Source organism: Hydrogenophaga sp. (genome assembly GCF_030158645.1).
Lineage (GTDB): Bacteria > Pseudomonadota > Gammaproteobacteria > Burkholderiales > Burkholderiaceae_C > Hydrogenophaga.
Genome location: NZ_JAOASO010000144.1, coordinates 56854 through 112064, shown reverse-complemented (window position 1 = coordinate 112064; position 55211 = coordinate 56854). Strand labels below are relative to the sequence as shown.

Annotated in this window: 51 protein-coding genes (1 of these 51 running past the window's edge); 35 read left to right on the top strand and 16 right to left on the bottom strand. The window is 66.1% G+C overall.

The window, feature by feature from the left end; all coding sequences use genetic code 11:
- Positions 1-280: 3-methyl-2-oxobutanoate hydroxymethyltransferase (locus tag Q1W68_RS15585; protein ID WP_300717062.1), on the bottom strand; the 280-nt coding region annotated here is incomplete at its 3' end.
- Between the two features lie 72 nt (positions 281-352).
- Between Q1W68_RS15585 and nadC the strand changes: the two genes are divergently transcribed.
- Positions 353-1216 carry a carboxylating nicotinate-nucleotide diphosphorylase gene (gene nadC, locus Q1W68_RS15580; protein ID WP_300717061.1) on the top strand — a complete coding sequence of 288 codons (864 nt, stop codon included), beginning with the start codon at positions 353-355 and terminating at the stop codon, positions 1214-1216.
- Between the two features lie 20 nt (positions 1217-1236).
- Complete coding sequence (gene nadA, locus Q1W68_RS15575; RefSeq protein ID WP_300717060.1) at positions 1237-2343, top strand: quinolinate synthase NadA; 1107 nt, start codon at positions 1237-1239, stop codon at positions 2341-2343.
- A 131-nt stretch (positions 2344-2474) separates the two neighbouring features.
- Here the strand turns inward: nadA and nadB are convergent, their stop codons facing one another.
- The 4 genes from nadB to Q1W68_RS15555 form a co-directional block, all read right to left on the bottom strand.
- Positions 2475-4082 (bottom strand): L-aspartate oxidase, encoded by a 1608-nt coding sequence (nadB, locus tag Q1W68_RS15570; protein ID WP_300717059.1) that lies wholly within the window; start codon positions 4080-4082, stop codon positions 2475-2477.
- A 12-nt stretch (positions 4083-4094) separates the two neighbouring features.
- Complete coding sequence (locus Q1W68_RS15565) at positions 4095-4946, bottom strand: ScpA family protein (RefSeq protein ID WP_300717058.1); 852 nt, start codon at positions 4944-4946, stop codon at positions 4095-4097.
- Between the two features lie 25 nt (positions 4947-4971).
- Positions 4972-5184: a DUF3460 family protein gene (locus tag Q1W68_RS15560; RefSeq protein ID WP_300653811.1), complete on the bottom strand. Its 213-nt coding sequence runs from the start codon at positions 5182-5184 to the stop codon at positions 4972-4974.
- A 71-nt stretch (positions 5185-5255) separates the two neighbouring features.
- A complete protein-coding gene (locus Q1W68_RS15555) occupies positions 5256-6899 on the bottom strand; it encodes a SulP family inorganic anion transporter (RefSeq protein WP_300660407.1) in 1644 nt (547 codons plus the stop codon).
- A 100-nt stretch (positions 6900-6999) separates the two neighbouring features.
- Between Q1W68_RS15555 and bamE the strand changes: the two genes are divergently transcribed.
- Positions 7000-7518 (top strand): outer membrane protein assembly factor BamE, encoded by a 519-nt coding sequence (gene bamE / locus Q1W68_RS15550; protein ID WP_300653816.1) that lies wholly within the window; start codon positions 7000-7002, stop codon positions 7516-7518.
- Here bamE and metG read toward each other — a convergent pair whose 3' ends face one another.
- The gene (metG, locus tag Q1W68_RS15545; protein WP_300717057.1) at positions 7519-9573 is read right to left on the bottom strand and encodes a methionine--tRNA ligase; all 2055 of its coding nucleotides are present in this window, start codon (positions 9571-9573) and stop codon (positions 7519-7521) included.
- A gap of 157 nt (positions 9574-9730) precedes the next feature.
- Between metG and apbC the strand changes: the two genes are divergently transcribed.
- Positions 9731-10822 (top strand): iron-sulfur cluster carrier protein ApbC, encoded by a 1092-nt coding sequence (apbC, locus tag Q1W68_RS15540; RefSeq protein ID WP_300653777.1) that lies wholly within the window; start codon positions 9731-9733, stop codon positions 10820-10822.
- 172 nt (positions 10823-10994) lie between these two features.
- Positions 10995-11819, top strand: coding sequence for a GNAT family N-acetyltransferase (locus tag Q1W68_RS15535; protein ID WP_300653774.1), 825 nt, complete (start codon positions 10995-10997; stop codon positions 11817-11819).
- A gap of 15 nt (positions 11820-11834) precedes the next feature.
- Here the strand turns inward: Q1W68_RS15535 and Q1W68_RS15530 are convergent, their stop codons facing one another.
- Together Q1W68_RS15530 and Q1W68_RS15525 are read right to left on the bottom strand one after the other, a co-directional pair.
- Entirely contained in the window at positions 11835-13400 is a 1566-nt protein-coding gene (locus Q1W68_RS15530; protein WP_300660401.1) for a benzoate-CoA ligase family protein, read from the bottom strand.
- Between the two features lie 28 nt (positions 13401-13428).
- On the bottom strand, positions 13429-15003 hold the full coding sequence (locus tag Q1W68_RS15525) for a 3,4-dehydroadipyl-CoA semialdehyde dehydrogenase (protein WP_300717056.1): 1575 nt from the start codon (positions 15001-15003) through the stop codon (positions 13429-13431).
- Between the two features lie 201 nt (positions 15004-15204).
- Between Q1W68_RS15525 and Q1W68_RS15520 the strand changes: the two genes are divergently transcribed.
- The 8 genes from Q1W68_RS15520 to Q1W68_RS15485 all read left to right on the top strand — a co-directional run bounded on the left by Q1W68_RS15520 (position 15205) and on the right by Q1W68_RS15485 (position 25075).
- Entirely contained in the window at positions 15205-16134 is a 930-nt protein-coding gene (locus Q1W68_RS15520) for a helix-turn-helix transcriptional regulator (RefSeq protein ID WP_300717063.1), read from the top strand.
- Positions 16135-16252: 118 nt separating this feature from the next.
- Positions 16253-17959, top strand: coding sequence for a 2,3-epoxybenzoyl-CoA dihydrolase (gene boxC / locus Q1W68_RS15515; RefSeq protein ID WP_300717055.1), 1707 nt, complete (start codon positions 16253-16255; stop codon positions 17957-17959).
- Positions 17960-18064: 105 nt separating this feature from the next.
- Positions 18065-19492, top strand: coding sequence for a benzoyl-CoA 2,3-epoxidase subunit BoxB (boxB, locus tag Q1W68_RS15510; protein ID WP_300717054.1), 1428 nt, complete (start codon positions 18065-18067; stop codon positions 19490-19492).
- 135 nt (positions 19493-19627) lie between these two features.
- A complete protein-coding gene (gene boxA, locus Q1W68_RS15505) occupies positions 19628-21004 on the top strand; it encodes a benzoyl-CoA 2,3-epoxidase subunit BoxA (protein ID WP_300650559.1) in 1377 nt (458 codons plus the stop codon).
- A gap of 116 nt (positions 21005-21120) precedes the next feature.
- On the top strand, positions 21121-21762 hold the full coding sequence (locus tag Q1W68_RS15500; protein ID WP_300650562.1) for a DUF3305 domain-containing protein: 642 nt from the start codon (positions 21121-21123) through the stop codon (positions 21760-21762).
- Positions 21763-21764: 2 nt separating this feature from the next.
- Entirely contained in the window at positions 21765-22418 is a 654-nt protein-coding gene (locus Q1W68_RS15495; protein ID WP_300650565.1) for a DUF3306 domain-containing protein, read from the top strand.
- Complete coding sequence (locus Q1W68_RS15490) at positions 22345-24444, top strand: 4Fe-4S binding protein (RefSeq protein ID WP_300717053.1); 2100 nt, start codon at positions 22345-22347, stop codon at positions 24442-24444. The genes Q1W68_RS15495 and Q1W68_RS15490 overlap by 74 nt, the downstream gene beginning before the upstream one ends.
- A gap of 13 nt (positions 24445-24457) precedes the next feature.
- Complete coding sequence (locus Q1W68_RS15485) at positions 24458-25075, top strand: molecular chaperone TorD family protein (protein ID WP_300649876.1); 618 nt, start codon at positions 24458-24460, stop codon at positions 25073-25075.
- Positions 25076-25093: 18 nt separating this feature from the next.
- Here the strand turns inward: Q1W68_RS15485 and Q1W68_RS15480 are convergent, their stop codons facing one another.
- Both Q1W68_RS15480 and Q1W68_RS15475 read right to left on the bottom strand, forming a co-directional pair.
- A complete protein-coding gene (locus Q1W68_RS15480) occupies positions 25094-27214 on the bottom strand; it encodes a cache domain-containing protein (protein ID WP_366146715.1) in 2121 nt (706 codons plus the stop codon).
- Positions 27211-28590: a sigma-54 dependent transcriptional regulator gene (locus Q1W68_RS15475; protein ID WP_300717051.1), complete on the bottom strand. Its 1380-nt coding sequence runs from the start codon at positions 28588-28590 to the stop codon at positions 27211-27213. Before Q1W68_RS15475 ends, Q1W68_RS15480 begins: the two co-directional genes overlap by 4 nt.
- A 480-nt stretch (positions 28591-29070) precedes the next feature.
- On the opposite strand from Q1W68_RS15475, the gene Q1W68_RS15470 reads away from it, so the two are divergent.
- The 10 genes from Q1W68_RS15470 (at position 29071) to Q1W68_RS15425 (ending at position 39699) form a co-directional block, all read left to right on the top strand.
- Positions 29071-29301: a formate dehydrogenase gene (locus Q1W68_RS15470; protein ID WP_300658197.1), complete on the top strand. Its 231-nt coding sequence runs from the start codon at positions 29071-29073 to the stop codon at positions 29299-29301.
- Between the two features lie 110 nt (positions 29302-29411).
- Positions 29412-32381 carry a formate dehydrogenase subunit alpha gene (locus Q1W68_RS15465; protein WP_300717050.1) on the top strand — a complete coding sequence of 990 codons (2970 nt, stop codon included), beginning with the start codon at positions 29412-29414 and terminating at the stop codon, positions 32379-32381.
- Positions 32382-32411: 30 nt separating this feature from the next.
- Positions 32412-33014 (top strand): formate dehydrogenase FDH3 subunit beta, encoded by a 603-nt coding sequence (fdh3B, locus tag Q1W68_RS15460; protein ID WP_056272861.1) that lies wholly within the window; start codon positions 32412-32414, stop codon positions 33012-33014.
- The gene (locus Q1W68_RS15455; protein WP_300717049.1) at positions 33011-33256 is read left to right on the top strand and encodes a hypothetical protein; all 246 of its coding nucleotides are present in this window, start codon (positions 33011-33013) and stop codon (positions 33254-33256) included. Before fdh3B ends, Q1W68_RS15455 begins: the two co-directional genes overlap by 4 nt.
- A 13-nt stretch (positions 33257-33269) precedes the next feature.
- A complete protein-coding gene (locus Q1W68_RS15450; protein ID WP_300655084.1) occupies positions 33270-34490 on the top strand; it encodes a formate dehydrogenase subunit gamma in 1221 nt (406 codons plus the stop codon).
- A 34-nt stretch (positions 34491-34524) separates the two neighbouring features.
- Positions 34525-34917 carry a hypothetical protein gene (locus Q1W68_RS15445; protein ID WP_300655081.1) on the top strand — a complete coding sequence of 131 codons (393 nt, stop codon included), beginning with the start codon at positions 34525-34527 and terminating at the stop codon, positions 34915-34917.
- A 108-nt stretch (positions 34918-35025) separates the two neighbouring features.
- Positions 35026-35886 (top strand): formate dehydrogenase accessory sulfurtransferase FdhD, encoded by an 861-nt coding sequence (gene fdhD, locus Q1W68_RS15440; protein ID WP_300655078.1) that lies wholly within the window; start codon positions 35026-35028, stop codon positions 35884-35886.
- Between the two features lie 72 nt (positions 35887-35958).
- Positions 35959-36591, top strand: coding sequence for a uracil phosphoribosyltransferase (upp, locus tag Q1W68_RS15435; protein WP_300717048.1), 633 nt, complete (start codon positions 35959-35961; stop codon positions 36589-36591).
- Positions 36592-36736: 145 nt separating this feature from the next.
- Positions 36737-39292 (top strand): FtsX-like permease family protein, encoded by a 2556-nt coding sequence (locus tag Q1W68_RS15430; protein ID WP_300655076.1) that lies wholly within the window; start codon positions 36737-36739, stop codon positions 39290-39292.
- A complete protein-coding gene (locus Q1W68_RS15425) occupies positions 39289-39699 on the top strand; it encodes a group II truncated hemoglobin (protein WP_300655073.1) in 411 nt (136 codons plus the stop codon). Before Q1W68_RS15430 ends, Q1W68_RS15425 begins: the two co-directional genes overlap by 4 nt.
- Before the next feature lie 48 nt (positions 39700-39747).
- Here the strand turns inward: Q1W68_RS15425 and Q1W68_RS15420 are convergent, their stop codons facing one another.
- From Q1W68_RS15420 to radC, 3 genes are all read right to left on the bottom strand, one after another.
- Complete coding sequence (locus Q1W68_RS15420; RefSeq protein ID WP_300655070.1) at positions 39748-40146, bottom strand: hypothetical protein; 399 nt, start codon at positions 40144-40146, stop codon at positions 39748-39750.
- Between the two features lie 84 nt (positions 40147-40230).
- Positions 40231-40866 (bottom strand): Smr/MutS family protein, encoded by a 636-nt coding sequence (locus Q1W68_RS15415; protein ID WP_300655067.1) that lies wholly within the window; start codon positions 40864-40866, stop codon positions 40231-40233.
- Positions 40867-40927: 61 nt separating this feature from the next.
- Positions 40928-41620, bottom strand: coding sequence for a DNA repair protein RadC (radC, locus tag Q1W68_RS15410; RefSeq protein ID WP_300655064.1), 693 nt, complete (start codon positions 41618-41620; stop codon positions 40928-40930).
- A gap of 96 nt (positions 41621-41716) precedes the next feature.
- Here radC and Q1W68_RS15405 point away from each other — a divergent pair, with 96 nt between their 5' ends.
- The 3 genes from Q1W68_RS15405 to serS are packed head-to-tail and all read left to right on the top strand — an operon-like array spanning position 41717 to position 44510.
- Positions 41717-42181 carry an FKBP-type peptidyl-prolyl cis-trans isomerase gene (locus tag Q1W68_RS15405; RefSeq protein ID WP_300717047.1) on the top strand — a complete coding sequence of 155 codons (465 nt, stop codon included), beginning with the start codon at positions 41717-41719 and terminating at the stop codon, positions 42179-42181.
- Complete coding sequence (gene ispH / locus Q1W68_RS15400; protein WP_300717046.1) at positions 42181-43152, top strand: 4-hydroxy-3-methylbut-2-enyl diphosphate reductase; 972 nt, start codon at positions 42181-42183, stop codon at positions 43150-43152. Before Q1W68_RS15405 ends, ispH begins: the two co-directional genes overlap by 1 nt.
- 38 nt (positions 43153-43190) lie before the next feature.
- Positions 43191-44510 (top strand): serine--tRNA ligase, encoded by a 1320-nt coding sequence (gene serS / locus Q1W68_RS15395; protein ID WP_300717045.1) that lies wholly within the window; start codon positions 43191-43193, stop codon positions 44508-44510.
- Positions 44511-44588: 78 nt separating this feature from the next.
- On the opposite strand, the gene Q1W68_RS15390 is transcribed toward serS, so the two are convergent.
- Both Q1W68_RS15390 and Q1W68_RS15385 read right to left on the bottom strand, forming a co-directional pair.
- Positions 44589-45968 carry a trypsin-like peptidase domain-containing protein gene (locus Q1W68_RS15390; RefSeq protein WP_300655053.1) on the bottom strand — a complete coding sequence of 460 codons (1380 nt, stop codon included), beginning with the start codon at positions 45966-45968 and terminating at the stop codon, positions 44589-44591.
- Between the two features lie 33 nt (positions 45969-46001).
- Positions 46002-46388 carry a host attachment protein gene (locus Q1W68_RS15385; protein ID WP_300655051.1) on the bottom strand — a complete coding sequence of 129 codons (387 nt, stop codon included), beginning with the start codon at positions 46386-46388 and terminating at the stop codon, positions 46002-46004.
- Positions 46389-46604: 216 nt separating this feature from the next.
- Here Q1W68_RS15385 and Q1W68_RS15380 point away from each other — a divergent pair, with 216 nt between their 5' ends.
- Together Q1W68_RS15380 and Q1W68_RS15375 are read left to right on the top strand one after the other, a co-directional pair.
- Positions 46605-47069, top strand: a complete 465-nt coding sequence (locus tag Q1W68_RS15380; protein ID WP_300655048.1) for a glycine zipper 2TM domain-containing protein — start codon at positions 46605-46607, stop codon at positions 47067-47069.
- 186 nt (positions 47070-47255) lie between these two features.
- Entirely contained in the window at positions 47256-47780 is a 525-nt protein-coding gene (locus tag Q1W68_RS15375) for a flavodoxin (RefSeq protein ID WP_300655045.1), read from the top strand.
- A gap of 64 nt (positions 47781-47844) precedes the next feature.
- Here Q1W68_RS15375 and Q1W68_RS15370 read toward each other — a convergent pair whose 3' ends face one another.
- Positions 47845-48132 (bottom strand): hypothetical protein, encoded by a 288-nt coding sequence (locus tag Q1W68_RS15370; protein WP_300655042.1) that lies wholly within the window; start codon positions 48130-48132, stop codon positions 47845-47847.
- Between the two features lie 386 nt (positions 48133-48518).
- On the opposite strand from Q1W68_RS15370, the gene Q1W68_RS15365 reads away from it, so the two are divergent.
- The 7 genes from Q1W68_RS15365 to Q1W68_RS15335 form a co-directional block, all read left to right on the top strand.
- Positions 48519-49823 (top strand): ABC transporter substrate-binding protein, encoded by a 1305-nt coding sequence (locus Q1W68_RS15365; RefSeq protein WP_300655040.1) that lies wholly within the window; start codon positions 48519-48521, stop codon positions 49821-49823.
- Positions 49824-49970: 147 nt separating this feature from the next.
- Positions 49971-50864 carry a branched-chain amino acid ABC transporter permease gene (locus tag Q1W68_RS15360; protein WP_300655038.1) on the top strand — a complete coding sequence of 298 codons (894 nt, stop codon included), beginning with the start codon at positions 49971-49973 and terminating at the stop codon, positions 50862-50864.
- Positions 50865-50875: 11 nt separating this feature from the next.
- Complete coding sequence (locus tag Q1W68_RS15355; RefSeq protein WP_300717044.1) at positions 50876-51835, top strand: branched-chain amino acid ABC transporter permease; 960 nt, start codon at positions 50876-50878, stop codon at positions 51833-51835.
- Entirely contained in the window at positions 51832-52602 is a 771-nt protein-coding gene (locus Q1W68_RS15350; protein WP_300655034.1) for an ABC transporter ATP-binding protein, read from the top strand. Before Q1W68_RS15355 ends, Q1W68_RS15350 begins: the two co-directional genes overlap by 4 nt.
- A 1-nt stretch (position 52603) precedes the next feature.
- Positions 52604-53263, top strand: a complete 660-nt coding sequence (locus tag Q1W68_RS15345; protein WP_300655033.1) for an ATP-binding cassette domain-containing protein — start codon at positions 52604-52606, stop codon at positions 53261-53263.
- Complete coding sequence (locus Q1W68_RS15340; protein WP_300655031.1) at positions 53260-54987, top strand: class I adenylate-forming enzyme family protein; 1728 nt, start codon at positions 53260-53262, stop codon at positions 54985-54987. The genes Q1W68_RS15345 and Q1W68_RS15340 overlap by 4 nt, the downstream gene beginning before the upstream one ends.
- 88 nt (positions 54988-55075) lie before the next feature.
- Positions 55076-55211 carry the start of a hypothetical protein gene (locus tag Q1W68_RS15335; RefSeq protein ID WP_300655030.1) on the top strand. The gene runs 521 nt beyond the window's last position, so the window shows 136 of its 657 coding nt (coding positions 1-136); the start codon lies at positions 55076-55078; the stop codon falls past the right edge of the window.

Genomic DNA, 55211 nt, shown 5'->3' with positions numbered 1-55211 from the left:
CGTGGTAGGCCATGGTCTCCAGCGTCACGCCGGCGGTGCTGGCCAGGCCCTGGCAGACCATGCCCAGCGAGTCGCCCACCAGGATGCACTCGACGCCGGCGGCGTCGGCCACGGCAGCGAAGGTGGCGTCGTAGGCGGTGAGCATGGTGATCTTCTCGCCGCGTTCGCGCATTTCAGCCAGGCGCGGCAGGCTCACCGGCTTGCGCTGGGGCAGGGGTGAAGCCGTGGGCAGCGTGCCGTAAGGGGTGGCCATGGGCGCAGAGGGGGTGGGGGTGCTCATTCGTGGGTCCCGCGTGTTTCAGGGGTGGGTGAGAATGCGGGACTATAGACCATCCCGGTATGCTTGCGGCCCATGAAACACCTCTCCGATTTCACCCTGGATGACCTGCGCGAACTGGCCTTGCACGACGTGTCGCGGGCCCTTGCGGAAGACGTGGGCGCTGGCGACCTGACGGCTGCGCTCGTCGACCCCGCGCGACCGGCACGGGCACGCATTCTGGCCCGCGAGGCAGCGGTGATCTGCGGCACGCCGTGGGTTGAGGCGGCGGTGCTCGCCACCGATCCGCAGGCCCGACTGACCTGGCATGTGAGCGAGGGCCAGCGCTGTGCGGCCGACCAAACCGTGCTCACCATCGAAGGCCGTGCACAGCCGCTGCTCACCGCAGAGCGCACCGCGCTCAACTTCCTGCAGTTGCTGTCTGCCGTGGCCACCAAGACCGCGGTGTTCGTGGACGCGGTGGCCGGCACGCGCGCGCAGATCGTGGACACGCGCAAGACCTTGCCGGGGCTGCGGCTGGCGCAAAAGTACGCGGTGAAGACCGGCGGCGGCGTGAACCACCGCATCGGTCTGTACGACGCGGTGCTCATCAAGGAGAACCACATCGCTGCGGCGGGGGGCGTCGCACAGGTGTTGCAGCGCGTGCGCGAGACGGCGCCTCAGGCGCGGTTTGTCGAGATCGAGGTGGAAACCCTGGCCCAGCTCGACGAGGCGCTGGCCTGTGGCGCCACCATGGTCTTGCTGGACAACATGGACATCCCCACCTTGCAGGAAGCGGTGAAGCGCAACGCGGGCCGTGCGGTGCTGGAGATCTCGGGGGGTGTGAACCTGCAGACCGTGCGAGCGCTGGCCGAGACCGGCGTGGACCGCATCTCCATCGGAGCCCTCACCAAAGACGTGAAGGCGATCGACTTTTCCATGCGATTCGAGGCGCTCTGAAGCCTCCCGAAAGACCCACCATGAACACCGAAGCCAACGTCATCGATGTCGAATACGAGCAACCCGCCTGCCCGACGCAGCACGCCTGGGCGCGAGTGCCGGTGGAGCCTGGGCCGAAACAACGCGCGGAGTTGAAGGACAAGATCCGCCGCCTGCTCAAAGAGCGCAACGCGGTGATGGTCTCGCACTACTACGTGCACCCGGATCTGCAGGACCTCGCCATCGAAACCGGCGGCATCGTGAGCGACTCGCTGGAGATGGCGCGCTTCGGCCGCGACCACGCGGCGCAGACCCTCATCGTCTCGGGCGTGCGCTTCATGGGTGAGACGGCCAAGATCCTGAGCCCCGAAAAGACCGTGCTCATGCCCGACCTCGATGCGAACTGCTCGCTCGACCTGGGTTGTCCCATCGACGAGTTCAGCGCCTTCTGCGACGCGCACCCGGACCGCACGGTGGTGGTCTACGCCAACACCAGCGCGGCGGTGAAGGCGCGTTCGGACTGGCTGGTCACGTCCAGCTGCGCGCTCGACATCGTGAGCGCCCTGAAGGAAAAGGGCCACAAGATTTTGTGGGCGCCCGACAAGCACCTGGGCGGCTACATCCAGCGCGAGACCGGTGCCGACATGGTGATGTGGGGCGGCGCCTGCATCGTGCACGACGAGTTCAAGGCCTTCGAGCTGCAGGCGCTGAAAAAAGAGCATCCCCAAGCCAAGGTGCTGGTGCACCCGGAAAGCCCGGCCGACGTGATCGCGCTGGCCGACGCCGTGGGTTCCACCTCGGCCATCCTGCGCGCGGCGCGCGAGATGGACGCGCCCGAGTTCATCGTGGCCACCGACAACGGCATGATGCACATGCTGCGCCAGCAGAACCCGGGCAAGGTGTTCATCGAAGCGCCCACCGCCGGCAACAGCGCCACCTGCAAGAGCTGCGCGCACTGCCCGTGGATGGCAATGAACGGGCTGGCTGGTGTGGCCCAGGTTCTGGAAAAAGGACTCAATGAAATCCACGTCGACCCGGCATTGATTCCCCGGGCGCGCTTGCCCATCGACCGCATGCTGGCGTTCACCGGCGCGCAGCGCAGCGGTCAGAACCCCGGCGCGCTGGTGCCCAATATCGGCGCGGCTTGATGATTCCGCTCGGGCTGAGATCACATCCCGTTCGGGCTGAGCTCGTATTCCGTTCGGGCTGAGCTTGTCGAAGGCCCGGCCCAAATGCTGGTGAGCCCTTCGACAAGCTCAGGGCGAACGGGGTGGTTGGTTCAGCGCGCTGGAGGCACGAGAATGGTTGGCTTGGCCACCGGCAGCATGTCCGGGTAATCGCGGCTGAAGTGCAGGCCGCGGCTTTCGCGCCGCAGCATGGCCGACATCACGATCAGGTCGGCCACCTGCACCAGGTTGCGCAGTTCCAGCAGGTCGCGCGTGACGTGGAACTGCGAATAGAACTCCTGGATCTCGCCCTGCAGCAGCGAGATGCGGTGCGCTGCACGCTCCAGGCGTTTGTTGGTGCGCACGATGCCCACGTAGTCCCACATGAAGCGGCGCAGTTCATCCCAGTTGTGCGAGATCACCACCTGCTCGTCGGCGTCGGTCACGCGGCTGTCGTCCCACAGCGGCATGGCGGGCGTGTCGACCACGGGCACCGAGCGGATCGCATTCACCGCGCCTTGCGCGAACACCATGCACTCCACCAGCGAGTTGCTGGCCAGCCGGTTGGCGCCATGCAGACCGGTGCAGGTCGTCTCACCCACCGCATAGAGGCCGGCGATGTCGGTGCGGCCGCCCAGGTCGGTCACCAGGCCGCCGCAGGTGTAGTGCGCTGCCGGCACCACGGGAATCGGCTCTTTCGTGATGTCGATGCCCAGTTCGGCGCAGCGCGCCAGGATGTTCGGAAAGTGCTCTTGCAGAAATTCGGGGGGTTGGTGCGAGATGTCGAGGTACACGCAGTCCAGGCCGTGCTTCTTCATTTCGAAGTCGATCGCGCGCGCCACCACGTCGCGCGGCGCCAGTTCGGCGCGCGGGTCGTGGTCGGGCATGAAGCGGTGGCTGCCCAAGTGCGGCGGAAGTTTGAGCAGACCGCCTTCGCCGCGCACGGCCTCGGTGATCAGGAAGCTCTTGGCGTGCGGGTGGTAGAGGCAGGTCGGGTGGAACTGGATGAATTCCATGTTGCCCACCTGGCAACCGGCGCGCCAGCCCGCGGCGATGCCGTCGCCGGTGGCGGTGTCGGGGTTGGTGGTGTAGAGGTAGACCTTGCCCGCGCCGCCCGTGGCCAGCACGGTGTGGGCGGCGCTGAAGGTCACGACCTCGTCGCGCACGGTATCCAGCACGTAAGCGCCGAAGCAGCGCTCGGCCACCTGGCGGGCCGGGTCGTGGCTCGGCAGTTTGCGGTCGGTGATCAGGTCGACCAGCATGTGGTGCTCGAAGACCTGGATGGCGGGCGTGTTGCGCACGCGCTCGATCAGCGTGGCCTGCACCGCCGCGCCGGTGGCGTCGGCGGCGTGCACGATGCGCCGGTGGCTGTGGCCGCCTTCTCGCGTGAGGTGCAGTTCGCCGTGCTCCAGCGAGAAGGGCACACCCAGCTCCTGCAGCCAGGCGATGGCCGCTGGCGCGTTCTCCACCGTGAACTGCGTGGCCTCCAGGTCGCACAGGCCAGCGCCGGCCACCAGGGTGTCGTCCACGTGCGAGGCCAGGCTGTCGCCCTCGGCCAGCACCGCTGCAATGCCGCCTTGCGCCCAGTTGCTGGAGCCGTCGAGCAGGGCTCGCTTGGTGATCACCGCCACACGGTGCGTGGTGGACAGGTGCAGCGCAGCGGTCAGCCCGGCCAGGCCGCTGCCGATGATGAGGACGTCGAAGCGGTGAAGGTCGGTCATGTGTGGAAAAAACTAGCTTGGCGTGTAGGCCAGGCGAACATAAATAGGGGCAAAAGCTTCGGCCTGGGTCAGTTCGATGAGCGTCTCTTTGGCCAGCTCCAGCATGGCGATGAAGGTGACCACCAGCACGGGCGAGCCTTTTTCGGGATCGAAGAGTTCACCGAATTCGACAAACTTGCGACCCTGCAGGCGGCGCAGCACGATGCTCATGTGTTCGCGCACCGAGAGCTCTTCGCGGCTGATCTTGTGATGTTGCACGAGTCTGGCGCGCTTGAGGATGTCGCGCCACGCGCTCTGCAGGTCGATGGCACTCACGTCGGGAAAGCGCGGCGCCAGCGCCTGCTCCACGTACACCTGGGCGCGCAGGAAATCGCGGCCGTACTGCGGCGCTTCGGTCAGGCGCTGGGCGGCGAGTTTCATCTGCTCGTATTCGAGCAGGCGGCGCACCAGCTCGGCGCGCGGGTCTTCGGCTTCTTCGCCCTCGGCCGTCTTCTTGGGCGGCAGCAACATGCGCGACTTGATCTCGATCAGCATGGCCGCCATCAGCAGGTACTCGGCCGCCAGCTCCAGGTTGCTGTTGCGGATCTCGTCGACGTACGTGAGGTACTGGCGGGTCACCGCCGCCATCGGTATGTCGAGGATGTTGAAGTTCTGCTTGCGGATCAAATACAGCAGCAGGTCCAGCGGGCCTTCAAAGGCTTCCAGAAAGATCTGCAGCGCGTCCGGCGGGATGTACAGGTCCCTCGGCATGGCGAACAGGGGTTCGCCGTACAAGCGCGCCAGCGCCACGTGGTCCACCACGGTGGGCAGCACCGCGTCGAGGCCCTGGGGTGCCTCGTCGAGTGTGTGGACCTCGTTGCCCATGTCGCTGTCGGTGATCGCCGCCGGATCAGCGGTGGTCCGAACCGGTCTGGTACACGTAGGACTGCTGGGGCACCCGGGCGGTTTCGGCTTCCGCCTGGAAATTGCGGTCGATGGCCTTGTCCCACAGGAGCGAGCGGCCCTGGCGCTGCGACTGCTCCAGGCCCGGCTTGTCGGCCTTGAGCTGCTCGATGAACAGCGTGGCGTCGGACTTGTAGTCGGGGCGGCGGAAGAAGGACATGGTGTTCGGAGCCTGGTGCGGAGGAAAGGAGCGAGTTTACCGGTCGGTGCCCGGGCCCGGGTGACCCGGGGTCACTCGCAGGTGTTCAGGCGTGCTGCGAAGCCGGAGCGTTCAATCAGCGAACGCGGCTGCGGGTGCAACCCCACCATGCCCAGATGCCCGCCGCGCTTGTGCACCGCCTTGTGCAGCTGCTCCAGCGCATCGAGCCCGGTGGTGTCCAGCGAAATCATCTGGCTGGCGTCCAGCATCACGTTGAGCGGCGCGGAGGAGCGCTCCACTTCGGCCACGATGGGGTCGATCTTGGCCACGGCGCCGAAGAACAGCGAGCCGTACAGCTTGTAGGTCGTTTGGTGCTCGGTGCGGGCCACCGACTCGGCGCGGAAGATCTCGCTCTGGCGGCGCACGAACAGCACCACCGCAAGCACCAGGCCGAGCTCGACCGCCACCGTGAGGTCAAACACGATGGTGACGAAGAAGGTGGACAGCATCATCAACCGGTAGTGGTTGCTGAAGTGTTTGAGTCGCGCGAATTCGCGCCATTCGCCCATGTTCCAGGCCACGAACAGCAGCACGCCGGCCAGCACCGACAAGGGGATGTGGTACGCCAGCGGGGCGGCGAGCAAGACCACGGCGGCCAGCGTGAGGGCGTGCACCATGCCCGCCACCGGCGAGGCCGCGCCCGAGCGGATGTTGGTCACCGTGCGCGCGATGGTGCCGGTGGCCGGCATGCCGCCGAAGAAAGGCACGACCGCGTTGGCGATGCCCTGCGCCATGAGCTCCTGGTTGGGGTCGTGTTTGGGCGCGTCGCCCAGCTGGTCGGCCACGCGTGCGCACAGCAGCGATTCGATGGCGCCCAGCAGCGCGATGGTGAGCGTGGGTGTGACCAGCAGGCGCACGGTTTCCCACGAAAAATCGGGCAGCTCGAACACCGGCAGGCCCTGCGGAATGCCGCCAAAGCGGGTGCCCACGGTTTCCACCGGCAGGCTGAGTGCCCAGGCCAGGAGCGAGAGCGTCACGAGTGCGATCACCGGACCGGGAATGCGCGACGTGGCCTTGAGCGCGCTCACCGTTTCGATCGCTTCAAGCTGGCGGCGAAACTGCGAATCCACCGCCCACAGGCGCGGCCACACCACCAGGCCGAGCACACACAGGCCGCCGAGTCCAAGCGCGAACGGGTTGAGGCTGTGGAGGTGGCTGGTGATGGCGCCGATCTGGCCGAAGAAGCTCGCCGGCATCTTGTCGATGTCCAGACCCAGCAGGTCGCGCACCTGCGAGAGCGCGATCAGCACCGCAATGCCGTTGGTGAACCCGATCACCACCGTGACCGGCACGTAGCGCACGAGGGTGCCGAGGCGAAACAATCCCAGCAGGAACAGCAGCACGCCCGCGCTGGCGGTGGAGATCAGCAGGTTGGCCACGCCGTAGCGTTCGACGATGCCGTAGACGATGACGATGAAGGCACCCGCCGGGCCGCCAATCTGCATCGAGGTGCCGCCCAGGGCCGAAATCAGGAAGCCCGCGATGATGGCCGTCCACAGACCCGCTTCAGGCTGCAGGCCGCTGGCAATTGCAAAGGCCATGGCCAGTGGCAGCGCCACGATGCCCACCGTGGCGCCAGCGCCCACATCGCGCACCAGTTTTTCCCGGTTGTAGCCCCGGATGTCCTGCAGCAACCGTGGACGGAACGGTGCGAGGGGTGGCAATCCTTGAAACATGGGACATGTTACCTTTGGCAACGGTTCGCGAAGCTGACAGCCAGGACCTCCAGCAGGGGGGGCTTACACTGGATTTTTCACCCTGAAGAAGGTGGTCCGCATGCGTGGTTTGAATGGTGTCATTCGCCGAGGATTCTGGGTTGCCCTGCTCGCTGTGGCGTCGCTGCTGGTGGCGTGTGATGCCAAGAACATCAGCGAGCTCGAAGAGGGTGTGTCCACCGAAGCCGACGTGCGCGAACGCTTCGGCGCACCCGAGGCGGTGTGGGACGGCGAAGACGGCGCTCAGATCTACGAATACAACCGGCAGCCCGAGGGCCATGTGAACTACATGATCACCATCGGCGCAGACGGGCGCATGTCGGCGCTGCGCCAGGTGCTCACCGAACGCAACTTCGCACGGGTGTTGCCCGGCATGCCCATGGAAGAAGTTCGCCGCATGCTCGGCAAGCCGATGAAGATCACCACCTACGATCTCAAGCGCGAGACACACTACGACTGGCGCTACATGGAGGGCAGCAACCGGATCGACTCCCGGGTGTTCACCGCGGTGTTCGATCCGGATCTGCGCGTCGTCAGAACGATGTCGGTGTCCGATCCGGAGCTTGAGCGGAATCGATGACTACCTGACGCGCATGCCGGGTTGGGCGCCTGGCCAGGGGTTCAGGATGTGGATGCCCGGCTCGGCCGTTTCGTCCGCATGGCTGGCGGCCAGCACCATGCCTTCGCTGACGCCGAACTTCATCTTGCGCGGTGCCAGGTTGGCCACCATCACGGTGAGCTTGCCCACCAGGTCTTCGGGTGCGTAGGCGCTGGCGATGCCGCTGAACACATTGCGCGTCTTGCCCTCGCCCACATCCAGCGTGAGGCGCAGCAGCTTGGTCGAGCCTTCCACCGCTTCGCAGTTGACGATCTGCGCGATGCGCAGGTCGATCTTGCTGAAATCGTCGATGCCGATGGTGTCGGCAATCGGTTCGCCGCCGGGCACCGTGGCCGGCACGGCCGGTGCTGGTGGTGGCTCGAACAGGGCTTCCAGTTGCTTCACATCCACCCGCTGCATGAGGTGCTGGTAGGCGTTGATGGTGTGACCAGCGCCGAGCAGCGTTGAAGCGTCGCTGAACTGCAGGGGCTGGACCTGCAGGAAGGCCTCCACCTGCACGGCCAGCGCAGGCAGCACGGGCTTGAGGTAGAGCGTGAGCAGGCGGAAGGCTTCGATGCAGGCGGTGCACACGTCGTGCAGGCGGCCGTCCATGCCTTCCTGTTTGGCCAGCTCCCAGGGTTTGTTCTGGTCCACGTAAGCGTTCACCCGGTCGGCCAGCAGCATCACCTCGCGCAGCGCCTTGCCGTACTCGCGCTCGGCGAAGAGTGCGGCGATGGTGGGCGCGGCGGTCTGCAGGTGGTCGATCAGGTTGTCGCCATCGGCCGAGACTTCGCCGAGCTGGCCCTCGAAGCGCTTGGCGATGAAGCCGGCCGCGCGCGAGGCGATGTTGATGTACTTGCCGATCAGGTCGCTGTTGACGCGCGCCAGGAAGTCGTCGGCGTTGAAATCCACGTCCTCGTTGCGGCTGCTCAGTTTGGCGGCCAGGTAGTAGCGCAGCCATTCCGGGTTCATGCCCAGGCCCAGGTATTTCAGCGGGTCCAGGCCGGTGCCGCGGCTCTTGCTCATCTTCTCGCCGTTGTTGATGGTGAGGAAGCCGTGCACGAACACCGCGTTGGGCACCTTGCGGCCGCTGAAGTGCAGCATGGCGGGCCAGAACAGCGTGTGGAAGGTGATGATGTCCTTGCCGATGAAGTGAAACTGCTCGGTGGTGGGGTCGGCCATGAAGGCGTCGAAATCCAGGCCCTTCTGGCCGAACCAGTTCTTCAGCGACGCCAGGTAGCCCACGGGCGCGTCCAGCCACACATAGAAGTATTTGCCCGGTGCATCGGGGATCTCGATGCCGAAATAGGGCGCGTCGCGGCTGATGTCCCAGTCGCCCATCTTGGGCTTGCCGTCTTCACCCGGCTCGATCCACTCGCTGATCTTGTTGAGCACCTCGGGCTGCACCGCGCCGCTTTGGGTCCACTGGTCCAGAAAGGCCAGGCAGCGCGGGTCGGAGAGCTTGAAGAAGAAGTGCTCCGACTGTTTGAGCACCGGCTTGGCGCCCGAGAGTGCTGAGTACGGGTTGATCAGATCGGTGGGGCTGTAGACCTTGCTGCAGACCTCGCAGTTGTCGCCGTATTGGTCTTTCGCGTGGCAGTTCGGGCACTCGCCCTTGATGAAGCGGTCGGGCAGGAACATGTTCTTCTCGGGGTCGAAGAACTGTTCGATGGTGCGGGTCTCGATCAGGCCGTTGGCCTTGAGGTCGCGGTAGATCTGCTGCGCGAGTTCGTGGTTTTCGGGCGCGTCGGTGCTGTGCCAGTTGTCAAAGGCGATGTGAAAGCCGTCGAGGTAGGGCTTGCGACCCGCGGCGATGTCGGCCACGAACTGCTGCGGCGTCTTGCCGGCCTTGTCGGCCGCGATCATGATCGGCGCGCCGTGCGCGTCGTCGGCGCAGACAAAGTGGACCTCGTGGCCCTGCATGCGCTGGAACCGCACCCAGATGTCGGCCTGGATGTATTCCATGATGTGGCCGATGTGGAAATGCCCGTTGGCGTAGGGCAGGGCGGTGGTGACGAACAGGCGTCGCTGGCTCATGGGATGGGCTTTCTGCTGGGGAACCCGTGATTTTAGGCCGCGGGCGTGACGGATGTCCTCATGGCGATTGTGTGAATGACCCCGGTCAGGGTGGGGCGTTAGACTTCAGCCCGATTGCGAAACCCGATACCCCCACCCCCTCTGGAGCCAGTTCCCCATGTCCGTTGATTCCCAGGCGCTGCTGACCGCGCTGCAAGCCGTCATCGATCCGAACACCGGACGCGACTTCGTCACCAGCAAGGCGCTGAAGAACCTGCAAACCACCGACGGCGATGTGTCGTTCGACGTCGAGCTGGGTTATCCGGCCAAGAGCCAGATGCCGGCGTTTCGCAAGGCCTTGATCACCGCCGCCAAATCGGTGGCGGGCGTGGACAACGTGTCGGTCAACATGACCATGAAGATCACGGCGCACGCGGTGCAGCGTGGCGTGCAGGTCATGCCGAACGTGAAGAACATCATTGCCGTGGCCTCGGGCAAGGGTGGCGTGGGCAAGAGCACCACGGCGGTCAACCTGGCGCTGGCACTCTCCGCCGAAGGTGCGAAAGTCGGCATCCTGGACGCCGACATCTACGGCCCCAGCCAGCCCATGATGATGGGCGTCGAGGGTCGCCCCGAGAGCGCGGACGGCCAGACCATGGAGCCGCTGGAAAACTACGGCGTGCAGGTGATCTCGATCGGCTTTCTGATCGACCGCGACGAAGCCATGATCTGGCGCGGCCCGATGGCCACGCAGGCGCTGGAGCAGCTGCTGCGCCAGACCAACTGGAAAGACCTCGACTATCTGATCGTCGACATGCCCCCGGGCACCGGCGACATCCAGCTCACCCTGAGCCAGCGCGTGCCGCTCACCGGCGCGGTGATCGTGACCACGCCGCAGGACATCGCCCTGCTGGACGCGCGCAAGGGCATCAAGATGTTCGAGAAGGTGGGCGTGCCCATCCTGGGCATCGTGGAAAACATGGCGGTGCACGTGTGCGAGAAGTGCGGCCACACCGAGCACATCTTCGGCGTGGACGGCGGCAAGAACATGGCCGCCGAGTACGGCATGGACTACCTGGGCGCGCTGCCCCTGAACATGAGCATCCGCGTGCAGGCCGACAGCGGCATGCCCAGCGTGGTGGCCGATCCGGACGGCGAGATCGCTGCACTGTACAAATCGGTGGCGCGCCAGCTGGCGATCAAGATCGCGGCCAAGGCCAAAGACTTCTCCAGCAAGTTTCCCAGCATCAAGATCTCCAAGGAAACCTGAAGCGGCACCCGGTCCGCTTCACCCCGAAAGCCGGCTTCGCGCCGGCTTTTTTGTGTCCGTGTTTTCGTCGAACTACTACCGATGCGGTATGGCGCAGCCGTTCGGTTTGGGATGTGATGCCGCATACCCCCTGGAGCTTATGTTGCCCTACGCGTCCTACCAGATTCGTTGCATGACCCGTGACCACCTGTCCACCGCCATGCGCTGGGCTGCGCGCGAGGGCTGGAACCCCGGTTTGCACGACCTCGATCCCCTTTACAACGTCGATCCGCAGGGCTTTTTCATGGGCTGGCTCGGCGAGGGGCCGGTGGCGTCGATTTCGTGCGTTCGCCAAGGAGGCAACCACGCTTTCCTCGGTCTGTACATCGTCGATCCCTTGCTCCGTGGACACGGTCTGGGCAAGGCGATCTGGAGCGCTTCGCTCGAGCATGTCAAAGGCTGCGTCGTGGGCCTGGACGGTGTGGTCGCACAGCAGGACAACTACCGCAGATCCGGCTTCGAGCTGGCCTGGCACAACATGCGCTTCAAGGGCTGGGGGCGCGAGGCGCAAGGGGCTCCCCAGGGGCGCGTGGTTCCGCTGTCGGCCCTGCCTCTGGAGGCCCTGGTCGCTTACGACAAGGCGTTCCATCCGGCGCCGCGCCCCGCCTTTCTCCGGGCCTGGATCCACCTGCCGCAGAGCCATGCGCTGGGATGGTGGGAAGGCGGAGAGTTGCGGGGCTACGGGGTGCTGCGGGCATGCCGGGAGGGCCACAAACTCGCGCCGCTGTGTGCCGACACACCGGCCGTTGCCCATTCCTTGTTCGAGGCCCTGTGTTCGAGGGTGCCGGTGACCGAGCCCGTTTTCATGGATGTGCCCGATGGCAATGCGGTGGCCGTCGATCTGGCGCTGCATCAGGGCATGGAGGCGACGTTTCCCACAGCGCGCATGTACCGTGGCCCGGCGCCGCAGCTGGCGATCTCCCGCCTGTACGGGCTGACCACCCTGGAAGTGGGTTGACGCCGCCGACGGGCCTCAGCCTTGGGGCGTCTCGCGTTCGCGCAGCCGGAAGCGCTGGATCTTGCCGGTGGCCGTCTTGGGCAGTTCGGGCAGGAATTCGATGAAGCGCGGGTATTTGTAGGGCGCGAGCTTTTCTTTCACGAAGGCCTGCAATTCGGCCTCGGTGGCTTGCGCGCCGTTTTTGAGCACCACGAAGGCCTTGGTCTTGGTCAGGCCGTCGGCATCCAGCTTGCCGATCACCGCGGCTTCCAGCACCGCCGGGTGTTGCACCAGTGTGGCTTCCACCTCGAAAGGGCTCACGTAGATGCCGCTGACTTTCAACATGTCGTCGTTGCGCCCGGCGTAGGTGCAGTAGCCGTCCAGATCGCGGGTGTACTTGTCGCCGGCCTTGGTCCAGCCGCCCTGGAAGGTGTCGCGCGTCTTGGCGCGGTTGTTCCAGTACATCAGCGCAGCGCTCGGCCCCTTGATGAAAAGGTCGCCGATCTCGCCGTCGGGCACAGGCTGGCCGTCTTCGCCGCGCAGCTCGATCTCGTAGCCCGGTACCGGTTTGCCGGTGGTGCCGTAGCGCACATCGCCCGGGCGGTTGGAGAGGAACACGTGCAGCATCTCGGTGGAGCCGATGCCGTCGATGATTTCCACGCCGAAGTGGTTCGTCCAGCGCTGACCGATGTCTTGCGGCAGCGCTTCACCGGCGGAGGAGCACAGGCGCAGCGCCACCTCGCTTTTCTTCGGCAGGTCGGGGTTGGCGAGCATGCCGCCGTATCCCGTGGGGGCACCGTAGAACACGGTGGGTTTTTGTTTGGTGAATCGCTTGAAACAGGCCTGCGGCGTGGGCCGCTCGGCCATCAGCACGACGCTCGCGCCCACGCTGAGCGGGAAGGTCAGCGCGTTGCCCAGGCCGTAGGCAAAGAACAACTTGGCGGCGGAGAACACGACGTCGCTCTCGCGCAGGCCGAGCACGCCCTTGCCGTACAGCTCGGCGGTCCAGTACAGGTTGGCCTGGGTGTGCACCGTGCCCTTGGGCGCACCGGTGGAGCCGCTGGAAAAGAGCCAGAAGGCGGGCTCGTCGCCATGGGTGTCGGCCGCCTGCGCGGGCTGGCTGGCGGCCACGAGCGCGCTGAAGTTGTGTGCGCCCGCAGGCAGCGGGTCGGTGGTGCGCGAGACGATCAGGTGCTGCACTTCCGTGGTCTGCGAAGCCAGCGCGGTCTGCAGCGTGGGCAGCAAGGCGGCAGACACGATGACCGCCTGCGCTCGGCTGTTGCCTAGCATGTAGGCGTAGTCTTGTGCGGTCAGCAGGGTGTTCACCGCCACCGGCACCACGCCCGCGTGCAGCGCGCCGAGAAAGGCCACCACCCAGTCGCTGCAGTCGTGCATGAGCAGCAGCACGCGCTCCTCGCGCCGCAGGCCCAGCGCCGCGAGTGCTCCGGCAAAGCGCTGCACCTGGTCGGCGAGCTGGCCATAGCTGAGCTGGCCCTGGTCGTCGATCAGGGCGGTCTTGCTGGCGCGGGTGGTGTTGAGCGCGAGCAGATGGCGCGCGAAGTTGAAGCGCTCGGGCGGTGGTGCGACGTGGGGCGTGGTCATGGGTTTGTCTCCTCTGCGGGAATGGGCATCAGACTTTGAACGGTACGGCAGAGGCGGCCAGCGCGTCCAGCGCGGCGCTGCTGGCTTGCACCGCGCTGCGGCGGTGGTAGAAGCCCAGCGCGCGCAAGCCGCCGAGTTCCTCGCCGCCGCCAGCGCGGCCCGGACCGCCGTGCAGCGACATCGGCATCACATTGCCGTGGCCGCTGTGGCTGGTCGCCACGTCGGGCGAGATGGCGTGCACACGGCCGTGGGCCGAGCCGAGTTCGAGCGCGGCGGCGGCGATGAAGGCCGGGTCGGTGCTGTAGACCGAGCAGACCAGCGAGCCTTCGCCACGGCGGATCAGCTCGTAGGCCTGTTCCAGACTGTCGTAGGCCATGAGCGTGGCCACCGGGCCAAACACCTCCAGCTCGTGCAGCACCTTCGCCTTGGCGGGTTCGCGCGAGCCCAGCAGCACCGGCGACACGCAGGCAGAGGACGCGTCGGCATCCACCAAGGCAGCGCTGCCGCCGTCGAACAGCACCTCGGCCTCGGTTCGCAGCTTGGCAATGCCTTCGATCACGCTGGCTTTCTGTTCCTGGCTCACCAGCGCGCCCATGCGCACGGCCTCGTTGCGCGGATTGCCGACGGTGGTTTTGGCGAGCTTGGCGCCAATCGCCTGGGCCACGGCATCAAAGAGCGCGCGTGGCACGAACACGCGGCGAATGGCTGTGCATTTCTGGCCGCTCTTGACCGTCACTTCGCGAACGACCTCGCTCACCAAGAGGCCGAAGGATTCGCTGTCGGTTGTGGCGGTCGGGTCGAGCAGGGCGCTGTTGAGGCTGTCCGCTTCAATGTTGCAACGCACCGACCGCTCGGCCACGGCGGGGTGGCTGCGGATGATGCGCGCCGTCTCGGCCGAGCCGGTGAACGACACCACGTCGAACGGCTGCAACTGATCCATCAACCCGGCGGATGAGCCGCAGACCACCGACAGGGCGCCCGGCGGCAGGATGCCCGCGTCGATCACGTCCTTGACCATGCGCTGGGTGAGCCAGGCGGTGGCGGTGGCGGGCTTCACGATCACCGGCACGCCCGAGAGCAGGGCGGGCGCGGCCTTTTCCCACAGGCCCCAGCTCGGGAAGTTGAAGGCGTTGATGAACAGCGCCACACCGCGCGTGGGGCTCAGGATGTGCTGGGTCTGGAACACCGGGTCCTTGCCCATGCGGATGCGCTCGCCATCCAGCAACGCGTGTGCAGGGCCCAGGGCCTCGCCCTGCTTGGCGTAGTAGCCCAGCGTGAAGATGCCGCCGTCGATGTCGACCGCCGAGTCCTTGGTGGTGGTGCCGCAGTTGGCGGTGGCGATCTCGTCGTAGGCGTCGCGGTTGGCTTGCAGCACTTTGACGATGGCGCCCAGGCAGGCAGCGCGTTCGCCATAGCTCAGGGCGCGCAAGGCAGCACCGCCCTGCTCGCGGGCGAAATCGAAGCCGGCGGCCAGATCGAGGCCGGCGCTGCTCACGCGCACAAGTTCGGTGCCGAGCACCGGGTCGAACAACGGTGTGCCCGCGCCGGTGCCGGTCACCCATTGGCCGCCGAGGTGGTTGGGGAGCAGGGGAGAAGTGGTCATGGTGGGTGAATTGGGATGGGCGAACCGCCGAGGCTGTTCGCGGATGGAGAATGGCGCTATAAATGCACTATCTTGCGTGCGTGAAGATGTGCATTAAAGTGCATGTTGGCGCGCTTGGCAAGCCCCCGGCGGGTTTTTCCCGAGCCCGATGAAACCGTTTGAAAGTTCAGGCACACCATGGATGCTGCCGATTCCGGCCTGATGGCCGCCGCCCGCCCTGTCGATCCCGCCCCGGTGGATGAGGAGGCGAGAAACCCCTTTTTGGTGGCACTGGGCGAGCGCGTTCGCACCTTGCGCTCGCGCCGTGGCATGACGCGCAAGGCCGTGGCTGTGGCGGCCGATGTGTCCGAGCGGCACCTCGCCAACCTCGAATACGGCACCGGCAACGCCTCCATTCTGGTGCTGCTGCAGGTGGCGCAGGCGCTGCACTGCTCGCTGGCCGAATTGCTGGGTGACGTGAGCACAAGCTCACCCGAATGGCTGTTGATCCGCGAACTGCTGGAGGGGCGGGGCGAAGCCGATCTGCGGCGTGTGCGCGTGGCCATTGGCGGGCTGCTGGGCGGGGGTGCAGTGCCCGGCGGCGACCCGGGCCGCAGCTCGCGCATTGCCTTGATTGGCCTGCGCGGCGCGGGCAAATCCACGCTGGGTCAGCGCCTGGCCGACGACCTGGGCTTTGCCTTCATCGAGCTCAGCCGCGAGATTGAAAAGTTCGCCGGCTGCAGCATCAACGAAATCCACTCGCTCTACGGCACGCCGGCCTACCGCCGCTACGAGCGCCGCGCACTTGAAGAAGCCATCCAGATCTACCCCGAGGTGGTGATTGCCACGCCCGGGGGTCTGGTGTCGGACGCGGCCAACTTCAACCTGCTGCTCTCGCACTGCACCACCGTGTGGCTGCAGGCCGACCCGGCCGACCACATGGGCCGGGTGGCCGCGCAGGGCGACATGCGTCCCATGGCGGCCAGCCGCGAGGCCATGGAAGATTTGAAGCGCATCCTGGCGGGGCGCTCGGCCTTCTATTCCAAGGCCGACATGAGCTTCAACACGAGCGCTTACAGCCTGGAAGACGCGTTCCAGGCGTTGCGGAGCCAGGTTCGCGAGCAATTGGGCCTGGTTACAAAACATGCATGAAAGTGCATTGACCGTTTTGATCTTGTGAATTATTATTCACCTTGTTGGGCTCCCGCCGGCAGTTGAATGCCGGTTTGTGGGGGCTTCGATCCGCCCGCAGCCCCGAGGAGACCCCTTCATGAGTGAAACCGCCTTCGCCACCGCGCCCGCCGCAGCCGCACCCGCTGCTGCCGCGCCCGCCACCGTCGACTACCGCACCGAACCCAGCCAGTACCGCCACTGGAAGCTGTCGTTCGACGGTGCCGTGGCCACGCTGTCCATCGACATCAACGAAGACGCCGGCATCCGCCCCGGCTACAAGCTCAAGCTCAACAGCTACGACCTGGGTGTGGACATCGAACTGCACGACGCGCTCAACCGCGTGCGCTTCGAGCACCCCGAGGTGCGCACCGTGATCGTCACCAGCGCCAAGGACCGCGTGTTCTGCTCCGGCGCCAACATCTTCATGCTCGGGGTCTCCAGCCACGCCTGGAAGGTGAACTTCTGCAAGTTCACCAACGAAACGCGCAACGGCATCGAAGACTCCTCCAAACACAGCGGCCTGAAGTTCGTGGCCGCGCTCAACGGCGCCTGCGCCGGCGGCGGCTACGAGCTGGCCCTGGCCTGCGACGAGATCGTGCTGGTCGACGACCGCTCTTCCGCCGTGTCGCTGCCCGAGGTGCCGTTGCTCGGCGTGTTGCCCGGCACCGGCGGCCTGACCCGCGTGACCGACAAGCGCCATGTGCGCCACGACCTGGCCGACATCTTCTGCACCACCACCGAAGGCGTGCGCGGCCAGAAGGCAAAGGAGTGGCGCCTCGTCGACGACATCGCCAAACCGGCGCAGTTCGCGGCCAAGGTGCAGGAGCGTGCGTTGCAACTGGCGGCGCAGAGCGACCGGCCGGCGGGCGGCAAGGGCGTGGCGCTGACGCCGCTGGAGCGCTCGATCGAGACCGACGCGTTGCGCTATCCGAACGTGAACATCGAGATAGCCCGCGCGCAACGCACCGCGACCTTCACCGTCAAGGGCCCGCAAGGCGCGCAGCCGAACGACATCGCAGGCATCGAAGCCGCCGGCGCCGCCTGGTACCCGCTGCAGATGGCGCGCGAACTCGACGACGCCATCCTGAACCTGCGCACCAACGAACTCGACATCGGCACCTGGCTGCTCAAGACCGAAGGCGACGCCGCCGCCGTGCTGGCCAGCGACGCCGTGATGCTGGCGAACAAGGACCACTGGCTGGTGCGCGAGACGCTGGGCCTGATGCGCCGCACCTTTGCGCGGCTCGACGTGTCCTCGCGCAGCCTGTTTGCGCTCATTGAACCTGGCTCGTGCTTCGCGGGCTGCTTCGCCGAGCTGGCCTTCTGTGCCGACCGCGCCTACATGCTGGCCCTGCCGGACGACGCCGACAAGGCGCCCAAGCTGCAGCTCGACGGCTTCAACTTCGGCGTGCTGCCCATGGTCAACGACCAGTCGCGCCTGCAGCGCCGGTTTTACGAAGAAGCCGGCCCGATGGCCGCTGCGCACGCCGCCATCGGCCAGGCGCTGGACGCCGACGCTGCGCTGGCACTCGGCCTGGTGACGGCCGCACCCGACGACATCGACTGGGATGACGAAGTGCGCATGGCACTGGAAGAGCGCGCGTCCATGTCGCCCGACGCCCTGACCGGCCTGGAAGCCAACCTGCGGTTTGCGCAGAAGGAAAACATGGCCACGCGCATCTTCGGCCGGCTCACCGCCTGGCAGAACTGGATCTTCATCCGCCCCAACGCCGTGGGCGAAAAGGGTGCGCTGAAGGTCTATGGAAAAGGCGACAAAGCCGCTTTTGATTTCAATCGCGTCTAAGGTCGCGACTCACAGTTTCCAAAACGTTGTGCGGTGGGTATCCCGGTGGAGCCTGCAGCAACCGCAACAGACTCCACCGTTGAACTGCCCATTGGAGAGACAGCCATGTCCAGCATCAACTACAGCGACAAGATCCCGAACAACGTCAACCTGAGCGAAGACCGCACCCTGCAGCGCGCGCTCGAAGGCTGGCAGCCCAACTTCATCAACTGGTGGGACGACGTCGGCCCCGAAGGCTCGACCGACCACGAGGTGTACCTGCGCACCGCCGTGAGCGTGGACCCGCAAGGCTGGGCCCAGTTCGGCCACGTGAAGATGCGCGACTACCGCTGGGGCATCTTCCTGAACCCGGGCGATGCCGAGCGCGAGATCCACTTTGGCGACCACAAGGGCGAAAAGGCCTGGCAGGACGTGCCCGGTGAACACCGCGCCAACCTGCGCCGCATCATCGTCACCCAAGGCGACACCGAGCCAGCGTCGGTGGAGCAGCAGCGCCACCTGGGCCTGACCGCGCCCAGCATGTACGACCTGCGCAACCTGTTCCAGATCAACGTGGAAGAAGGCCGCCACCTGTGGGCCATGGTCTACCTGTTGCACAAACACTTTGGCCGCGATGGCCGCGAAGAAGCCGACGCGCTGCTGCAGCGCACCTCGGGCGATGCCGACAACCCGCGCATCCTGGGTGCGTTCAACGAGAAGACGCCCGACTGGCTGGCCTTCTTCATGTTCACCTACTTCACCGACCGCGACGGCAAGTTCCAGCTCTCCGCGCTGGCCGAGAGCGCGTTCGATCCGCTGGCCCGCACGACCAAGTTCATGCTGACCGAAGAAGCCCACCACATGTTCGTGGGCGAGAGCGGCATCTCGCGCGTGCTGACCCGCACCGCGCAGGTGATGAACGAGCTCAAGACCGACGACCCGGCCCTGGTGCGCGCGGCCGGCTGTATCGACATCGGCACCATCCAGCGCTACCTGAACTTCCACTACAGCGTGACCATCGACCTGTTCGGCGCCGACCAGTCGAGCAACGCCGCCATCTTCTACAGCTCGGGCCTCAAGGGCCGTTTCGAAGAAGGCAAACGCGGCGACGACCACGTGCTCAAGGGCCAGACCTACAAGGTGCTCGAAGTGCACAACGGCCAGATCGTCGAGAAGGACGTGCCGATGCTCAACGCGCTCAACGAGGTGCTGCGCGACGACTACATCCGCGACTCCGTGGCCGGCGTGGGCCGCTGGAACCGCGTGCTGGAAAAGGCCGGCATCCCGAACCGCCTGGTGGCGCCGCACAAGGCGTTCAACCGCCAGATCGGTGCCCTGGCCGGCGTGAAGACCACGCCCGAAGGCAAGGTGATCACGGACGCCGAATGGACCGCCCGCAAGGACGAGTGGCTGCCGACCCCGGGCGACTTCGCGTTCGTGGCGTCGCTCATGGGCCGCGTGACCGATCCGGGCAAGTTCGCCGGCTGGATCGCACCGCCGGTGATGGGCATCAACCGCCAGCCGGTGGATTTCGAATACGTCCGGTTCAATTGAGCCACCCCCGCGCCGCGCCTGCGGCGCGTCACCCCCTCAAGGGGGCGATGCCTGCGGCCTGGCCAAGCCCGTTCCGCGGCATCCTTGAATGAGGCCCGCACTCGCTGCCGGGCTTTGTCCGTTTTGGAGACCTTCATGAACGCCATTGCCGAAGTCGCTGTCATCAAACAGCACCTGATCGATCCCGAGATCTGCATCCGCTGCAACACCTGCGAGGCGATCTGCCCGGTGGGTGCGATCACGCACGACAACGTCAATTACGTGGTCGACGCCTCGAAGTGCAACCTGTGCATGGACTGCATCTCGCCATGCCCCACCGGGTCCATCGACAACTGGCGCACCATGCCGCGCCTGCGCGCCTACACGCCCGAAGAGCAGCTCACCTGGAACGAGCTTCCGCCAGAACTGCCGCCCGAAGAGCTGGAAGGTCTGGCCCCACTGGAAGGAGGCTCCGTTCGGGCTGAGCTTGTCGAAGCCCCTGCCAACGCTGCCACCGGAGAACAAACCTTCGTTGCCAGCAGCTATGGCGCCACGCTCCCACCGTGGTCGGCCGCGCACGCGTACACCAACCTCTACGGTCCCAAGGCGGTGCAGAAAACGGTGACCGCCACGGTGGTCGGCAATGTGCGCGTGACCGAAGTCGGCAAGACCGCCGGCAGCGACTACGACACGCACCACATCGTGCTGGATTTCGGCGCCATGCCGTTTCCGGTGCTGGAAGGCCAGAGCATCGGTGTCGTGCCACCCGGTGTCGACGACATCGGCCGCACGCACCATGCGCGCCAATACTCGATCGCCAGCCCGCGCAATGGTGAGCGCCCGGGCTACAACAACCTGTCGTTGACCATCAAGCGCGTGCTGGCCGACCACGACGGCGAACCGGTGCGGGGCGTGGCCAGCAACTTCATGTGCGACCTCCAGGTCGGCGACCAGGTGGAGGTGATCGGGCCGTTCGGCACCAGCTTCCTCATGCCCAACCACCCCAAGAGCAACATCGTGATGATTTGCACCGGGACTGGCAGCGCGCCCATGCGCGCCATGACCGAGTGGCGCCGGCGCCTGCGGGCCTCGGCAGAACGCAGCGCCGCCGGGCAGCCCCAAGGCGCTGCAGCCCCCTCGGGGGGCAGCGACCCGCGCAGCGGCGGAGCGTGGGGGCCCAAGTTCGAGGGCGGCAAGCTCATGCTGTTCTTCGGCGCGCGCTCGCAGGAAGAGCTGCCGTACTTCGGCCCGCTGCAGAACCTGCCCAAGGACTTCATCGACACCAACTTCGCCTTCAGCCGCACACCGGGCGCACCCAAGCGTTATGTGCAGGACGCCATGCGCGAGCGCGCCGCCGATCTGGCGGTGCTGCTGCAGGACCCGAACACCTACTTCTACGTGTGCGGCCTCAAGAGCATGGAAGAGGGCGTGGTGCTGGCTTTGCGCGATGTGGCGCAAGGCGCGGGTCTGGACTGGGACACCATCGGCGCCTCGTTGAAGCGAGAAGGTCGCCTCCATCTCGAAACCTATTGACTTACCCAGCGGGGTGCCGAAGCATGGATAGGTCTGCCATAGCTGCCAACCGCGCGTGGTGAAGCGGGTGCCCACGTCCCGTGCGCAGGCGGGATGCCGTACATTCCTGCCTTCGTATGAACAACCCCCATACCCCTGCCCCCACCCGCAGCCGACCCGCCATCGAGGTCGATGTGGTGATGCGGCGCGAGCCGGTGAGCGGCCCCATGAGTCGCTGGCAGCCGTTTCGCTGGGTGCTCGCCGACGTGTTGCTGCGCGGCAGCCCCGATGAGACCGGGCCCGAGGGCGAGGAGCACGACCACGAGCCGCAGGCGGTCGAACCCGTCGAAGCTGCCACGGGGGCCGCGAACGGCGACACCACCCACTGGCTGTTCCCGCGTTTTCGCGTGATGCTGTTCCGCGACGATGCCGAAGGTTACTTCCTCAACCTGAGCAGCCCGAACCCCTGCTTCTGGGTGTTCTGGCGTGCGGACGAAGCCCGCCTGCTTGATGGTGAACCCATGGCCGTGCCGCAGATCGTCACGCTGAGCTACCACGACGCCGGCCGCTGGCTCGACGCGCAGGAGCGCGTGGACCAGGTGCCCGCCGCCCCCGAGGTGGTGGACTGGATGCGCGGCTTCGTGGATGCGACCTACCAGCCCGAGCCCAAGCGCCGCCAGCGCCCCGAAAGCTTCAAACCCCTGACGGACCGTTTCGGTCAGCCGGTGCGCATCAGCACCGAAAAACTGCGCGGCGGTGGACAGCCGCCGAGACCGTGACCATGGCCACGAACGACGACGACAACTTTTTCTCGCGCTGGTCGCGCCGCAAGGTGCAGGTGCGCACCGGTGAGCCACTGCCGCCCGAGCCCCCGGCCCCGGTGGTGGTGGCGACGCCCGTTACCGTGGCCGCGCCGGTGGCTCCCGTTGCTCCCGCGGTGGAGCCGCCTGAGGCGCCCCCGGCCCTCACGCTCGACGATGTGGCGCGCCTCACACCCGACTCCGACTACTCCGCCTTTGTGGCCAGGAGCGTGTCGCCCGACGTGCGCAATGCCGCGGTGAAAAAGCTCTTCACCGACCCGCACTACAACATCATGGACGGGCTGGACATCTACATCGATGACTACTCCCAGCCCAGCCCACTCTCGGCCGCCGACATGGCCAAGATGGTGGGTGCGCAGTTCCTCAAGCTGGTGGACGACCCCAACGAGGTGAAGCCCGCCACCGCCGCGACTCCGCAGCCGACCACAGCGCCACAGGCCGAGCCTCCCACCGAGGTGGCCGAAGCCGGGCCAGCGGCCGAAGACACCTTGCCAGACGACAACAACGACCCCCCCGTCCCCGAGACACCGGACCCCCACGATGACCACGCTGATCTGCAATTGCAACCAGACCATGCCCCTGAACCCGAAGGTTCTGGGCGAGGCCCTGGATGAAGACCTGACCCTGCACACCACGCTGTGCCGCCGCGACGCGCCCGCCTTCCAGCGCGCCACGCGCAGCAACGACGACCTGGTGGTTGCCTGCACGCAGGAAAGCCGCCTGTTCACCGAACTCTCCGAGCAGACCGAAGGCGCGGTGTCGCTCGAAGTTCGCCCCATCAAGTTCGTCAACATCCGCGAAACCGGTGGCTGGGGCCGTGAAGCCAAGGACGCCACACCCAAGATGGCCGCGCTGCTGGCCGCCGCCCGCCTGCCCGACGCCGAGCCGGTGCCCACCGTCACTTACAAGAGCGCGGGCCGCCTGTTGATCATCGGCGCGCTGCAAGACGCCGAGCGCGTGGCGGACCTCGTGTCCGACACGCTGGAGGTGAGCATCCTGTCCACGGGTGGCACGGGCATGCAGACCCGCCGCTACCCGGTGATCGCGGGTGCCGTGGGCGAGGTGCGCGGTTGGCTCGGCGCGTTCACGGTGGCCTGGACCACGAACAACCCGATCGACCTGGACCTCTGCACGCGCTGCAACGCCTGCGTCGCCGCCTGCCCCGAAGGCGCCATCGGCCTGGATTACCAGATCGACATGGACAAGTGCCAGAGCCACCGCGCCTGCGTGAAAGCCTGCGACGCGGTGGGCGCCATCAACTTCCAGCGCGATGCGCAAGAGCACAGCGAGACCTTTGACATGGTGCTGGACCTGCGGGCCGCGCCGGCCTTCGCTCAGCACGCGCACCCCCAAGGCTATTTCCACCTGGCCTCCGGCATCGACAACGCCGCCGGCATGGCCACGGTGCTCAAGCTGCGCGAACTGGTGGGCGAGTTCGAAAAGCCCAAGTTCTTCACTTACAAGCAAAAGCTCTGCGCGCACGGCCGCAACGAAACCGTGGGCTGTAACGCCTGTGTCGAGGTTTGCTCGGCGTTGGCCATCAGCAGCGAGATCAAGCGCAACCAGATCGTCGTCAATCCCAACCTGTGCGTGGGCTGCGGCGCCTGCACCACCGTGTGCCCCACCGGTGCGCTGTCGTACGCCTACCCGCGCGCCAGCGAGCAGGGCGTGAAGCTGCGCACCTTGCTGGCCACCTACGCCAAGGCCGGCGGCCAGAATGCCGCGCTGCTGCTGCACAGCCAGGAAGCCGGCGCCACGCTGGTGAACGACCTGGGCCGCGCCGCGTCGATGGACAAGGCGTTTCGCGGCGTGCCCGCACGCGTGATCCCGCTGCCGCTGTGGCACACGGCGTCCATCGGCCTGGACGTGTGGCTCTCGGCCTTCGCCTACGGCGCTTCGCAGGTCTGGGTGCTCATGACCGGCGAAGAAGCGCCGCAGTACCGCGAAGCCGTGCGCGATCAGATGGCGGTGGCGCAAGCCTTGGTGAATGGCCTCGGTTACAGCGGACACCACTTCCGCCTGATCGAAGCCAGTGAGGTCCAGGCACTGGACGCCGCCTTGGTGTCGGCGCCCGCGCAAACCGTCAAACGCCGCGCCACCTTCGCCATCCAGGCCGAGAAACGCGCCACGGTGGAGCTGGCCATCGACCACCTGTTGCAGGACAGCGCCGCCCAGCGTCCGGCCATGGAAGCCATCGCGCTGCCCGGCGCCTCGCTGCTCGGCACCATCAACGTCAACAAGGACACCTGCACGCTGTGCCTGAGCTGTGTGAGCGCCTGCCCGGCCAGCGCGCTGCAGGACAACACCGAGCGCCCACAACTGCGCTTCATCGAGAAGAACTGCGTGCAGTGCGGCCTGTGCGCCAGCACCTGCCCGGAAGACGCCATCACCCTGCAGCCGCGCCTGCTGATCGGCGAGCAGCGCAAGCAGCTGCGCGTGCTCAACGAGGCCCAGCCCTACCACTGCATCCGCTGCGCCAAGCCCTTCGGCACGCTCAAGGGCATTGAAGTGATGCTTGGCAAGCTCTCGGGCCACGCCATGTTCCAGGGCGAAGCGCTGGAGCGCCTGAAGATGTGCGGTGACTGCCGTGTGGTGGACCTGTACTCCAATCCGGGTGAGTCCCGCATCACCGACCTGTGAAGCCATCGACGCCATGAACAACAGCATTCCCATCACATCCGCCCTGGACGAAGAAACCGCCCGTGCCGAGGTCTACGGCCTGCTGGCCGCGCTGTACTACGCGCCCCCCTCCAGTGAACTCCTGGCCCAACTGCGCGTGGCCGTGACCGAAGCGCCCGCCGCCGGGGGATTTCTGGAAGAGCCCTGGCGCGACGTGGTGGCCATGTCGCGCGGGATGGACGATGCCGTCATCGCCGCCGAGTACAACGCGCTGTTTGGCGGTGTGGGCAAGCCCGAGATCTACCTGTTCGGCTCGCACTACCTCAGCGGCTTTTTGAACGAGAAGCCCTTGGCCGCGCTGCGCACCGACCTGGCCGCCCTTGGCCTGGGCCGCGACGACACCATGTCCGAAACCGAAGACCACGTGGCCTACCTCTGCGAGGTGATGCGCTACCTGATCGCGGGCGACGATGTGGAGGTGGCCAACCTCACGCAACAGCAAAAGTTCTTCACCACCCACCTGCAGCCCTGGGTGATGCGCATGTGCGACGACATCGCCGCGCACCCCAAGGCCCGCTTCTATGCCACCTTGGCGGCGTTCACCCGCGCTTTTGTGGGCGTGGAGGCGCAGGGCTTCGACATGCTGGCCTGAGCCGGCTTTCGTCTTGTTTCAATGCCCCCCGGGCCGCCCGTCGTTCGTCGGCGTGGCCGCAGGGGCCAGCGGCTCGGTGGACAAGCGCACGGTGAAAACCGCGCCAAGCCCATCGTCACGGTTCGCCGCCGAGATGCTGCCGCCGTAGCGCTCCACCAGCCCCTGGCTGATCCACAGTCCCAGTCCGTTGCCGTCGTTCTTGGTCGTGAAGAAGGGGCGGAACAAACGCTCCCGCGCCTCTGCGGTCAAGCCGTGGCCGGAATCTTCCACCCGCAGCAGGGTGCCGCCCGCGTGCACGCCATGGGGGCCATCGGGCACCCAGTCCTCGGTGACCAGTTTCAGCACACCGCCTTGCGGCATGGCCTGAATGGCGTTGATCAGCAGGTTGATGATCACCTGTTGCAACTCCTGCCGGTTGCAGCCCACCCGGCGCGTGCCCCGCAGCTCGCGCTGCACCTCGATGTGGGTCTGGCTTAGCAGATGGCCCACCAGCACCAGGCAGTCGTTGACCGTGCGGTTGAGGTCGAGCGATTCCACGTAGCCCGCGTACTCGGTGGGCCGCGCGTACTGCAGCAGCTGCGTGACGATCAGGCGCATGCGCTCGACCTGTTCGTCAAGCAGTTGCAGCTCGCCGCGCACGGGTTGGGCGTGCGCACCCAGGGTCTCGCGCATCAGGTCGAGGTTGCCCTGCATCACCGCGATCGGGTTGTTGATCTCGTGTGCGATGCTGGCGGTGAGCTGGCCGATCGCTGCGAGTTTTTCGCTCTTCACCAGTTGTTGCTGAGCCATCTGCAGCGAGGCGTTGCTGGCCTCCAGCTCTTGCGTGCGTTCGGCCACCTTGTGGTCCAGCTCTTCGCCCCAGCGCTGCAGCGCGGCGGTTTTGTCGTCGATCACGTCCAGCAGTTCGTCAAGGTGGCCCGCCAGCGCGCCGAGCTCGTCGCGCGCGGCGAGTTCGCCCACGCGCGCCCCGGACTGTCCTTCTTCGACCAGCTGCATGGTGCGGTTCATGCGCTGCACGGGCTGGAAGATGCTGCGCGCCCAGCGCAGAGAGAACCAGGCCGAAAGCGCCATCACGCCCAGAAAGATCAGGCCCATCAGGGCCAGCATGGCGTGGCGCACCAGCCGGAACGGCGCCTCGGTGAAGCCCACGTACAGCATCCCGATGCGTGCGCCGGTCGCGTCCTGCAGGGGCGTGTAGGCCGAGACGTACCAGTCGTTCACCACAAAAGCGCGGTCCAGCCAGGTGTTGCCGCGGCCCAGCACCGCGTCGCGCACCGCTTGGGACACCCGGGTACCGATGGCGCGCTGGTCCTGGAACAGGCGCACGTTGGTGGTGATGCGCACGTCGTCCATGAACAGCGTGGCCGTGCCCTGGCTGCCGAAGGGCAGGGCACCGTCGGGATAGACGATGCGGTTGATGTGGTCGATGAAGTCGAGGTTCTGGTTGAGCAGCAGACCACCGGCCAGCACCGCGATGGTCTGGCCCTTCGCGTCCAGCACCGGGTGGGTCGACAGCATCACCATGGCGCGGTGCTCGGCTTCGCGGGTGGCGGGCGCGGCGTTGCGCGTGGCCACCAGTGGAATGCGCAGGCGCTGCGAAAGGTGTGGCGCCAATGCATCGAGTGCTTCCGGTTCCAGCAGCAGCAGGCGGGCCTGTGCGCCCTGGGTGCGAGCAGGCTGCAGCGCCGTACCGAGCGCTGCCGGCATGCGGGGAATGGGCGCTGTGGCGTCGGCCCGGCTGAGCCCGGTGGGCACGGCCCGCGCCAGCGACTGGCCTTGCGCGTTGTAGAGCAGCAGGAAGTCGAGGCCGAGCCGCTCGCGCGCCAAGGCGAGCTGTTCGTTCAGCCCATTGCGGTCGGAGGCGGGCGGCGTCTGCAAGGCGGCATAGAGCGCCTGCGAACCGGCCACCCCCAGCGTGCCCGAGCCCACTTCGCTCAGCACCTGTTCAAAGTAGCCGTGCGCCACCGCCAGGTCGCTGCGCACCTTGGTGATCAGCAGTCGGTCATAGGCGACGTTGCCCCACAGCAGCAACAGCAAGGCCATCAGCGGAAACGCCACCAGCAAGGGCAGCAACGCCATGGCCAGCAGCTTGTTGCGGACCGAGCTGGCCAGCCAGCGGGGCGTGCGCCAGAGGGTCACGCGTGGTTCCATTCGGCCACGCGCCGCTCCAGGGTGCGGCGCGACACACCCAGCAGCTGCGCCGCGCGCGTCTTGTCGCCCTGCACGGAGTCGAGCACGCTGAGGATGTGCAGCTTTTCCATGGCATGCAGGTCGGTGGGTGCCGCGCTGGTCTCGTTGCGGCGGGTTTCGCCTGGGTACAGGGCCGAGACGTTGAGCGAACCAAGGATCAGCGAGCGCTCGATCAGGTTGCGCAGCTCGCGCACATTGCCCGGCCAGTCGTACTGCGCGAGAAAGTCCATCTCTTGCGCGCTGATGGTCAGCGGCTCCACGCCGAGCGAGGGCGCGAGCTGCGCCATGAAGTGCGCGACGAGTTCGGGGATGTCCTGCTTGTGCGCGCGCAGCGGTGCGAGGTTCAGGTCCACCACCCGCAGGCGGAAGAACAGGTCTTTGCGGAAGCGGCCAGCGTCCACCTCGGCGCTGAGCTGGCGGTTGGTGGCCGCGATGATGCGCAGGTTCAGCGGCACCAGCTGTTCGCTGCCCACCGGGCGGATCTTCAGGTCTTCAATGGCGCGCAGCAGGGTCGCCTGGATGGGCAGCGGGAGCTCGGCGATCTCGTCCAGGAACAGCGTGCCGCCCTGAGCGTAGTGAAACAGGCCGTCGCGCGCTCGGGTGGCACCGGTGAACGCACCTTTGGCGTGGCCGAAGAGTTCGCTCTCGATCAGCTCGGGCGACACCGCCGCGCAGTTGACCGGCACAAACGGCCCGCTGGCGCGGCTGCTCTGCGCGTGCAGCTCGCGCGCCACCAGCTCTTTGCCGGTGCCCGACTCACCTTGCAGCAACACGGTGCTGTTCACCGGTGCCACGCGTGCAATGGAGGCGCGCAGGTGCTGCAGGTCGGGCGACTGGCCCACCAGCGCGGTGCCACGCCCCGGGGGCTGCGCCACCGCGCGGCGCAGCACGAAGTTCTCGCGCCGCAGGCGCGAGCGCTCGTAGCAGTGCTTCACCGCGTTCAGGATCTGCGGTACCCGAAACGGTTTGAGGATGAAGTCGGATGCGCCCGCGCGCAGCGCTTCAATGGCGGTGTCCAGATCGGCAAAGGCGGTGATCAGGATGACCTCGCCGGTGAAGCCTTGTTCGCGCAGCTCCTTGAGCCACACCACACCGCTTTTGCCAGGCAGCGAGATGTCCAGAATGATCAGGTCGACGTGGTGACCGCGCAGCCACTGCGCGCCGTCTTCGGCGCTGGTGGCACTCATCACGAAGTGGCAGCGCGGTGCCAGCGTCTTCACCAGAAAGTTCAGCATGCCCTGTTCGTCGTCGACGATCAGGATGGACCAGTCGGGCCAGCCTTCCAGGGTTTTGTCGGGCCCGGAGGGCAGAAATGAGGTGTCCACCCGGCCGGATTCTACGGACGTGCCCTACGAAAACAGTGGGGTATTGGCGCAAACCCCACGCTGGTGCGGGGTGTTGAGCGGCGCGCCTTTGTCTGGTGCGTGCGACAACTTGTCGCGACGGGCCGCGACAAGTTGACCGCGAATGCCCGCGGGGTTGCGCGCCGTCATGCGGGTAATCCCGTGGTTGGCGGCCCGCACCCCCGCACCATCGTGAGTGTGCTCAAGGTTGGCTGTCCCGAGCGTGCTCCGCAGCCCCGCCCCGGCATCGAAACCTTTGGCTTATGGCACGCTTCTGGCTATCAAAAAAGCAGCAAGCAGTCATGCTGCGGTGCCGCACGAGGAGGCCGTGGATCGCCCGGTCCGAAACACGTCTGGCTACGTATGAACCACCTTGCAACCCGCATCGGCTGGGGTTAGATTCCACGTATGCAAAAGGCCCGCACGTTGTGTTGGCGGGCGCCTTTCAACCTGGAGATCTGCATGACCAAGCCCTCCCGCCCGACCGCAGGTGATGAACGAACCGGCCTGAACCGTCGAACCCTGTTCGCCGGTGCGTCCACGGTCGGTGCACTCGCCGCCGCGGCAGCCCTCATTCCCCGCGCTCCCGTCGAAGAAACCGCCGCGATCGAAGCCAAGCCAGCCCCCACCAAAGGCGGCGGCTACAGCCTGACCGATCACGTCAAGCAGTATTACCAGACCACCCGCATCTGAGCGGAGCCCCGATTCTTGAATCCCCACGTTCTCGTTCGTTCGCTGCCCTGCACCGGGGCACAAGCCGCTGACCAGGCGAATCTCCAAGCGACTCCTCAGGAGGCAAAACCATGCTGCTGACCAAAAAATCATCCTCCACGGGTGGACACGCCTCGCGCGTGCATTCCACCTTCGTCCACAACCTGCAGCGCGGCCTGTCCTCGGCCCTGCCCACCATGGACCGCCGCGCATTCCTGCGCCGCTCCGGCATGGGCGTGGGCGTGGGCCTGGCCGCTTCGCAGCTCGTGCTGGTGAAAAAAGCCAAGGCCGCTGAAGGCAAGTCCATCGACGGCACCGGCAAGATCGAAGTCAAACGCACCATCTGCACGCACTGCTCGGTGGGTTGCGCCACCGACGCGATCGTGGAAAACGGCGTCTGGGTCCGTCAGGAGCCGGTGTTCGACTCCCCCATCAATCTCGGCGCCCATTGCGCCAAAGGTGCGGCCCTGCGCGAGCACGGCCATGGCGAGTACCGCCTGCGCTACCCGATGAAGCTGGTCAACGGCAAGTACGAGCGCATCAGCTGGGACGTGGCGCTGAATGAAATCACCGCCCGCATGAAAGAGCTGCGCGAGGCCAGCGGCCCCGACTCGGTCTACTTCGTGGGTTCCTCCAAGCACAACAACGAGCAGGCCTACCTGCTGCGCAAGTTCGTGAGCTTCTGGGGCACCAACAACTGCGACCACCAGGCCCGCATTTGCCACTCCACCACGGTGGCCGGTGTGGCGAACACCTGGGGTTACGGCGCCATGACCAACTCGTACAACGACATGCAGAACAGCAAGTGCGCGTTGTACATCGGGTCGAACGCCGCCGAAGCGCACCCGGTGTCCATGCTGCACATGCTGCACGCCAAGGAAAACGGCTGCAAGATGATCGTGGTCGACCCGCGTTTCACCCGCACCGCGGCCAAAGCCGACGAGTACGTGCGCATCCGCTCCGGTACCGACATTCCGTTCCTGTTTGGTGTGTTGCACCACATCTTCAAGAACGGCTGGGAAGACAAGAAGTACATCAACGACCGCGTCTACGGCATGGACGCCGTCAAGGCCGATGTGCTGGCCAAGTGGACACCGGACAAGGTCGAAGAGGCCTGCGGCGTCAAGGAAGACCAGATGTTCAAGGTCGCCAAGATGCTGCACGACAACAACCCCGGCACCATCGTCTGGTGCATGGGCCAGACCCAGCACACGATCGGCAACGCGATGGTGCGCGCCTCGTGCATCCTGCAGCTCGCGCTCGGCAACATCGGCGTGAGCGGCGGCGGCGCGAACATCTTCCGCGGCCACGACAACGTGCAGGGCGCGACCGACGTCGGCCCCAACCCCGACTCGCTGCCCGGCTACTATGGCCTGGCCGAAGGTTCGTGGAAGCATTTCGCCAACGCCTGGGGTGTGGACTTCGAGTGGATCAAAAAGCAATTCGCCAGCCCTGCCATGATGGGCAAGAACGGCATCACCGTGTCCCGCTGGATCGACGGTGTGCTCGAGAAAAATGAACTCATCGACCAAGACAGCAACCTGCGCGGCGTCTTCTACTGGGGCCATGCGCCCAACTCGCAGACCCGCGGTCTGGAGATGAAGCGCGCCATGGACAAGCTGGACTTGCTGGTGGTGGTGGACCCTTACCCATCGGCCACAGCCGCCATGGCCGCCATGCCAGGCAAAGCCGAAGACCTGAACCCCAACCGCGCCGTGTACCTGTTGCCCGCCGCCACGCAATTCGAGACCAGCGGTTCGTGCACCGCGTCCAACCGTTCGCTGCAGTGGCGCGAGAAGGTCATCGAGCCGCTGTGGGAGAGCCGCAGCGACCACATGATCATGCACCAGTTCGCTGAAAAACTCGGCTTCGCCAACGAGCTCAGCAAGAACTACAAGATGCAGCAGGTCAAGGGCATGGACGAGCCCGTGCCCGAGGACATCCTGCGCGAGATCAACAAGTCGGTCTGGACCATCGGCTACACCGGCCAGAGCCCGGAGCGCCTGAAGGCCCACATGCGCAACATGAACGCCTTCGACGTGAAGACGCTCAAGGCCAAAGGCAAGGTTGTCGACAAGGAAACCGGCTACGACATGACCGGCGACTACTTCGGTCTGCCATGGCCCTGCTACGGCACGCCCGAGATCAAGCACCCCGGTTCGCCCAACCTGTACGACACCTCCAAGCACGTCATGGACGGCGGCGGCAACTTCCGCGCCAACTTCGGCGTGGAGCGCGACGGCAAGAGCCTGCTGGCCGAAGACGGCTCGCACTCGGTGGGTTCGGAAATCACCACCGGCTACCCCGAGTTCGACCACGTGCTGCTCAAGAAGCTGGGCTGGTGGGCCGACCTCTCCGAGGCCGAGCAGAAAGCCGCCGAAGGCAAGAACTGGAAGACCGACCCGACGGGCGCCATCATTCGCGTGGCCATGGCCCACGGCTGCCACCCGTTCGGCAACGCCAAGGCCCGTGCCGTGGTGTGGAACTTCCCCGACGCGATTCCGCAGCACCGCGAACCGATCTACGGCATCCGCCCCGACATGGTGGCCAAGTACCCCAGCCACGACGACCAGAAGACCCGCTGGCGCCTGCCCATCCTGTACAAGTCGCTGCAGGCGAAGAACGTCGAAGAGAAGCTGCACGAGAAATTCCCGCTGATCATGACCTCGGGCCGCCTTGTCGAGTACGAGGGTGGTGGCGAGGAAACCCGCTCCAACCCCTGGCTGGCCGAGCTGCAACAGGAAATGTTCGTGGAACTCAACCCGGCCACGGCGGCTGCTCGCGGTATTCGCAACGGCGAGCGTGTGTGGGTGAGCAGCCCGACCGGTGCGCGCATCAACGTGCAGGCGCTGGTGACCCCGCGGGTGAGCGAAGACACGGTGTTCCTGCCGTTCCACTTCTCCGGCCGCTGGCAAGGCGAAGACATGAAGCCCTACTACCCCGACGGCGCGATGCCGGTGGTGCGTGGTGAGGCGGTCAACACCGCCACCACCTACGGCTACGACATCGTCACGATGATGCAGGAAACCAAGACCACGATCTGCAATGTGGAGCGTGCGTAAGCACCGGCCCCACGGCACCAGGAGAAAAACATGGCAAGAATGAAATTCATCTGTGATGCAGAGCGCTGCATCGAATGCAACGGTTGCGTGACCGCCTGCAAGAACGAACACGAGGTGCCGTGGGGCGTGAACCGCCGCCGCGTGGTCACCCTCAACGACGGTGTGCCCGGCGAGAAATCCATCTCGGTGGCCTGCATGCACTGCAGCGACGCGCCCTGCATGGCGGTGTGCCCGGTGAACTGCTTCTACCGCACCGACGAAGGTGTGGTGCTGCACGACAAGGACGTCTGCATCGGCTGCGGCTACTGCTCGTACGCCTGCCCGTTCGGCGCACCGCAGTTCCCGTCGCAAGGCACCTTTGGTGTGCGCGGCAAGATGGACAAGTGCACCTTCTGCGCCGGTGGCCCCGAGGCCCACGGCAGCCAGGACGAGTTCGAGAAATACGGCCGCAACCGCCTTGCCGAAGGCAAGCTGCCGGCCTGCGCCGAGATGTGCTCGACCAAAGCCCTGCTCGCCGGCGACGGCGACGTGGTGGCCGACATCTTCCGCAACCGCGTGCTGCAGCGTGGCAAGGGCGCCGAGGTCTGGGGCTGGGGCACCGCCTACGGCACCGCTCAAGGGACCAAATCATGAGCCAGCGTTTCATCTTCTCCATCGCAGCCGCAACGCTGACGCTGGGCCTGGTGGCCTGCGGCGACCAGCCGCAGGAAATGAACGGCGCGGGTGTCAAGCAAGACGGCGCTCCTTACACCGGCGTGGGCAAGAGCCAGTACGTTCAAAGCGGCTGGAGCACCGGCGACAAAGCCAGCTGGGAGCAGCAGCTCAAGGCGCGTGCGCAGTACGGCCAGAACGACTACACCCGCATGTCCAAGTGACGAGGAACGCTGTATGCAACGGTTTTTGACCGCTGGCTTGCGCCAGCTCGCATCGCCCGCTGTGCTGGCGGCAGCCTTGTTTGCGCTCAGCGCGGGTGTGGCCAGCGCTCAGGCGGTGGCTCCCGCCGCGACGCAGGACGATCTGGCACCGCCCGCCGTGACCGCACCCGCAGCCACCCAGCAAGGCGGCATCCGTGGCGCCAACATCTTCGAGATCGCGCCCGACGCTTCCACCGATCCCAAGTACAGCGAGCAGACCAACGCCGAACGAGGCAAGGTCCAGCCTGGCAACAACGCGCCCATGTGGCGCGATGTGGGCAAGGGTGTCACGGGCTACTCCAGCCTGCCGTACCCCGAATCGGGCAACATGATTCAGGGTTTTGTGCAGTACCCCGGATCCAGCCTCACCAACGCCGGTGAAGCGTGGCGCCAGGTGCGCAACGACTGGATCATCCCCTACGGTGGTTCGCTGTTGCTGATCGCGTTGGTTGCGCTGGCGCTGTTTTACTTTGGCAAGGGCACGATCAAGCTGCACGGCAGCGAGACCGGCCGGGTCATCGAGCGCTTCACGTATGTGGAACGCGCGGCCCACTGGGTCAACGCCATCACGTTTGTGGTGCTGGCTGTGTCCGGCGTGGTCATGGCGTTCGGCAAGTTCTTCCTGCTGCCCATCATGGGCAGCACGCTGTTCGGCTGGCTGACCTACGCGCTGAAAAACATGCACAACTTTTCAGGCCCGCTGTTCGCCGTGTCGTTGGTGGTGGTGTTCTTCACCTTCCTCAAAGACAACTGGCCGACCAAGGAAGATATCACCTGGGTCCTGAAGGCGGGTGGTCTCTTCGGTGGTTCGGAAGTGCCTTCGCACCGGTTCAACGCGGGCGAAAAAGTGGTGTTCTGGGGCGGCGTTTTCTTCCTCGGGTTGATCGTCGTGGGCTCCGGTGTGTTCCTGGACAAAATCGTGCCGGCGGTGGAGTACACCCGCGCCAACATGCAGGTGGCGCACATGATCCACGGCGTGGCCACCGTCCTGATGATGGCCATGTTCCTGGGCCACATCTACATGGGCACCATCGGCATGGAAGGCGCCTACAAGGCCATGAAAACCGGCTATGTGGACGAGACCTGGGCCAAGGAGCACCACGAGCTCTGGTACGACGACATCAAGGCCGGCAAGATTCCCGCGCACCGCACGGCAGCCGCTGCCGCCGCGAGCGACGCGCCCCGGGCCGCCTGACAGTCCCCTCCCTTTTCTGAGACAAGGAAACTCCATGAAACGCAGCCTTCTGTGCCTCTCGATGCTGCTGGCGACGTCCGCCTTTGCCAAGCTCCCCGCACCCGTGTTGACCGACGAAGCCAAAGCCAAGGCCGAAGAAGCCAAGGCGAAGACAGCCTGGGCCGCCAAGGTCGATGGCTACAAACTGTGCCTGTCGATGGACCGCGCCGCCGGCAATTTCTTCAAGACGGCGGCCTCCACCGGCAAGTCGGTCAAGCCCGCCGCGGCGCTGCCCGCTTGCGCGGACCCCGGTCCGTTCACCTACGTGGCGGCCGCGGCCACCGCGGTGGCCAAACCGCTGGAAGCCGCGGGCGCCCATTCGCCGTCCAACACGGCGGCCAGCCCACCCAGCGGCAAGGCGCCGGTGGCTGCCACCACGGGCAAGTGATTCGCCACGACCTCGGCGTTTCCTGTTTTGCCTGCGTTTGAAAGGGCCGCACCCTCGGGTGCCGGCCCTTTGACTTTGTTGCCTTTGAACTTGCTGTAGTCTGCTCCCATGCCTTTGCCCCACCTCACCCAGGCCCGTGCACCGCTGACCCGCGAAGTCGAGGTCATGAACCAGCATGGCGAGCGCGAGTCAATTTTCATCCCGGCCGAGCGAGACCTCACGGTCTATGTGGACAAGCGCGAGCTGGTCACGCTCATGACGCTGGGCGCGCACCCCGAGTGGCTGGTGCTGGGGTATTTGCTCAACCAGCGCCTGATCGCCTCGGTGGACGACATCGAGTCGATCACCGTGGACTGGGAGGTGGGCGCGGCTTCGGTGAAAACGCGGCACGGCATTGACCACATCGAGGAGCGCACCTCCAAGCGCGTGGTCACCACCGGCTGCGGACAGGGCAGCGTGTTCGGCAACCTCATGGACGAGATCGACAGCATCCAGCTGCCGGCCGACATGGTGCTGCGCCAGTCGCAGCTCTACGCCATCGTCAACGCGATCCGCCTCAAGGAGAGCACCTACAAGTCGGCCGGGTCGGTGCACGCGTGTGCGCTGTTCCTGGCTGAAAACCTGCAGTTGTTTGTGGAAGACGTGGGCCGCCACAACGCGGTGGACACCATCGCGGGATGGATGCCGCTGCAAACCGACCTGCCCGCAGGCGACAAGATCTTCTACACCACCGGCCGCCTCACGAGCGAGATGGTCATCAAATCCGCGCAGATGGGGGTGGCGGTGGTGGTGTCGCGCAGCGGCATCACGCAAATGGGCCTGGACGTGGCGCAGCGCGTCGGCTTGTGCGCCATCGGCCGGGCCACCAACAAGCATTTCCTGTGTTACACGCACCCCGAGCGGTTGGTGCTGGATGCCGTGCCGCCCCCGGCACCGGTGGTGCGGGAACGGGCCGCCAGCGCGTCCTGACCGCCCTCACGCGGCGTACGCCCGGGGGTTCGGGCATAAACTCGGTTCACTTTTTTTGCCGAGAACTTTCCCATGAGCCGAGACGTCCACGTCATTGACCACCCCCTGGTGCAGCACAAGCTCACGCTGATGCGCCGCAAGGACACCAGCACCAAGAGCTTCCGCGAGCTCGTGCACGAGCTCAGCGCCTTGCTCGCCTACGAGATCACGCGCGACATGCCGATGCAGACCATCGAGATCGAAACCCCGCTGGAAAAAATGCAGTCGCGCGTGATCGACGGCAAGAAGGTCGTGCTCGCCTCCATCCTGCGGGCCGGCAACGGTTTCCTGGACGGCATGCTGCAGGTGATCCCGGGCGCGCGCGTCGGCCACATCGGCCTGTACCGCGACCCGGCCACGCTGAAGGCGGTGGAGTATTACTTCAAGATGCCGCAAGACATGCACGAGCGCGACGTGATCGTGCTCGACCCGATGCTGGCCACCGGCAATTCGGCCGTGGCGGCGGTCGACCGGCTCAAAAAGACCGGCCCGCGCTCAATCCGTTTTGTCTGCTTGGTCACCTGCCCCGAAGGCATCAAGACTTTCCACGACGCGCACCCCGACGTGCCGATCTACACCCCCTCGGTGGACCGTGGCTTGAATGAGCACGGGTACATCGTTCCGGGACTCGGAGACGCAGGCGATCGAATTTTTGGAACCAAGTAGTGCTCCCCCCGCGCCGCGCCTGCGGCGCGTCACCCCTCAGGGGCAACGCCTGCGGTCTGGCAAAGCCATTTCCGCGGCGTTCTGAACCAATGCACTTCGCGCCGGTCGGACGTGTGGCTTTTGTGGATGCGATAAGGTTCTCCGAATGAGTACACCCACCACCTCCCTGCCCATCCGCTTCTGGACCCTGGGCTGGTCATCCCTCACCCGCGACTGGCGCGCTGGTGAGCTGCGTTTGCTGATGTTGGCGGTGACGCTCGCGGTGGCGGCCTTGTCGGCGGTGGGCTTTTTTGCCGACCGTCTGCAGGGTGGCCTGTCGCGCGACGCGCGTGCGCTCATCGGTGGCGACGTGGTGATCAGCAGCGACAACACGCCACCACCCGCGTTCGAGGCGCAAGCCCGTGAACTCGGTTTGACCGTGGTGCAGACGCTGGGTTTTCCCACCATGGGCCGAGCGCGCGACGAAGAGGGCGGAGCCGCCCGGCTGGTGGCTTTGAAATCCGTGGGCGAGGGCTACCCGCTGCGCGGCAGCCTGCGCGTGGCCGAGTCGCCCACCGCCGTCGATGCGCCCACGCGCGAGATTCCCGCGCCGGGCACCGCCTGGGTTGATGCCGCGCTGCTGGTGTCCTTGAACCTGCAAATGGGCCAGCCGCTGCTGCTGGGCGACTCCTCGTTCACCATCACCCGCGTCATCGTGGTCGAGCCCGACCGGGGCGCCGGTTTCATGAGTTTCGCGCCGCGCGTGATGATCAACAACGCGGATTTGCCCGCCACCGGTCTGGTGCAGCCCGCCAGCCGCCTCAACTACCGCCTCGCCGTGGTCGGTGACGAAGCCCGCGTGGCCCGTTTCAACCAGTGGGCGCAGACCGAGGTGGCCAAGCCCGGCGTGCGCGGCATCCGGCTGGAGTCGCTCGAAGGCGGGCGGCCCGAGATGCAGCAGACGCTGGAGCGCGCCGAAAAATTCCTCAATCTGGTGGCGCTGCTGGCCGCGCTCTTGTGCGCCGTGGCCGTGGCCATCGCCGCGCGCGGCTTCGCGCAGCGGCACCTGGACGACTGCGCCATGCTGCGCGTGCTGGGTCTCTCGCAAGGCACGATGGCACGCGCCTATACGCTGGAGTTCGCGCTCGTCGGCCTGTTCGCCAGCGCGCTGGGTGTCGCCATCGGCTACGCGGTGCACCATGTGTTCGTGGTGCTGCTCGCGGGCCTGGTGGAAGCCAGCCTGCCGCCGCCCGGCATCACCCCGGTGCTGCTCGGTCTGGGCATGGGCCTCACGCTCATGATGGCCTTTGGCTTGCCCCCGGTGTTGCAGCTGGCCAAGGTGCCGCCGCTGCGCGTGATCCGCCGTGACGTGGGCCAGCTCAAGCCCGCCACGCTGGCCGTGCTGGCGCTGGGCATGGCCGGCTTTGCCGCGCTGCTGCTGGCCGCCAGCCGCGACCTGCTGCTGGGCGGCATTGCAGTGGGTGGTTTTGCCGCCGCCGTGCTGCTGTTCGCCGCCGCGAGTTACGCCGCCGTGCGCCTGCTGCGCGCCAGCGTGAACGAAGCCACCGCGCCGAGAGCCCTCGTCATGGCCACGCGCCAGCTGTCGGCCCGCCCCGCCTACGCCGTGGTGCAGATCAGCGCACTCTCGGTCGGCCTGCTCGCGCTGGTGCTGCTGGTGCTGCTGCGCACCGACCTCATTGCCAGCTGGCGCAACGCCACGCCGCCCGATGCGCCCAACCGCTTCGTGATCAATGTGCAGCCCGAGCAAGGCGCCGAGTTCCAGCAGGCGCTGCGCACCGCCGGTGTGGAGCGCTTCGACTGGTACCCCATGATCCGGGGCCGGCTGGTCAGCGTCAACGGTGCGGCCGTGAAGCCCGAGGACTACACCGACGACCGCGCTGCCCGCCTGGTGGACCGGGAGTTCAACCTCTCCAACACCGCCACGCGACCCGAGAACAACCCCGTGGTGGCTGGCCGCTGGACCGACAACGAGGCCGGTGCCGTGAGCGTGGAAGAAGGCCTGGCGGAAACCCTGGGCCTCAAGCTCGGCGACCGCCTCGGCTTCGACATCGGCGGCCAGGTCACGGAAGGCCGCATCACCAGCCTGCGCAAGGTGGACTGGGGTTCCCTGCGGGTCAACTTCTTCGTGGTGTTTCCGGTGGCCAACGTGCCCAACGTGCCGGTGAGCTTCATCAGCGCTTTCCGCGCGCCCGACGGCGCGAGCGCCGCCGGTGCCAGTTTCGACAACACGCTGGTGCGCCAGTTTCCCAACATCACCAACGTCGACATGAGCCAGACCATCGCGCAGGTGCAGCGCGTGCTCGGTCAGGTGATCAGCGCGGTGGAGTTCCTGTTCGCCTTCACGCTGGCCGCGGGCCTGGTGGTGCTGCTGGCCGCCATCACCGCCACCCGCGGTGAGCGGGAGCGCGAATTCGCCATCCTGCGCGCCGTGGGCGCGGGCTCCGCGCTGCTGCGCCAGGTGCAGCGCATCGAGCTGCTGGGCGTGGGCCTGCTGGCGGGCTTCCTCGCTTCCAGCGTGGCCGTGGCGGTGGGCTGGGCGTTGGCACGCTACGTGTTCCAGTTCTCCTGGACCGCCTCGCCCTGGGTGCCGCTGGGCGGCGCGCTGGCCGGGGCCGTGCTGGCGCTGGTGGCTGGCTGGTGGGGGCTGCGCAGCGTGTTGCGCACCCCCGTGGTGGAAACCTTGCGCAAGGCCGCAGCATGACGACCGACATTCAAGAGCCCGCACCGTTCGCCACGCCGTTCGAATGGATCGGTGGCGAAGACCGAGTGCGCGCCCTGGTCGACCGCTTCTACGACCTCATGGACATCGAGCCCGGCTACGCCGAGTTGCGCGCCGCCCACGGCAACACGCTGGAAGACGCGCGCCAGAAACTGTTCTGGTTCCTCTGTGGCTGGCTCGGCGGCCCGCAGCTCTACACCGAGCAGTTCGGCCACCCCCGCCTGCGCATGCGCCACATGCCGTTTGCCATCGGTGTGCAGGAGCGCGACCAGTGGCTGGCCTGCATGGACCAGGCGATGGGTGAAACGGGCGTGGACCCGGTGCTGCGCGCGCGGCTCAAGACCAGCTTTTTCCAGACGGCGGACTGGATGCGGAATTCGCCGGCGTAGCCTCCCGGTGGTGTCCGTCGGCGGGGCGCGCGGTGCGAGGGTCGTGCCTTACCTGGAGGGCTGCTTCAGGAAGAAGACCCAGGCAAAGAACAACATGAACACCAGGTCGTTGGCGCCGTAGATGCTGAAGAACACGCCCGCCCACACATCCTTGGCGTAGAGATCGTCGAGGCTGTTCGCCGACAGCCACTGGAACCAGACAACGACATAGACAAGTTTCTCCAGCGCGAATGCACCGGCGATCCATCGGACGCCCGATGTGACGGTCGCAGCGCCCAGGTAAGCCAGGCCCCACACCACAATCATCAGAAGCCCGAAGTTCGACATCACCACCGGGTCGGCCTCGTTGATGGCCGTGTTGGTGAAAGCCCGCGAAAAGACGAGCACGCCGCCGATGTTCATGAGCCCGGCTGCGACAAAGCCGATGTTCTTCCAACGTTCGTTCATGCCGACCTTTCAAGGCGTTCAGCCTCTGGATTGAAAACACCGCCCAACAGGGCGGTGACGAAGCGAAGCGCCATGGCGGGGAGTTCACCCCGACCGCAACAACACCACCAGCGCCCCGGCCCCACCCTCGGCCGGTCGCGCTTGCACAAACGCCATCACCTCGCTCTTCTGGATCAGCCAGCGCAGCACGCGGTTCTTGAGCACCGGCATGCGCCCCGGAGAGCCCAGGCCCTTGCCGTGCACCACGCGCACGCAGCGCAGACCTTGCTGGTGGGCCTCGCGGATGAAGCGGCCCAGGGCTTCGCGGGCTTCATCGGTGCGCAGACCGTGGAGATCAATCTGGCGCTGGATGCTCCAGCTGCCATCGCGCAGTTTGCGCATCACGTCCGGCCCGATGCCCGGGCAGCGGTAGCTCAGCATGTCGTCGGTGTGCAGCAGGGTCTCGATGTCGAACTCGTCGCTGAGCGCTTCGCGCATCACCGAGGCCTCGTCGAGCTGGCGCTGCACAGGCAGAGGCTCCACCGGCACCGGGCGCGGTTCGATGCGGCCGGGATCCACGATGGGCTGCACCGGCCCCACGGCCAGTGCAAACAGGCGGCGCTCGCGTTCGCGCTGCAGCTCGGCCTGGCGCGCGGCTTCGCGCCGCGCCGCTTCGGCCGCCGCACGCTCGGCCATCACGCGTTTGAGCGTTTTCAGATCGGCCAGCGTGTTGACTTTCATGCGGCGATTGTGACGGAGCGCCCTCACCACCCACCGGGGCGCCGCGATCAACCCTGCGGTGTCAGATGAGGCCCATTTCGGCCATGGACGCAGCCTGGTTGCGCGTGACGATGAAGTGGTCCAGCACCTTCACGTCCACCAGCGCCAGCGCCGACTTCAAGGTGGCGGTCAAGGCTTCATCGGCGCGCGAGGGCAGGGCGGTGCCACTGGGGTGGTTGTGGGCCAGCACCACGGCCGCCGCGTGGTGGTGCAGGGCGCGCAGCACCACTTCGCGCGGGTACACGCTGGTTTGCGTCAGGGTGCCGCGAAACAGTTCTTCGAGCGCGACCAGCCGGTTTTGTGAATCGAGAAACATCACCGCAAACACCTCGTGCTGCCGTCCACCCAGTTGCAGTTGCAGGTATTCGCGCACCGCCTGTGGGTTCTCCATCAGGGTTTTCTCCTGCAGGCGCTGCGTGAGCGCACGGCGGGCGAGTTCGAGAACCGCCAGCACCTCGGCTCGTTTGGCCGGGCCCAGGCCCTTGATCTGCTTGAGCGCTTCGGCGCTGGAGTGCAGCAAACCGGCCATCCCGCCAAAGTGCTCCAGCAGCTCCTGCGCGAGCTGCACCACGTGTTTGCCGCGGATGCCGGTGCGCAGCAGCAACGCCAGCAGTTCCACGTCGCTGAGTGCTGCCGGCCCGCGCGCCAGCAGTTTTTCGCGCGGTCGCGCATCCATCGGCAGGCTCTTGAGCCCGACCACGACAAGGCCATCCATGTGCGTTTCTCCCTGTTGCAGGCCGTGTTTTTACAATACCTGCTCCATCCCACCCGCAGCGCCCCGTTCTCCGCCGTTTGCGCCACACTGCTGCCCATGATCCCCCACGCTCCCATGCCCCAAGTCCAAGAAGGCTCTTTCCTCACCCTGCACTACCGCATGTCTGGTCCGCAGGGGCAGGTGATCATCGACACCTTTGCCGGCAAACCGGCCACGCTGAGCCTGGGCATGGGTGAACTGTCGCCCGCGATCGAGCAGCGCCTGATGGGTCTGGAAGAGGGCGCCCGCACCGTCATCGAACTCGCGGCCGGCGAGGCCTTCGGCGATCGCCAGCCCGAAATGGTGCAGTGGGTGGCGCGCAAGCTGCTCAACGAGCTGGGCGATCCGCATGAACAGTACGTGGCCGGCGATGTGGTGCAGTTCCCCACGCCCGACGGGCTGGGCACGTACGCCGGTGCGGCGCTGCAGGTGCGGGAAGATGGCGCGGTGCTGTTCGACTTCAACCATCCGCTGGCAGGTCAGCCGGTGCGTTTCGAAGTGCAACTGATTGGAGTGCTCTGATGCCCAAGTCCCAGGAAATCGTGTTGGCCGAGCCTCGCGGCTTTTGCGCGGGCGTGGACCGCGCCATCGAGATCGTCGAGCGCGCGCTCACCAAGTTTGGCCGGCCGATCTATGTGCGGCACGAGATCGTGCACAACACCTACGTGGTCAACGACCTCAAGGCCAAGGGCGCGATCTTCATCGAAGAGCTCGCCGATGTGCCTGCGGGTGCCACGCTGGTGTTTTCGGCCCATGGCGTGAGCAAGGCGATCCAGGAAGAAGCGAAGGAGCGCGGTTTCAACATCTTCGACGCCACCTGCCCGCTGGTGACCAAGGTGCATGTGGAGGTGGCCAAGCTGCACCGCGAAGGCTTCGAGTTCATCATGATCGGCCACAAGGGACACCCCGAGGTGGAGGGCACCATGGGCCAGCTCGACCGCGGCATCCACCTGGTGGAAGACGTGGAAGACGTGGCGCGTGTGTCGCCCGCGCAAACCGCCAAGCTCGCGGTGGTGACGCAGACCACGCTGTCGGTGGACGACGCGGCCGAGATCCTGAGCGCGGTGAAGGCCCGCTTTCCGCAGGTGCGCGAACCCAAGCAGCAAGACATTTGTTATGCCACGCAGAACCGGCAAGACGCGGTCAAGCTGCTGAGCCCGCAGGTCGACATCGTGATCGTGGTGGGCAGCCCCACCAGCTCCAACAGCAACCGCCTGCGCGAGGTCGCCATCAAGCTCGGCACGGAGAGCTACATGGTCGACAGCGCCGACGAACTGCAGGCCGACTGGTTCGAAGGCAAGCACCGGGTGGGCCTGACCGCCGGCGCCTCGGCGCCCGAGATCCTGGTGCGCCAGGTGATCGAGCGCATCAAGGCGCTGGGTGCGATTTCCGTGCGCACCATGGACGGCCTGACGGAAACCATCAAGTTCCCGCTGCCCAAGGGCCTGAAGATGGACGGCGAAGACGCCGCGCCGCTGCAGCACCTGCGCTGAGCGCCGGGGCAACGCTCCCCCAAACCTACAATCGCCGCATGCTAGACATCGTTCAACTGAGAAAAGACCTCCCCGGGGTCGTGGCGCGGCTTGAAACGCGCAAGAGCCCACAGCCGTTTCTGGATGTGGCCGCCTACCAGGCCCTGGAGACCGAGCGCAAGACGCTGCAGACCCGCACCGAAGAGCTGCAAAGCCAACGCAATTCGCTGAGCAAACAGATCGGCATGCTCAAGGGCAAGGGCCAGCACGCCGAGGCCGACGCCGTGATGGCGCAGGTGGGCGCGCTCAAGACCGAGCTGGACGCTTCGGCCACCCGGCTGGAAGTGATCCAGGCCGAGCTGCACACCCTGCTGCAAGCCGTGCCCAACCTGCCGCACGAGAGCGTGCCGGTGGGCAGCGACGAACATGGCAACGTGGAGCTGCGCCGTTGGGGTACCCCGCGCGTGTTCGACTTCGACGTGCGCGACCACGTGGATGTGGGCACCCCGCTCGGGCTGGATTTTGAAACCGGCACCAAGCTGGCCGGTTCCCGCTTCACCTTCATGCGCGGCCCCATCGCGCGCCTGCACCGGGCACTTGCGCAGTTCATGCTCGACGTGCAGACCCAGGAGCACGGCTACACCGAGTGCTACACGCCCTACATCGTCAACGCCGACACCCTGCGTGGTACCGGCCAGCTGCCCAAGTTCGAAGGCGATCTGTTCGCGGTGAAGAAGGGCGGCCAGGAAGGCGAGGCCGTGCCCGACATGCAGGCGCTCTACCTCATCCCCACCAGCGAAGTGACGCTGACCAACGTGGTGCGCGACACCGTGGTGGCCGAGGCCGAGCTGCCCATCAAGCTCACCGCGCACACGCCGTGCTTCCGGTCCGAAGCCGGCAGCGCCGGGCGCGACACGCGCGGCATGATCCGCCAGCACCAGTTCGACAAGGTCGAGATGGTGCAGATCGTGCACCCCGACACAAGCTACGAAGCACTTGATGCCATGACCGGCCACGCCGAAGCCGTGCTGCAGAAGCTGGGCCTGCCGTACCGCGTGTTGGCGCTGTGCACCGGCGACATGGGCTTTGGCGCCACCCGCACGCACGACCTCGAGGTGTGGGTGCCCGCCCAGGGCACCTACCGCGAGATCAGCTCGGTCTCCAACTGCGAAGCTTTCCAGGCCCGCCGCCTGCAGGCGCGATTCAAGAACGCACAAGGCAAGAACGAACTGGTGCACACGCTCAACGGTTCGGGTCTGGCGGTCGGGCGCGCGTTGGTGGCGGTGCTGGAGAACTTCCAGAACGCCGACGGCAGCGTGACCGTGCCGGCGGTGCTGCGTCCTTACATGGGCGGGCTGGAGCGCTTGATCCCGGCCTGACACTGGAAGGTGCCGGTCGAAGAACGGGCCGGGAGGCGTCCGTGATGCCCATCCGCTCCTGGTGCTGCCGGTGGCGACTCAGTCCAGCAGCAGCGGGATGAACTGGCGTTCTCCATCCCGATCCACCAGCAGGGCTGCGTTCAAGGGGCGCTCGCGCAGCTGCAGACGCACGTCTTCCAGCGTGTGCACGGGCCTGAGATTGATGGACAGCAGCGCGTCACCTGCGCGCAGGCCGGCTTGCGCTGTGAGCCCGCTCACCTGTTCCACCCACAGTCCACCCACCACGCCCAGCACGCTGCGCTCCTGAGCGGTCAGGATTCGCAATTGCCAGCCCAGTTCAACCCGGGCCTGCGCAGCACCCGCTTGGCCGATCGGGTTCTCAAGCGCCAGGTCCATCGCCTGGTCCAGCCGGACGGTGAGGTCCGTGGCCTGCTGGTCCCGCCACACCGTGAGTCGCACCCGTTCGCCCGGCGCTGTCAGGCCCAGGTGGCTGGTGAGTTCGCCCGCCTGGCCCAGGGGTTCACCGTTGAAGGCAATGATGACGTCGCCCGCGCGCAGGCCTCCCTGGTCTGCCGCGCTCCCCGCATCGGTGGCGGCCACCAGCGCGCCTCGCGGACGATCCAGTCCAAAGGCGCTGGCCAGCGTGAGGTCCAGGTTCTGGATCGTCACGCCCAGATAGCCGTGAAGCATCCGTCCATGGGCGACGATCTGGTCCTTGACCCGCAGTGCCACGTCGATGGGCACCGCAAACGACAGGCCTTCGTAGCCGCCCGACAGGGTGTAGATCTGCGAGTTGATGCCCACCACCGAGGCGCTGGCATCGAGCAGCGGTCCGCCCGAGTGGCCTGGGTTGACGGAGGCGTCGGTCTGGATGTGCGGTACCGCAGCCAAACCCGGCAGGGCGCGGCCCAAGGCGCTGACGATGCCTTGCGAGACGCTCTGCTCCAGCCCGAACGGCGACCCGATGACCACCACCGGGTCGCCCACCTGCAAACGGCTGGACCGGCCCAGTCGCACCACCGGCAAGGCTTGGGCATTCACGCGCAGCACGGCCACATCGGTGGTCGGGTCGCTGCCCACCAGCTGGGCCTGGAACTGGCGCCGGTCGCTCAGGCGCACGGTGATGCGTCGCGCGCCTTCGATCACGTGTGCACTGGTGAGCAGCAGTCCGTCGCTGCTGATGATGAACCCCGAGCCCTGAGCGCGAAAGGGCAGCGCGTCCATGGGCGGCCATGCGGGCGCGTTGTCGCCGGGTGTCCAGACCGAAGCCGGGGGGATGCGCATGCCGACCACGTCGACGCCGACCACCGCCGGTCCGGCCAGTTCCACGATGGCGCGGTGATTGGGAGCGAGTCCACCCGGCAGCGCCGGCGCCGCTGCGGTGGGCTCGGCGGCTGGCACCGCCAACGCGCAGGCCAGCAGCGCCAGCGCGGCGAGATGCTTGGCGGCTTTTTTCATGGTTCGGTCGGTGTGGCCCGCCCGGCCATGACGTCAGTGGACGGGCATGCCCGGTTCATGCAATTCCCGCAACTCACGCAGCCGGCGCTCGAGTGTTCCTGCGTCCAGGCTGGTGAAGTCGGCGTCGTGCGTCCATTTCAGACGGTAGTCCACACCCCGGTTCAGGCAATGCTGGATCTCGTTCAGCAGCGGACTGGAGGCGATCAGCCAGAAGGTCTCGTACTCGCCGTCGACCACGCCTTCCTCCAGCCGCTGGGCGAGTTCGTGGGCGAATGGGTGGTCGCGCTGGAGGGCGTTGCCCCGGGTACAAGCCTCGGGGCCGTCCATGGTCTCCAGCGCCACCAGGGGATCGCCCACACCGTCGCGGCAGAAGAAGCGGGCGCGTGACCCGTTGGCAACCAGAATCCACTGCTTTCTCATGACGTGTCCTTGGGTGTTCAGGGCACCCAATCTACGACCCACGAGAACCCCCACGCTTGAGTGCGATCAATGCGGGGGCACGCAGGCGCTGCCGGTGGCGCCACGCCCAGGGGCGTGACCAGCTGCGCCGGCATTGAGCACGCTCAAGCGCGCCGCGCGCTGTCCCCCACAGACTGGGCTATCCGCCGCGCGCCGCGACGTTGCTGGACCTTCACCATGCACACAAGCTCTCTGAAACGTTCGTTGCCCATGGTGCTGGCCGCCTTGGCGCTGGTGGCCTGCCAGACCCCCGTGACACAGGAGCAAAGCGGCATGGTGATCGGCGGCCTGCTCGGTGGCGTGGTGGGCTCCCAGTTCGGCCACGGCAGCGGTCGCACCGCGGCGGTGATCCTGGGCACGCTCACCGGCGTGGCCGTGGGCGGCGCGGTGGGTCGTTCCATGGCCGAGCGCGACCGCTACCTGACCGCACAGACGCTGGAGACGGTGCGCACCGGTGTGCCCAGCCAGTGGGTCAACCCGGACACCGGGTACCGCTACACCGTGGTACCCACACGCACCTACGGCAGCGAGGACGGCCCTTGCCGCGAATACCAGGTGAACGCCGTCATCGGCGGGCGCGTTGAGCAGATGTGGGGCACGGCCTGCCGTCAGCCCGATGGCAGCTGGCGCGCTCAACCATGACGGTCCGGAGCGAACCATGTTCGGCGCTTCATCGCCGTCGATGGCTTGACCACGGCACGCGTGAACGGGAGCAACCCGGTGTACGGCGCGACCCTTGCGCCCCCGGTCCTGGAGGACGTCGACAGTTCGCCCGTGCCGCTGCGGCTGATGACGTGATGTGTGGGTGGTCATGAAAGGAATGGCACCATGAACCGTATCCTGGTCGTTTATTACTCCGGCAGTGGGCACACCGAATTCGTCGCCCGGCAGATCGCGTCTCGCTGCCACGCGGACCTGGAACGCATCCAGGACCGCCAACCGCGCCGGGGGGTGGTCGGCTATCTGCGGTCGTCGCTCGAAGCGCTGTTGGGCTTGCACCCGGCCATCGAACAGGGGCGCCACCGCCCGGGCGACTACGACCTGGTGATTGTGGGCACGCCCGTGTGGTTCTGGGGCGTGGCCAGTCCCGTTCGAACCTGGGTGAGGCGACATCACGCGGCGCTGACCCACGTGGCGCTGTTCTGCACCTGTGGCGGCTCCGGCCAAGCCAAGGCGCTGGACGATCTGGAGCGCTTGTGCGGGCACCCGGCGCTGACCCGGCTGGCGCTGACCGAACGTGTGGTGCCCCAATGCCAGCGCGATCCGGCGCTGCGGCGCTTTCTGCTGGAACTCAAACGGGTGCCTTCGGTGTCCGTCTCGCTGCCTCCGTTGCAGGACCAGGCTCCCGCCTGAACCGCTATCTCGATGGAGCGTTCTGTCGGGGGTGACGCGATGGTCGCGGGTGGGAGCGTCAATCTCACTCACACCGCGCAGGTGGCTGGGCGCGCCGAGCTCCTGGCTGGGGTGTGGTGGTGGGCGGCCGGGTCGAATGCACCTGCCCGCAAAACGTGGCGGAGGCCCCATTGACCGTGACCTCGATGGCCTTGGTCTCGCGCTCGGCCTGGTGACCCAACGCCTGCTCCATGCGCCCGGCGAGGTTCGAGGGCGTGCAGGTGGTCTTGAGCGTGATGCGGTCGGTGCCATCGCGCACACCCGTGATGGGGCGCACCATCTGTTCGGCAACGCCGCTGTGCGACGAATCCACCGCCGGCTCCGATGCGAGTTCGGCCTACACGCCCATCTCGTGTTGTGCATCGGTCTTCATGGTGTGTATCGCCTCACGCGCCCCATGGTCCGTGCCCGCGCACGCGCCTGCAAAACCCACCCGCCTTCACACGTCGACAACGGTTCGGGCGCCTAGGGTTTCCATGGGGTCTCGCGGCCGTTGTCGGCGTCTTGTCGCTGCAGGGACAAGTCATGCCCTGGGCGGTCGATAGGATGCCTTCACCTTCAGGGCCATCAGACGGTGATCTGAGCCCCGATGGTGGCGCCCACCGGCAAGGCTGGGCGCTGGTGACTCTGGTCATTGTTCCCTGCGGTCTTTTCGACGCAGGGCTGTGCTGGTCGTTCAAAAAATTCTGGAGACAAGTGATGAGACGGAACAAACTGTTGGTGAAGCTGTCGGCGGTGGCTGCGGCGATGTTGCTGGGGACTGGCCTGTCCACTCAGGTGCAAGCGCAGGAAACTTTCCGGGTCGGTATTGTCAGCTTCCTTTCGGGCCAGGCGGCGGACAGCTTCGGCATCCCGGCTGTGAACGGAGCCAAGCTGCTGGTCGAGGCTTTCAACAACGGCCAGGCGCCGGCACCCTACAACAACAAGGGTTTCGGCGGGATGCGCATCGAGGCCATCTACGTGGACGAGGCCGGTGGTGCGACCAAGCAGGTGCAGGAACTGCGCAACCTGTACGACCGCGAGAAAGTGGATGCCGTGGTGGGTTACGTGGGTTCGGGCGACTGCCTGGCCGTGGCGCCCGTGGCCGAGGAAATGAAGCGTTTCCTCATCCTGTACGACTGCGGCACCCCCCGTATTTTTGAAGAGCGCGATTACAGCTATGTCTTCCGCACGGCCGCACACGCCGCGATGGACAACGTCTCGCTCGGTCGCTATCTGAAGGCCAAGAACGCCAAGGTCGAGACCATCAACTACATCAATCAGGACTACGCCTGGGGTCACGATTCGCTCAAGGATTTCCAGCTCAGCGCAGAGCAGCTGTTCCCGCAGGCCAAGACGGGCCAGGACCTGCGCCCCAAGTTCGGTGCTGGCCAGTACGGCACGGAGATCTCGTCGCTGCTGTCCTCGCCCGCCAGCGTCACGCACTCCAGTCTCTGGGGTGGCGACCTGCAGTCGTTCATCCTGCAAGCGGGCCCGCGCGGTGTCATGCGCCGCTCGCAACTGGTCCTGTCGGCGGGCGATCACGTGCTGCCGGGTCTGGGCGAGAAGATGCCCGATGGCGTGATCCTCGGTGCTCGCGGTGCTTACGGCCTGATGTCACCCGACACCCCCTTGAACCGCTGGTGGTTCAAGCTGTACGAGGACCGCGAGAAAGTCATCCCCGTGCAGGCGCCCTACCGCATGGCGCAAAGCCTGATGGGCTTGAAGCTGGCGGTTGAAAAGGCGATGGCCGCCAACGGTGGCAAGAAGCCCAACCCCGAGCAGCTCGCGGCAGCCCTGCGCGGCTCCTCATGGGAGTCCCCTGCCGGCATGATCCGCATGGTCAATGGCAAAGGCCAACAGGCCATCCAGGACACCGCCATCGGCACCACCAAGTACAACCCCGAGAAGAAGCGGGTGGATCTGGTGGACATCATGCGATTCCCCGCCGAGTGCGTGAATCCGCCCGCCGACATGAAGACCGAAGACTGGATCAAGAGCGGCTTCAAGGGCGCCAAGTGCTGACCCGCGTCGTTTAACGACCTTTCACGATCGTCTGCGCCGTGCCCCTCTGTTTGCAGAGGGGCATGGTCCAACACGCGAGTTGTCCCGGCCGGCATCGATGGTGCTGCGTCCGGTTCCAGCGGTCCTCCACCTGGAGCGGAATCCCACATGCTTGCACTCACCATCCTTTTTGACGGCATCATTTATGCCTCCTGGCTCTTCATCGTGGCCCTGGGGCTGACGCTGATCTTTGGCGTCCTGAAAATCCTGAACATTGCCCACGGCAGCTTTTACGCGGTCGGGGCTTACGTCACCGCATCGTTTGTGTCCTGGTCGGTGGGTGCCGGCATGTCACCGGCCTGGTCCCTGCTGTTCATGCTGCTGGCGGCCCTGGCCGTGTCGCTCCTGCTTGCGCCCCTGGTGGAGCGGCTGTTGCTGCGCTCTTTCTATGGACGCGATGAAGTGCTGCTGGTGCTGGTCACCTATGCGCTGTTCCTGATCCTGGAGGACGTGACCAAGCTGATCTGGGGCGCGGTCCCGTACTACGTGACCGAACCCTACATGCTGTTCGGCGTGCTCGATATCGGGCTCATGTCTTACGTGGGCTACGACTTCGTCCTGATCGGCTTCGCCATCGTCTGTGGCCTGGGTGTCTGGTGGGGCCTGAACCGCACCCGCACCGGCAAGATCGTGCTGGCGGTGATCCACAGCAACGAGATCGCGGCCAGCATGGGCATCAACGTGGCGAAGGTCTGCACCCTCGCTTTCATGTTCGGCATCTTCCTGGCATCGCTGGCTGGTGCGCTGACGTCGCCCATGATCTCCGTCCAGCCGGGTCTGGCCTCGGGTGTGATCATCGTTTCGTTTGCGGTGGTGATCATTGGTGGCCTGGGCAGCATCGAGGGTGCGGCGATCGGTGCCGTGATCGTCGGTCTGGCGCGTGCACTGGCGGTTCACACCTGGCCTGCGGCAGAACTCTTCAGCATCTACATCGCCATGGCCATCGTGCTCATGTTTCGGCCCGAGGGTCTGTTTCATCGCATCCAGGCGAGGAAGATCTGATGACCAACAGCTTGAAAAAAACGCTTCTGATCGGCACGGCGCTGACCGTGCTGTTTCTGGCAGCCGGCCTGGCCATGCCCAAGTGGCTGCTCTTCTTGTCGACCATGGCGCTGTCGCACGGTCTGGTGTCCCTGGGCATCGTGCTGTTGATGCGCATCGGTGTGGTGTCTTTCGGCCAGGGCTTTGTGTTTGCCGTGGGCGGCTATGCCAGCGCCATGGCCGCCAACCACCTGGGCATCACCGATGCCTTCCTGATGGTCCTCATCGGCGGCGGGGCCGCGGTCCTGTGCGCACTGCCGTTCGCACCGCTGTTGTCGCGTTACCGGGGCATCTTCTTTGCGATGTTGACGCTGGCCATCTCGATGGTGCTCTACGGCATCCTGGTGAAGACGGAAGCCCTGGGTGGCTCGGATGGCTTCAATGTCAGCCGACCCACGCTGTTTGGCCAAAGCATCGCGTCCGAGCAATCCAACTGGCTGCTGTACAGCGTGGCGGTGCTGGTGGTGGGCGTGCTGGCCACCCTGGCCCGCATCTACGTGGACTCGGTGCGCGGCCTGGTTTCGCTGGCGATCCGTGAAAACGAACTCCGGGTGGAGTACCTGGGTGCATCGGTGTCGCAGGCGGTGGCGCTCAACTACCTGCTGGCTTCGTTCATGGGGGGTGTCGGTGGTGCACTCACGCTCATGTCGCTCGGCCACATCGAACCCAACTTCGCCTACTGGACGACGTCGGGTGAGTTTGTGTTTGTCGCCATCCTGGCGGGGCACCACAGCATGCTCGCGGTGTTCGTGGGTTCGTTCGTCGTCGAGGTGGTGCGTTCCTTCTCGAACCTGTATTTCCCCAACACCTGGCAATTGGCTATGGGCCTGTTTTTGCTGGTCGTCATCCGCTTCCTGCCCCTGGGACTCGGGAGTCTCTGGACGAACCGACGCAAAAAGAAGACCACCGGCCAGGAAGGAGGCTCCGCATGACGACCGCCAAGACCCAGACGATGCTGTCGGCACGGGGCCTGATGAAGTCCTTTGGCGCCGTGACCGCCGCCGACAACGTCAACATCGACATCCCCACCGGCCAGCGGGTCAGTCTGATCGGCAGCAACGGCGCAGGCAAGACCACGTTCGTCAACATGGTGACGGGCTACCTCAAGCCGGACGCCGGAACGATCGAACTCGATGGCCAGTCCATCGCGGGCCTGGGACCGAGGCGGATCACCGGATTGGGTGTGGCGCGCTCGTTCCAGATTCCGCAACTGGCGCTGGACATGAGCGCCCTGGACAACATGCTCGTGGCCGCCGCCTGCAACGATGGGCATCAGTCGTTCTGGCGACCGGCCCACGCGTCCGACCGGATCGACCGCGCCATGGCGATGCTGTCCAAGTTCAGTCTCGAGGAGCACGCCCACCGACGGGTGTCGGAATTGCCCGGCGGTGTTCGCAAGTTGCTGGACATTGCCATGGCATTGACCGGCAGACCCAAGCTGCTGCTGCTCGACGAGCCCACCAGCGGCGTGTCGGTGGACGAAAAATTTCCCATGATGGACACCATCAGCGCGGCCCTGGCGAGCGAGCGGGTGACCGTTCTGTTCGTCGAGCACGACATGGAAATCGTCACGCGGTATTCGGACCGGGTGATCGCGTTCTACAGCGGTCGCGTGATTGCCGATGACCCACCGTCGACCGTGCTGGACGATCCCCAGGTCCAGCGCTACGTCACGGGTTCGATCAAGCGAGGGCACTGACATGCTGACAATCGATTCGGTGCACGTCACCATCCAGTCCGTCCAGGCCCTGCGGGGCTTCTCCCTGGAGGTCCCCGTGGGCCAGATGGTGGGCCTGGTCGGGCGCAACGGGGCGGGCAAGACCACCTTGCTGCGCACGGTCATGGGCCACCTGAAGCCCACGCAGGGCCGGCTCCTGTGGGACGGCAAGGACCTGGCAACGATGCCGCCCCACGCGCGTGCCGCCCTGGGCATTGGTTACATGCCTGAAGACCGCGGTCTCGTGCCCGAGCTGACGGTGGAGGAGAACATCCTGATTCCCGTCTGGGTGTCGTCCAGCCTGCAGCCGCAGGCGTGTCTCGAGATGGTGTACCGGGTGCTGCCCGAGCTCAAGGACATGAAGGACCGCCGCGCCTTGTTGCTGTCGGGCGGCCAGCAGAAGCTGGTGGCCCTGGCCCGCGCACTGGCGGTCGGCACACGCCTGCTGTTGCTCGACGAGCCGTTTGAAGGGGTGGCACCCGCCTTGTCACAACGCCTCTCGGACGTGATCTTCGGCTTGCGCGGCAAAGACATGACCGTGGTGATCGCGCAGTCTGAACTCAATCACGCAGCCTCCATGCTCGACCAGGAAGTGGTGATCGAGCGGGGATCCAACGCAGCGCCTCGTCGCGCGGTGGCATGACCACCGACGCCTTCGCTGCAGAAGCCGACCCGGGCTTGCAGGGCCTCTGGGCCGGCATTCAGGTGCCGGCGCGGCGCCGGGAAGCCCACTTTGGTGACCGCGTGCTGCCGTGTTTTCCGGACCGATGGGGCAGTCTGCATGCCATGCTGGAAGCCACGGTGGCGCGCCACGGTGAGCGTTTGGCGATGGTCTTTGAAGCGCAGCGCTGGACCTGGCGTGAACTCGCCGAACGTTCGGCCTGTGCGGCCAGCGGATTTTTGAAACTGGGCCTGCAGCCCGGCGACCGGGTGGTTCTGTACCAGAGCAACCACCCGAGCTTTGTGATGGCCATGTTGGCACTGCAACAGCTGGGTGCGGTGGCCGTGGCCGTGGGGCCACGCGAACAAAAAGAAGGCCTGGCCTGGATCATCCAGCACTGCGGCGCGCGAGGCGTGGTGTGTGACAGCCACCTGCTTGAACGCTTGCCCGGTGCGACCGATGCGCCCGCCTTGCAGTGGGTGGTCTCGGTCGATGTCCCGGCCGAGTTGGAGACCGACCAACAGCGCCCCCGGGCTGGCCTCGCGGATGCGGATCAGCGGTTTCGTGGCGGGTTTGACGGGTTGCTCCTGGAGCCACCGTGCGGCCACGTCCAGCCTGTGCACGAGGAGGACACGGCCATCGTGCTCTACACCTCGGGCACCACCGGGCGTCCCAAAGGGGCGATGCTGACCCACTTCAACGTCGTGCACTCGGTCCGGCATTTCATCGGTTGCATGGCGCTGACCGAGTCCGACCGATCCATGCTGGCGGTTCCGGTGACCCACGTCACAGGCCTGATTGCCAACCTCATGGCGGTCGTGGGGGCGGGTGCCGCACTGCTGGTGCTGCCGACCTTCAAGGCAACGCGTTTCCTGCAACTGGCCGCCAGGGAAGGGATGACCCACACCCTGATGGTGCCGGCCATGTACAAGCTCCTGCTGCTCGATCCCCACTTCAGCGAGTTCAAGCTCCCGAACTGGCGCATCGGCGGCTTTGGTGGTGCGCCCATGCCCACCTCGACCATCGACGATCTGGCGAAGTGCCTTCCCGGCCTGCAACTGCTGAACGCCTACGGTGCCACCGAAACCACCTCGCCCACCACCCTGATGCCCATCGGCCAGACCCGTGCGCACGCCGACACGGTGGGCATCCCCTTGCCCTGCGCGGCGGTGGTGGTGATGGACGAGCAGGGGTGTGAACTGCCCGCTGGCGAAGTGGGGGAACTCTGGATCAGCGGGCCCATGGTGGTCAAAGGCTACTGGAACGATGCGGCCGCCACTGCCCGCGAGTTCACTGCGGGGTGGTGGCACTCCGGCGACCTCGGTTGTGTCGACGCAGAGGGTTACGTCCGGGTTCTGGACCGCAAGAAGGACATGATCAACCGGGGCGGTTACAAGGTCTTCAGCACCGAGGTCGAGAACGTGCTGCTGCAGATGCCCGGCGTCATCGAAGCCGCCGTTGTGGGTGTGCCCTGTCCCGTCCTGGGTGAACGCGTGCACGCCCATGTGCACACGCAGCGCCTTGATCTGGCTGTGGGGGAGCTGAAGGCTTTCTGCGCCGAGCGCCTGGCCGATTACAAGGTGCCAGAGCACCTGACCCTGAGCCCCACACCCCTGCCGCGCAACCCCAACGGCAAGCTGATGAAGCGGCAATTGCGAACCACGCCGGGTGCGCCGTGTGACGGACAGCACACCGAGGCTCGATAAGCGTCGAATCTGCGCAAAACACCCCTCAAGCCCACCCGGGCCGGGTCGATCTCTACGGGCAACAAGGCGGCCACTTGAGCCGGTTTGCATGACCCAGCCCCACCCCACCCCATCCCCCTGGCCGACGCTGTCGGCGTTGAACATCGGCCGCGCGCGGGTGCTGGGGTGCTTGTTGCTCGGCCTTGCAACCGGGAGCGGCGTGCGGGCCGCAGGATGGAGCGACG

Bases quoted from the DNA above. Each gene is read 5' to 3' on its own strand.
- nadC (WP_300717061.1), top strand. From the start codon at position 353: ATGAAACACCTCTCCGATTTCACCCTGGATGACCTGCGCGAACTGGCC.
- nadA (WP_300717060.1), top strand. From the start codon at position 1,237: ATGAACACCGAAGCCAACGTCATCGATGTCGAATACGAGCAACCCGCC.
- nadB (WP_300717059.1), bottom strand. From the start codon at position 4,082: ATGACCGACCTTCACCGCTTCGACGTCCTCATCATCGGCAGCGGCCTG.
- Q1W68_RS15565 (WP_300717058.1), bottom strand. From the start codon at position 4,946: ATGGGCAACGAGGTCCACACACTCGACGAGGCACCCCAGGGCCTCGAC.
- Q1W68_RS15560 (WP_300653811.1), bottom strand. From the start codon at position 5,184: ATGTCCTTCTTCCGCCGCCCCGACTACAAGTCCGACGCCACGCTGTTC.
- Q1W68_RS15555 (WP_300660407.1), bottom strand. From the start codon at position 6,899: ATGTTTCAAGGATTGCCACCCCTCGCACCGTTCCGTCCACGGTTGCTG.
- bamE (WP_300653816.1), top strand. From the start codon at position 7,000: ATGCGTGGTTTGAATGGTGTCATTCGCCGAGGATTCTGGGTTGCCCTG.
- metG (WP_300717057.1), bottom strand. From the start codon at position 9,573: ATGAGCCAGCGACGCCTGTTCGTCACCACCGCCCTGCCCTACGCCAAC.
- apbC (WP_300653777.1), top strand. From the start codon at position 9,731: ATGTCCGTTGATTCCCAGGCGCTGCTGACCGCGCTGCAAGCCGTCATC.
- Q1W68_RS15535 (WP_300653774.1), top strand. From the start codon at position 10,995: ATGACCCGTGACCACCTGTCCACCGCCATGCGCTGGGCTGCGCGCGAG.
- Q1W68_RS15530 (WP_300660401.1), bottom strand. From the start codon at position 13,400: ATGACCACGCCCCACGTCGCACCACCGCCCGAGCGCTTCAACTTCGCG.
- Q1W68_RS15525 (WP_300717056.1), bottom strand. From the start codon at position 15,003: ATGACCACTTCTCCCCTGCTCCCCAACCACCTCGGCGGCCAATGGGTG.
- Q1W68_RS15520 (WP_300717063.1), top strand. From the start codon at position 15,205: ATGGCCGCCGCCCGCCCTGTCGATCCCGCCCCGGTGGATGAGGAGGCG.
- boxC (WP_300717055.1), top strand. From the start codon at position 16,253: ATGAGTGAAACCGCCTTCGCCACCGCGCCCGCCGCAGCCGCACCCGCT.
- boxB (WP_300717054.1), top strand. From the start codon at position 18,065: ATGTCCAGCATCAACTACAGCGACAAGATCCCGAACAACGTCAACCTG.
- boxA (WP_300650559.1), top strand. From the start codon at position 19,628: ATGAACGCCATTGCCGAAGTCGCTGTCATCAAACAGCACCTGATCGAT.
- Q1W68_RS15500 (WP_300650562.1), top strand. From the start codon at position 21,121: ATGAACAACCCCCATACCCCTGCCCCCACCCGCAGCCGACCCGCCATC.
- Q1W68_RS15495 (WP_300650565.1), top strand. From the start codon at position 21,765: ATGGCCACGAACGACGACGACAACTTTTTCTCGCGCTGGTCGCGCCGC.
- Q1W68_RS15490 (WP_300717053.1), top strand. From the start codon at position 22,345: ATGACCACGCTGATCTGCAATTGCAACCAGACCATGCCCCTGAACCCG.
- Q1W68_RS15485 (WP_300649876.1), top strand. From the start codon at position 24,458: ATGAACAACAGCATTCCCATCACATCCGCCCTGGACGAAGAAACCGCC.
- Q1W68_RS15470 (WP_300658197.1), top strand. From the start codon at position 29,071: ATGACCAAGCCCTCCCGCCCGACCGCAGGTGATGAACGAACCGGCCTG.
- Q1W68_RS15465 (WP_300717050.1), top strand. From the start codon at position 29,412: ATGCTGCTGACCAAAAAATCATCCTCCACGGGTGGACACGCCTCGCGC.
- fdh3B (WP_056272861.1), top strand. From the start codon at position 32,412: ATGGCAAGAATGAAATTCATCTGTGATGCAGAGCGCTGCATCGAATGC.
- Q1W68_RS15455 (WP_300717049.1), top strand. From the start codon at position 33,011: ATGAGCCAGCGTTTCATCTTCTCCATCGCAGCCGCAACGCTGACGCTG.
- Q1W68_RS15450 (WP_300655084.1), top strand. From the start codon at position 33,270: ATGCAACGGTTTTTGACCGCTGGCTTGCGCCAGCTCGCATCGCCCGCT.
- Q1W68_RS15445 (WP_300655081.1), top strand. From the start codon at position 34,525: ATGAAACGCAGCCTTCTGTGCCTCTCGATGCTGCTGGCGACGTCCGCC.
- fdhD (WP_300655078.1), top strand. From the start codon at position 35,026: ATGCCTTTGCCCCACCTCACCCAGGCCCGTGCACCGCTGACCCGCGAA.
- upp (WP_300717048.1), top strand. From the start codon at position 35,959: ATGAGCCGAGACGTCCACGTCATTGACCACCCCCTGGTGCAGCACAAG.
- Q1W68_RS15430 (WP_300655076.1), top strand. From the start codon at position 36,737: ATGAGTACACCCACCACCTCCCTGCCCATCCGCTTCTGGACCCTGGGC.
- Q1W68_RS15425 (WP_300655073.1), top strand. From the start codon at position 39,289: ATGACGACCGACATTCAAGAGCCCGCACCGTTCGCCACGCCGTTCGAA.
- Q1W68_RS15420 (WP_300655070.1), bottom strand. From the start codon at position 40,146: ATGAACGAACGTTGGAAGAACATCGGCTTTGTCGCAGCCGGGCTCATG.
- Q1W68_RS15415 (WP_300655067.1), bottom strand. From the start codon at position 40,866: ATGAAAGTCAACACGCTGGCCGATCTGAAAACGCTCAAACGCGTGATG.
- radC (WP_300655064.1), bottom strand. From the start codon at position 41,620: ATGGATGGCCTTGTCGTGGTCGGGCTCAAGAGCCTGCCGATGGATGCG.
- Q1W68_RS15405 (WP_300717047.1), top strand. From the start codon at position 41,717: ATGATCCCCCACGCTCCCATGCCCCAAGTCCAAGAAGGCTCTTTCCTC.
- ispH (WP_300717046.1), top strand. From the start codon at position 42,181: ATGCCCAAGTCCCAGGAAATCGTGTTGGCCGAGCCTCGCGGCTTTTGC.
- serS (WP_300717045.1), top strand. From the start codon at position 43,191: ATGCTAGACATCGTTCAACTGAGAAAAGACCTCCCCGGGGTCGTGGCG.
- Q1W68_RS15390 (WP_300655053.1), bottom strand. From the start codon at position 45,968: ATGAAAAAAGCCGCCAAGCATCTCGCCGCGCTGGCGCTGCTGGCCTGC.
- Q1W68_RS15385 (WP_300655051.1), bottom strand. From the start codon at position 46,388: ATGAGAAAGCAGTGGATTCTGGTTGCCAACGGGTCACGCGCCCGCTTC.
- Q1W68_RS15380 (WP_300655048.1), top strand. From the start codon at position 46,605: ATGCACACAAGCTCTCTGAAACGTTCGTTGCCCATGGTGCTGGCCGCC.
- Q1W68_RS15375 (WP_300655045.1), top strand. From the start codon at position 47,256: ATGAACCGTATCCTGGTCGTTTATTACTCCGGCAGTGGGCACACCGAA.
- Q1W68_RS15365 (WP_300655040.1), top strand. From the start codon at position 48,519: ATGAGACGGAACAAACTGTTGGTGAAGCTGTCGGCGGTGGCTGCGGCG.
- Q1W68_RS15360 (WP_300655038.1), top strand. From the start codon at position 49,971: ATGCTTGCACTCACCATCCTTTTTGACGGCATCATTTATGCCTCCTGG.
- Q1W68_RS15350 (WP_300655034.1), top strand. From the start codon at position 51,832: ATGACGACCGCCAAGACCCAGACGATGCTGTCGGCACGGGGCCTGATG.
- Q1W68_RS15345 (WP_300655033.1), top strand. From the start codon at position 52,604: ATGCTGACAATCGATTCGGTGCACGTCACCATCCAGTCCGTCCAGGCC.
- Q1W68_RS15340 (WP_300655031.1), top strand. From the start codon at position 53,260: ATGACCACCGACGCCTTCGCTGCAGAAGCCGACCCGGGCTTGCAGGGC.